46 protein-coding genes (2 of these 46 running past the window's edge) are annotated in these 57,671 nt (G+C 70.1%); 16 read left to right on the forward strand and 30 right to left on the reverse strand.

Annotation, left to right across the window (positions count from 1 at the left end; all coding sequences use genetic code 11):
• The 5 genes from M3Q35_RS14845 to M3Q35_RS14865 form a co-directional block, all read left to right on the forward strand.
• Window positions 1-597, forward strand: the end of a protein-coding gene (locus M3Q35_RS14845; protein WP_273942337.1) for an aldehyde dehydrogenase. 852 nt of this gene lie to the left of the window's left edge; only the last 597 of its 1,449 coding nucleotides appear in the window; its start codon lies beyond the left edge, outside the window; it ends in the stop codon at window positions 595-597.
• A gap of 113 nt (window positions 598-710) precedes the next feature.
• Window positions 711-3,362, forward strand: coding sequence for an ATP-binding protein (locus M3Q35_RS14850; RefSeq protein WP_273942338.1), 2,652 nt, complete (start codon window positions 711-713; stop codon window positions 3,360-3,362).
• Window positions 3,363-3,466: 104 nt separating this feature from the next.
• Complete coding sequence (locus tag M3Q35_RS14855) at window positions 3,467-5,038, forward strand: tannase/feruloyl esterase family alpha/beta hydrolase (RefSeq protein WP_273942339.1); 1,572 nt, start codon at window positions 3,467-3,469, stop codon at window positions 5,036-5,038.
• A gap of 137 nt (window positions 5,039-5,175) precedes the next feature.
• Entirely contained in the window at window positions 5,176-6,051 is an 876-nt protein-coding gene (locus M3Q35_RS14860; RefSeq protein WP_273942340.1) for a GlxA family transcriptional regulator, read from the forward strand.
• A gap of 167 nt (window positions 6,052-6,218) precedes the next feature.
• Entirely contained in the window at window positions 6,219-6,611 is a 393-nt protein-coding gene (locus tag M3Q35_RS14865; RefSeq protein ID WP_273942341.1) for a hypothetical protein, read from the forward strand.
• On the opposite strand, the gene M3Q35_RS14870 is transcribed toward M3Q35_RS14865, so the two are convergent.
• Entirely contained in the window at window positions 6,612-10,322 is a 3,711-nt protein-coding gene (locus tag M3Q35_RS14870) for an nSTAND1 domain-containing NTPase (RefSeq protein ID WP_337960583.1), read from the reverse strand.
• Window positions 10,323-10,484: 162 nt separating this feature from the next.
• Window positions 10,485-10,631: a hypothetical protein gene (locus tag M3Q35_RS14875; RefSeq protein WP_273942343.1), complete on the reverse strand. Its 147-nt coding sequence runs from the start codon at window positions 10,629-10,631 to the stop codon at window positions 10,485-10,487.
• A gap of 163 nt (window positions 10,632-10,794) precedes the next feature.
• On the opposite strand from M3Q35_RS14875, the gene M3Q35_RS14880 reads away from it, so the two are divergent.
• The 3 genes from M3Q35_RS14880 (at window position 10,795) to M3Q35_RS14890 (ending at window position 14,396) form a co-directional block, all read left to right on the forward strand.
• Window positions 10,795-10,956 (forward strand): helix-turn-helix domain-containing protein, encoded by a 162-nt coding sequence (locus M3Q35_RS14880; RefSeq protein ID WP_273942344.1) that lies wholly within the window; start codon window positions 10,795-10,797, stop codon window positions 10,954-10,956.
• Window positions 10,957-11,242: 286 nt separating this feature from the next.
• Window positions 11,243-12,385 carry an HNH endonuclease signature motif containing protein gene (locus M3Q35_RS14885; RefSeq protein ID WP_273942345.1) on the forward strand — a complete coding sequence of 381 codons (1,143 nt, stop codon included), beginning with the start codon at window positions 11,243-11,245 and terminating at the stop codon, window positions 12,383-12,385.
• Window positions 12,386-12,959: 574 nt separating this feature from the next.
• Window positions 12,960-14,396 carry a S53 family peptidase gene (locus M3Q35_RS14890; protein ID WP_273942346.1) on the forward strand — a complete coding sequence of 479 codons (1,437 nt, stop codon included), beginning with the start codon at window positions 12,960-12,962 and terminating at the stop codon, window positions 14,394-14,396.
• Window positions 14,397-14,431: 35 nt separating this feature from the next.
• Here M3Q35_RS14890 and M3Q35_RS14895 read toward each other — a convergent pair whose 3' ends face one another.
• Genes M3Q35_RS14895 through M3Q35_RS14930 form a run of 8 tightly spaced genes read right to left on the reverse strand, consistent with a single transcriptional unit; the run spans window position 14,432 to window position 25,929 of the window.
• Window positions 14,432-14,920: a flavin reductase family protein gene (locus tag M3Q35_RS14895; RefSeq protein WP_379793872.1), complete on the reverse strand. Its 489-nt coding sequence runs from the start codon at window positions 14,918-14,920 to the stop codon at window positions 14,432-14,434.
• Entirely contained in the window at window positions 14,917-15,243 is a 327-nt protein-coding gene (locus M3Q35_RS14900) for a hypothetical protein (protein WP_273942348.1), read from the reverse strand. Before M3Q35_RS14900 ends, M3Q35_RS14895 begins: the two co-directional genes overlap by 4 nt.
• Window positions 15,243-18,965, reverse strand: a complete 3,723-nt coding sequence (locus tag M3Q35_RS14905; protein WP_273942349.1) for a condensation domain-containing protein — start codon at window positions 18,963-18,965, stop codon at window positions 15,243-15,245. The genes M3Q35_RS14900 and M3Q35_RS14905 overlap by 1 nt, the downstream gene beginning before the upstream one ends.
• A complete protein-coding gene (locus M3Q35_RS14910) occupies window positions 18,965-22,210 on the reverse strand; it encodes an amino acid adenylation domain-containing protein (protein WP_273942350.1) in 3,246 nt (1,081 codons plus the stop codon). Before M3Q35_RS14910 ends, M3Q35_RS14905 begins: the two co-directional genes overlap by 1 nt.
• Window positions 22,207-22,377 (reverse strand): MbtH family protein, encoded by a 171-nt coding sequence (locus tag M3Q35_RS14915; protein WP_273942351.1) that lies wholly within the window; start codon window positions 22,375-22,377, stop codon window positions 22,207-22,209. Before M3Q35_RS14915 ends, M3Q35_RS14910 begins: the two co-directional genes overlap by 4 nt.
• Window positions 22,374-24,209 carry an amino acid adenylation domain-containing protein gene (locus M3Q35_RS14920; RefSeq protein WP_273942353.1) on the reverse strand — a complete coding sequence of 612 codons (1,836 nt, stop codon included), beginning with the start codon at window positions 24,207-24,209 and terminating at the stop codon, window positions 22,374-22,376. The genes M3Q35_RS14915 and M3Q35_RS14920 overlap by 4 nt, the downstream gene beginning before the upstream one ends.
• Window positions 24,206-24,937, reverse strand: coding sequence for a thioesterase II family protein (locus M3Q35_RS14925; protein WP_273942354.1), 732 nt, complete (start codon window positions 24,935-24,937; stop codon window positions 24,206-24,208). Before M3Q35_RS14925 ends, M3Q35_RS14920 begins: the two co-directional genes overlap by 4 nt.
• Entirely contained in the window at window positions 24,934-25,929 is a 996-nt protein-coding gene (locus tag M3Q35_RS14930; protein WP_273942355.1) for a phosphopantetheine-binding protein, read from the reverse strand. Before M3Q35_RS14930 ends, M3Q35_RS14925 begins: the two co-directional genes overlap by 4 nt.
• A gap of 174 nt (window positions 25,930-26,103) precedes the next feature.
• On the opposite strand from M3Q35_RS14930, the gene M3Q35_RS14935 reads away from it, so the two are divergent.
• On the forward strand, window positions 26,104-27,087 hold the full coding sequence (locus M3Q35_RS14935; protein WP_273942356.1) for a TauD/TfdA family dioxygenase: 984 nt from the start codon (window positions 26,104-26,106) through the stop codon (window positions 27,085-27,087).
• A gap of 70 nt (window positions 27,088-27,157) precedes the next feature.
• Here M3Q35_RS14935 and M3Q35_RS14940 read toward each other — a convergent pair whose 3' ends face one another.
• From M3Q35_RS14940 to sbnA, 10 genes are read right to left on the reverse strand one after another with little or no spacing between them, the layout of a single operon-like run.
• Window positions 27,158-28,204: a MupA/Atu3671 family FMN-dependent luciferase-like monooxygenase gene (locus M3Q35_RS14940; RefSeq protein WP_273942357.1), complete on the reverse strand. Its 1,047-nt coding sequence runs from the start codon at window positions 28,202-28,204 to the stop codon at window positions 27,158-27,160.
• Between the two features lie 31 nt (window positions 28,205-28,235).
• Window positions 28,236-29,354 (reverse strand): acyl-CoA dehydrogenase family protein, encoded by a 1,119-nt coding sequence (locus tag M3Q35_RS14945; protein ID WP_273942358.1) that lies wholly within the window; start codon window positions 29,352-29,354, stop codon window positions 28,236-28,238.
• Between the two features lie 3 nt (window positions 29,355-29,357).
• Window positions 29,358-29,900, reverse strand: a complete 543-nt coding sequence (locus tag M3Q35_RS14950; protein ID WP_273942359.1) for an acyl-CoA dehydrogenase family protein — start codon at window positions 29,898-29,900, stop codon at window positions 29,358-29,360.
• Window positions 29,897-30,688, reverse strand: a complete 792-nt coding sequence (locus M3Q35_RS14955) for a hypothetical protein (protein WP_273942361.1) — start codon at window positions 30,686-30,688, stop codon at window positions 29,897-29,899. Before M3Q35_RS14955 ends, M3Q35_RS14950 begins: the two co-directional genes overlap by 4 nt.
• Window positions 30,689-30,691: 3 nt before the next feature.
• Window positions 30,692-30,967 (reverse strand): acyl carrier protein, encoded by a 276-nt coding sequence (locus M3Q35_RS14960; protein ID WP_273942362.1) that lies wholly within the window; start codon window positions 30,965-30,967, stop codon window positions 30,692-30,694.
• A 3-nt stretch (window positions 30,968-30,970) separates the two neighbouring features.
• On the reverse strand, window positions 30,971-32,227 hold the full coding sequence (locus M3Q35_RS14965) for a type III PLP-dependent enzyme (protein ID WP_273942363.1): 1,257 nt from the start codon (window positions 32,225-32,227) through the stop codon (window positions 30,971-30,973).
• Window positions 32,224-33,561 (reverse strand): preATP grasp domain-containing protein, encoded by a 1,338-nt coding sequence (locus tag M3Q35_RS14970; protein WP_273942364.1) that lies wholly within the window; start codon window positions 33,559-33,561, stop codon window positions 32,224-32,226. Before M3Q35_RS14970 ends, M3Q35_RS14965 begins: the two co-directional genes overlap by 4 nt.
• Complete coding sequence (locus tag M3Q35_RS48495; protein WP_337960584.1) at window positions 33,554-35,419, reverse strand: 3-oxoacyl-[acyl-carrier-protein] synthase III C-terminal domain-containing protein; 1,866 nt, start codon at window positions 35,417-35,419, stop codon at window positions 33,554-33,556. Before M3Q35_RS48495 ends, M3Q35_RS14970 begins: the two co-directional genes overlap by 8 nt.
• Window positions 35,413-36,417, reverse strand: coding sequence for a 2,3-diaminopropionate biosynthesis protein SbnB (gene sbnB / locus M3Q35_RS14985; RefSeq protein WP_273942365.1), 1,005 nt, complete (start codon window positions 36,415-36,417; stop codon window positions 35,413-35,415). The genes M3Q35_RS48495 and sbnB overlap by 7 nt, the downstream gene beginning before the upstream one ends.
• Window positions 36,418-36,424: 7 nt before the next feature.
• Window positions 36,425-37,408: a 2,3-diaminopropionate biosynthesis protein SbnA gene (sbnA, locus tag M3Q35_RS14990; protein WP_273942366.1), complete on the reverse strand. Its 984-nt coding sequence runs from the start codon at window positions 37,406-37,408 to the stop codon at window positions 36,425-36,427.
• A gap of 160 nt (window positions 37,409-37,568) precedes the next feature.
• Here sbnA and M3Q35_RS14995 point away from each other — a divergent pair, with 160 nt between their 5' ends.
• From M3Q35_RS14995 to M3Q35_RS15005, 3 genes are read left to right on the forward strand one after another with little or no spacing between them, the layout of a single operon-like run.
• Window positions 37,569-38,951: a condensation domain-containing protein gene (locus tag M3Q35_RS14995; protein WP_273942367.1), complete on the forward strand. Its 1,383-nt coding sequence runs from the start codon at window positions 37,569-37,571 to the stop codon at window positions 38,949-38,951.
• Window positions 38,948-39,211, forward strand: coding sequence for an acyl carrier protein (locus M3Q35_RS15000; protein ID WP_273942368.1), 264 nt, complete (start codon window positions 38,948-38,950; stop codon window positions 39,209-39,211). Before M3Q35_RS14995 ends, M3Q35_RS15000 begins: the two co-directional genes overlap by 4 nt.
• A gap of 8 nt (window positions 39,212-39,219) precedes the next feature.
• Window positions 39,220-40,068, forward strand: a complete 849-nt coding sequence (locus M3Q35_RS15005; RefSeq protein WP_273942369.1) for an aminoacyl--tRNA ligase-related protein — start codon at window positions 39,220-39,222, stop codon at window positions 40,066-40,068.
• Between the two features lie 49 nt (window positions 40,069-40,117).
• Here the strand turns inward: M3Q35_RS15005 and M3Q35_RS15010 are convergent, their stop codons facing one another.
• Genes M3Q35_RS15010 through M3Q35_RS15025 form a run of 4 tightly spaced genes read right to left on the reverse strand, consistent with a single transcriptional unit; the run spans window position 40,118 to window position 46,153 of the window.
• Window positions 40,118-41,299 (reverse strand): helix-turn-helix domain-containing protein, encoded by a 1,182-nt coding sequence (locus M3Q35_RS15010; RefSeq protein WP_273942370.1) that lies wholly within the window; start codon window positions 41,297-41,299, stop codon window positions 40,118-40,120.
• On the reverse strand, window positions 41,299-43,071 hold the full coding sequence (locus M3Q35_RS15015) for an ABC transporter ATP-binding protein (RefSeq protein WP_273942371.1): 1,773 nt from the start codon (window positions 43,069-43,071) through the stop codon (window positions 41,299-41,301). Before M3Q35_RS15015 ends, M3Q35_RS15010 begins: the two co-directional genes overlap by 1 nt.
• Window positions 43,064-44,914: an ABC transporter ATP-binding protein gene (locus tag M3Q35_RS15020; RefSeq protein WP_273942372.1), complete on the reverse strand. Its 1,851-nt coding sequence runs from the start codon at window positions 44,912-44,914 to the stop codon at window positions 43,064-43,066. The genes M3Q35_RS15015 and M3Q35_RS15020 overlap by 8 nt, the downstream gene beginning before the upstream one ends.
• A 3-nt stretch (window positions 44,915-44,917) precedes the next feature.
• On the reverse strand, window positions 44,918-46,153 hold the full coding sequence (locus M3Q35_RS15025; RefSeq protein WP_273942373.1) for a glycosyltransferase family 2 protein: 1,236 nt from the start codon (window positions 46,151-46,153) through the stop codon (window positions 44,918-44,920).
• 85 nt (window positions 46,154-46,238) lie between these two features.
• On the opposite strand from M3Q35_RS15025, the gene M3Q35_RS15030 reads away from it, so the two are divergent.
• Together M3Q35_RS15030 and M3Q35_RS15035 are read left to right on the forward strand one after the other, a co-directional pair.
• A complete protein-coding gene (locus M3Q35_RS15030; protein WP_273942374.1) occupies window positions 46,239-47,942 on the forward strand; it encodes a condensation domain-containing protein in 1,704 nt (567 codons plus the stop codon).
• Between the two features lie 46 nt (window positions 47,943-47,988).
• On the forward strand, window positions 47,989-48,471 hold the full coding sequence (locus tag M3Q35_RS15035; protein ID WP_273942375.1) for an RNA polymerase sigma factor: 483 nt from the start codon (window positions 47,989-47,991) through the stop codon (window positions 48,469-48,471).
• Here the strand turns inward: M3Q35_RS15035 and M3Q35_RS15040 are convergent.
• Entirely contained in the window at window positions 48,468-49,790 is a 1,323-nt protein-coding gene (locus M3Q35_RS15040) for a helix-turn-helix domain-containing protein (RefSeq protein ID WP_273942377.1), read from the reverse strand. The two genes, M3Q35_RS15035 and M3Q35_RS15040, sit on opposite strands and share 4 nt — an antisense overlap.
• Window positions 49,791-50,206: 416 nt before the next feature.
• On the opposite strand from M3Q35_RS15040, the gene M3Q35_RS15045 reads away from it, so the two are divergent.
• Window positions 50,207-52,105 (forward strand): AfsR/SARP family transcriptional regulator, encoded by a 1,899-nt coding sequence (locus tag M3Q35_RS15045; RefSeq protein ID WP_273942378.1) that lies wholly within the window; start codon window positions 50,207-50,209, stop codon window positions 52,103-52,105.
• Here M3Q35_RS15045 and M3Q35_RS15050 read toward each other — a convergent pair.
• Entirely contained in the window at window positions 52,083-52,931 is an 849-nt protein-coding gene (locus tag M3Q35_RS15050; RefSeq protein ID WP_273942379.1) for a helix-turn-helix domain-containing protein, read from the reverse strand. The genes M3Q35_RS15045 and M3Q35_RS15050 overlap by 23 nt on opposite strands.
• A gap of 142 nt (window positions 52,932-53,073) precedes the next feature.
• Here M3Q35_RS15050 and M3Q35_RS15055 point away from each other — a divergent pair, with 142 nt between their 5' ends.
• Window positions 53,074-53,616, forward strand: coding sequence for a hypothetical protein (locus tag M3Q35_RS15055; RefSeq protein ID WP_273942380.1), 543 nt, complete (start codon window positions 53,074-53,076; stop codon window positions 53,614-53,616).
• Between the two features lie 39 nt (window positions 53,617-53,655).
• Here the strand turns inward: M3Q35_RS15055 and M3Q35_RS15060 are convergent, their stop codons facing one another.
• The 4 genes from M3Q35_RS15060 to M3Q35_RS15075 form a co-directional block, all read right to left on the reverse strand.
• Complete coding sequence (locus tag M3Q35_RS15060) at window positions 53,656-55,083, reverse strand: sialidase family protein (protein ID WP_273942381.1); 1,428 nt, start codon at window positions 55,081-55,083, stop codon at window positions 53,656-53,658.
• Between the two features lie 232 nt (window positions 55,084-55,315).
• Window positions 55,316-56,455, reverse strand: coding sequence for a hypothetical protein (locus tag M3Q35_RS15065; protein WP_273942382.1), 1,140 nt, complete (start codon window positions 56,453-56,455; stop codon window positions 55,316-55,318).
• Between the two features lie 148 nt (window positions 56,456-56,603).
• The gene (locus M3Q35_RS15070; RefSeq protein ID WP_273942383.1) at window positions 56,604-57,086 is read right to left on the reverse strand and encodes a hypothetical protein; all 483 of its coding nucleotides are present in this window, start codon (window positions 57,084-57,086) and stop codon (window positions 56,604-56,606) included.
• A gap of 42 nt (window positions 57,087-57,128) precedes the next feature.
• Window positions 57,129-57,671 carry the final stretch of a hypothetical protein gene (locus M3Q35_RS15075; RefSeq protein WP_273942384.1) on the reverse strand. 1,881 nt of this gene lie beyond the right edge of the window, so only the last 543 of its 2,424 coding nucleotides appear in the window; its start codon lies beyond the right edge, outside the window — the gene reads right to left on this strand; it ends in the stop codon at window positions 57,129-57,131.

The following is a 57,671-nucleotide window of genomic DNA, read 5'->3' on the forward strand; positions in this document are numbered from 1 at the left end:
GAGTCCTGCATCGCGCAGACCCGCATCCTGGCCCCGCGCAGCCGCTACGACGAGGTGGTCGACGGTCTGAAGGAGATGATGGAGGGCCTGCACGTCGGCGACCCGTCCGAGGACGCGACCTTCATCGGCCCGATGGTCCGCCGCGACCAGCAGGAGCGCGTACTGGACTACGTGCGTACCGGCATCGAGGAAGGCGCCCGGCTGGTCACCGGCGGCCCGCACGTCCCGCCGGGGCTGGAGGGCGGCTACTACGTCACTCCGACCCTGTTCGCCGACGTCGACAACGGCATGCGCATCGCCCAGGAGGAGATCTTCGGCCCCGTGCTGGTCGTCATCCCCTACGACGACGAGGACGACGCCGTCCGCATCGCCAACGACTCCGAGTACGGCCTGTCCGGCGGCGTGTGGTCGGCCGACCCGCGGCACGCGCTGGACGTCGCCGGTCGGATGCGCACCGGCACCGTCACCATCAACGGCGCCACGGTCGGTTTCGACGGCCCGTTCGGCGGTTTCAAGGCCAGCGGCCTCGGTCGCGAGTACGGCTCGGTCGGCATCGGCACCTATACCGAGTACAAGACCGTGACCCTGCCGGCGTGACGGCGACCGACTCGACAGGCAGGAAAGTCTTCCCGGGAAGCGGCAGGCGGCGGTGTTTCCGGCCGCCCCTGCCCGGTGTCGCAGCTACCCTCCGATTGTTCAGGGGGTGAGACATGCCGCTGCTGGAGCGTGAGACGGAACGGGCGCGGATCGCCGAGCTGGTCGACGGCATTCGCGATCGCGGCGGGGCACTGCTGGTCAGAGGCGAGGCGGGCATCGGCAAGTCGGCGCTGCTGGCGACCATCGAAGCGCCCGATCTGCGCACGTTGACGGCGACCGGCGTCGAAGCCGAGCACCACCTGCCCTACTCGGGCCTGCACCAGCTGCTGTTTCCGCTCCGCGACGAGATCCACGGCCTGGCCTCGACCCAGCGGGAAGCGCTGCGCACCGCGCTGGGCCTGGCCGACGGTCCGAGGCCGGAGATCTATCTGGTCGGCATGGCCGTGCTCAACCTGCTGGCGCAGGCCGCCTCGGCGCGGCCGCTGCTGTTGGTCGTGGACGACCTCCAGTGGCTCGATCTCAACAGCCAAGAGGTGCTCGCTTTCGTCGCGCGCCGATTGGAATCCGAGCCGATCGTGCTAGTGGCGGCGTTTCGCGACGACGAACCGTCCCGAATGGACACTGCGGGCCTGCCGACGTTACGGCCGGGCCCGCTGTCCCCCGGCGGCGCGGCGACTCTGGTTGACGCCGTCGCACCGAACCTGTCGCTGGCCGATCGGGCCCGCGTGCTCGCCGCAGCCGGCGGCAATCCGTTGGCGCTACGGGAACTGTGCCACGGCGAGCTGCCGGCGACGAGCCTGGAGCACAGCTTCGGCGCTCGCCTGCACGCCTTGCCTCATGACACCCGCAAGTGTCTGGTCATCGCGGCGGTCAACGACACCAACGTGCTGGCCGAGACGCTCAACGCGGCCAAGGCGGAGCTGGCCGCGTTGAGCCCGGCGGTCGCCGCCGGGCTGATCATCGTGACCACGAATACCGTGGAGTTCCGGCATCCGCTGATCCGGTCGGCGATCATCAAGCACACCGATCCGTGTGAACGACACGCGGCGCAGCGGGCGCTGGCCGAGGTGCTCGGCCACGAACGGGACCGCCAGATCTGGCATCGGGCCGCCGCCACCACCGAACCGGACGACGTCATCGCCGCCGAGCTGGAGGAAAGCGCCGACCGGGCGTGGCGGCGCGGCGGCAACGAACTGGCGGTGTCGTGCCTCGAACGGGCGGCGCAGCTGAGCGCGTGCCCCGATCAGCGGGCCTTCCGGTTCCTCCGGGCCGCGGGCTTCGCGGTCGAGGCGTACCGGCCGGATCTCGTCGACAAGCTGCTCGCCGAGGCGTCGAGCCTTGACCTCGACCAGCGACAGCGGGCGCTGGTCACGTGGATGCCGACGACGTTCGACGAGGGCGGTCATGGTGGCCGGATCGCCATCGGTGAGCTGGTCGACCTGGCAACCGGGCTGTACGTCGAGGACGGCCGGCCCGGGGCCGCGCTGTGGGTGCTGTGGAGCACCGCCACCCGCTGCTTCTGGCTCGACCCCGACCCGCACGAGCGTCGCCGGATCATCGAGGCGGCCGATCGGCTGCCGATCGACCCGTGCGATCCCCGAGTCGTGGCGATCAACGCCCACGTCGTTCCGTTCGAACGCGGCGAATCCGTGCTGACCGGCCTGCACGGGCAGACCCACCGGATGCGGCGCGACTCGCTGGTGGACCGCTTTCTCGCCGACGCCGCACTGCATGCCGGCGCGTTCGACCTGTCGGCGCGGTTCGCCGGCGCTGCCCTGCCCGCGCTGCGCGCACGCGGTTGCCTGCCGTTCGTCGTGTCGGCGCTGTGCACGCAGGCGTGGAGTTGCGCGCGCCTCGGTGATCTGGTGACCGCGCAGCGCGCCGCCGATGAGGCCTCGCGTCTGATCGAAGACAACACGGTGTCCTTCGTGCCCGGCCTTGTGTTGGCCGTACAGGCGGAAATTGCCGCCCTGCAAGGGAATTCCTGTGACGAGCTCGCCTGTGCGGCGGAACGGATCGGCCTCACCGCCGGGGCCCGGCCGGTGCTGGCCACCGTGCAGCTGGCGCGGGGCATCGCCGCGCTCGGCGAACACCGCTACACCGATGCCTTCCTGCACCTGATGCGACTACACGACCCGTCCGATCCGTGCCACCAGATGGCGTTGCGCTGGTACGCCATGGCCGAGCTGGTCGAAGCCGCCGCCCACTGCGACGAACTGGGCACGGTCGAGAAGCTGTTGCCGGAGCTGGAGATGCACGCCGCGACTTCCCCATCGCCCGCGCTCCACATTGGACTTCGCTACGCGCGTGCCGTGATGGCCCCGGACCATGAGGCGGAAAAGCTGTACCGGGCCGCGCTCGACGCCGACCTGTGCGCGTGGCCGTTGGAACGGGGTCGCGTGCAGCTCGCCTACGGCGAGTGGCTGCGCCGGCAGCGGCGCATCGCCGACTCCCGTCCGCAACTTCGTGCCGCCCGTGAGACCTTCGACGCGCTCGGCGTCACGCGCTGGGCCGAGCGTGCCCGCCGTGAGCTGCGCGCCACCGGGGAGAGCGGTGCTGCGCAGCCTTCCGACTGCGTCGCCGACCTCACGCCGCAGGAGCTGACCATCGCCCGACTCGCCGGTCAGGGCCTGACCAACCGGGAGATCGGCGCGCACCTGCGCCTGTCCCACCGGACCGTGGGCACGCATCTGCACCGGTTGTTCCCCAAGCTGGGCATCACCTCTCGGGGCGAGCTGCGAGACGTCATGCGTCAGATGACGTAGGCGGTGTACGTCGACCGTGATGAGCTCACCGGTTTCGGCCCGACTGTGGCCGGATGCGTGGCGTGGCCGCGGTTTTCCGTAGCGCAGCGCTTACGTTTCCTACCATGAAACGAAGAATAGGCGTGATTGCTGCGCTGGTGCCGCTCGCGGTGCTGGTGCCGCTGCCGGTGGCCGCGGCGAGCACCGGCACGTGCGCCGGCCTGCCGGTCGCGACCCCGGCCGGCACCACGGTCGAGTCCGTCGCGGCCGTGCACAAACCCGGTGGCACGGTGACGTTCCCGGACACCGTTCTCGGGCCGACGCCGCCGATCAGCGGCGTGCCGTCCTACTGCGAGTTCACCGTCACGGTGAGCCACCCGGGTGCGGGCGACCACGTGCACACGACGATCGACCTGCCCGACACGGGTTGGACCGGCCGGTTCCAGGCGGTCGGCGGAAGTGCTTACGCCGCCGGCGATTTCATCGGCAACGGCCTCGTGCAGGCGGTGAAGGACGGCTACGCCGCGGGCACCACCGACGCCGGCCTGTCCGGCAATCCCCTCGACACCAGTTGGGGCCTGACCGCCGACGGCCACGTGAACCAGGGGCTGCTCACCAACTTCGCCTACCGCTCCGCGCATGACCTCGCCGTGGTCGGCAAGGACGTAACCGCACAGTTCTACGGCCGCGCCGCCTCGTACGCGTACTGGAACGGCTGTTCCACCGGCGGCCGTGAGGGTTACGCCGAGGCACAGCGCTTTCCCGACGACTTCGACGGCATCCAGGCCAGCGCACCGGCCGTGCACTGGGCGCAGTTCGCCGTCGCCACCCTGTGGCCGGCCGTGGTGATGAACCAGGAACACGACATCCTGGCGCCCTGCGAAACCGACGCCTTCACCCGGGCGGCCGTGGCCCAGTGCGCCAGCGCCGACGGTCTCATCGACCAGCCCGCGCAGTGCGACTTCGACCCGCGTTCGCTGATCGGCCAGCAGATTGTCTGTGACGGCAAGCAGATCACCATCTCGGCGCGGGACGCCGAGGTCGTCGGCAAGATCTGGGACGGTCCCACCGACGAGCGCGGCCGGCACCTCTGGGGTGGCCTGCCCAAGGGCGCGAGCTTCGCCGGCATCGCCGGCACCATGTCCAATCCCGACGGGTCCCTGAGCGCGCCCGGCTTCATCGTCGCCACCGGCTGGGTGCAGACCTTCCTGCTGCACCAGACCTCCCTCGACGTCTCCAAGATCACCTACGACCGGTTCGCCGCCCTGTTCCGGCAGTCCGTGGCCCAGTACGACGGCGTGATCGGCACCGCCGACCCCGACCTGTCCCGGTTCCGGGCCGCCGGCGGCAAGCTGCTGACCACCGTCGGCACCGCCGACCAGCTGATCCCGACCAACGGCCTGTTCGACTACCGCCGTCAGGTGGACCGGCTTTTCGGTGGCACGCAACGGGTCGACAACTTCTACCGGGTGTTCGTCGTGCCCGGCGGCTTCCACTGCGTCGGCGGCGCCGGCGCCACGCCGACCGATCCGCTCAAGGCAGTCGTCGACTGGGTCGAGCACGACAAGGCCCCGGCCACCCTGCCCGCCGCCAACCCGGCCGGCACGGTCACGCGCGACCTCTGCCGTTACCCCAAGGTCTCGCGCTATCTCGGTCACGGCGACCCCGCGGCCGCCAGCAGCTACCGCTGCGTCTGACCCGTACGGGCCGCGCCGCACCCCGGCGCGGCCCGGCGGTCGCATGACGTACCGGCGTTCAGTCACGCGCCGGATGTGGAGCTACTCTCGGGTCAAGTACCGTTCCGGCGTCCAACTCCCCGGAACGGAGGTGCCCGATGGTCACGCGCACCGTGGCCGTGGTCGCGCCGGCCGGCGCTTCGCCGCTGGAGATCGCCATCGTGCAGCAGGTGTTCGGCGATCGTGTGCTGGCCGCCGTCAACGCGCCGGATCGCTACGACGTCGTCCTGTGCCGGGAAGTCCCCGCGACCGCCGACACCGTTGTGATTCCTACCATCGACGATTCCCTGACGTGCCCTCCCCTGCTGGCGGCGCTGCGCGCTGCCCATGCGCGGAAGGCACGCCTGGTGGCGTTCGGCACCGGCGTCTTCCTGCTCGGCCACGCCGGCCTGCTCGACGGTCGTCGGGCCACCACACACTGGATGCACGCGCAGCGCCTCCGCGAGCAGTTCCGCCTGTCCCGGTTGGAAACCGGGACTGCCCACGTCACCGCCGGCAGCGTGCACACCTCGCCCGGCGGCTTGGCCGCCGCGCAAGTGACGCTGCACCTGCTGGCCATGGACATCGGCGCCACGCGGGCCGACGCCGTCGGCCGGATCCTGTCCGGTTTGGACGTCCCGTCCTGGGAGGACGCCACCCAGCTGGATCTGGCGTCGCTCAAGGCCTGGCTACGCGATCACCTCCACGAGCCGCTCACCCTGTCCCGCGTCGCCGCCCACGCCTACATCAGCGAGCGCGGCCTGGCCCGCAAATTCCGCCAGGCCGTCGGAACCAGCGTGTTCGACTGGGTCAACCGGGAGCGCGTGGCCCGGGTCCGGACCATGCTGGAGTCGACGGACCTCCTGGTGTCCGACATCGCCGGCATGGTCGGTTTCGGCTCCCCGGAGACATTGCGCCGCAACTTCGAGAAGTACGTCGGCACGACCGCGACCGACTACCGCCGCATCGCCCGCGTCGGCTCGCGGACGCGGTGATCCGGGATCACCGCGAGCACTGGCCGGTGTCGACGCGGCCGTCGCCGGAACGCCGACGACACCGGAACCGATCGGCGTCCACCTTTTCGACGGTGCTGGAATGGCTTGCGACACCCGGCAGGAGTGGCGAAAGTGTTGGCAGCAATCACACCTGCCTTGGGGGGCTCATGATCAGCATGAAGAAGGTCGTCACCGCCGGGATGCTGGCCGTGGCACTGACGGCGACGACCGGCGCGGTCGCGTCCGCCGCGCCGGCGGGCTCGCGGGTCAACACGTGCAACGGTGCCAACTGGTGCAGCAGCGGCGTCGGCACGGCGGGCGGCGGCACCGTGTGGGTCGACTTCAGCGTCAGCAACGGCAGCGGACAGGCGACCATCAGCGGCATCGTGTGCCCCGCAGTCGGCAGCATCTGCGGGACCTGCCAGACGTACAAGGAGTACGTGCCCTATCACGGCACCTACGATTGCGGCGCGCTCGTGCACCCCGGTGACACGGTCTCCACGTCCGTGCACTTCTACGACGGCAGCCACGCGGACATCACGGTCGGCTGGCACCAGTAATCAGCACAGGGGCCGGTACGGGGCTCCGTTCACGTACTGGTCCCATTCCTGCTGCGACAGGGTCGGCCCGGACAGCTTGCAGAGCAGGGTGGCCGCGGCGGCGGGGTCGGTCTGCCAGAACTGGACTGATTGGTCCACACTGCCGGTGGCGAGCTGCGCGCCGTCGGGGGTGAAGGCGAGTCCTCGCGTGAAGGCGGTGTGGCCGGTGAACGTGGCCAGCGGCGCGGGGGCGTGGAGGTCGGCGAGGTCCCACAGGCGGGCGGTGCCGTCGTCGGCGGCGGTGGCGAGCAGGTGGCCGTCGGGGCTGAACTGGACCGCCTGTACGGTGCCGGCCTGGGTGAGCACGGCGAGGGCGACGGGCTGCGCACCGGTGACGTCCCACAGCCGGACGGTGTGGTCGTCGCCGCCGATGGCCAGGGTCCGCCCGTCCGGCGAGTAGGCGACAGTGTTGATTGCGTTGGCCTGCCACGGAAGTTTCATGCCGTGGCCGGGCTTACGCGGATCGTGGACGTCCCACAGCTGGGCGGTGTAGTCGTCACTGCCGCTGGCGAGCGTGCGCCCGTCGGGCGAGAAAGCGAGACCCCGCAAGGTGTTCTCGTGTCTGGTGAGCTTGGACAGCTGCGTCGGGCTGCGGGGGTCGGCGACGGACCAGAGGGTGATCACCCGGCTGTCGCCGCCGGCCGCCAACGTCTTCCCGGACGGGTCGAACGCGAGCGTCTCGATCGATTTGTCGCCGGGGCTGAACGTGGCCAGCGGGGTCGGGCCGGTCATGCTCCACAGCCGGACGACCCCGTCCTGTCCGCCGGTGGCGAGCAGGGTGCCGTCGGGGCTGAAGGCGGCCCCGTCGACCGGTCCGGCGCCGGCGGGCAGTCGGGTGAACGTGTCACCGTTGCGCACCTCGACCGAGCCGTCCTCCTCGCCGATCACCAGCGCGCCGCCATGTGGTTGGTACGCAAGCGAATCGATGCCGGCGGCACGGGAGAACGTCGGCGGGGGCATCCGCCACAACCACACCATGCCGACGTCGTCACCGGTGACGAGCAGCCGCCCGCCGTCGGCGAACGCCGCGCCGCGGGCCGGCGCCGGCACGTGCAGGGTGGTGATGGACGTGGCGTCGTCGGCGTCCCAAATGCGCACGGTCTGGTCGTCGCCGACCGCGGCGATCGTCCGCCCGTCGGGGCTGAACGTCAGGTGGTGGACGGTGAGGGTGTTCTTCGCGAGCTGACCCGTACGCACCGGGTGGGCCGGATCGGTGACCGACCAGAAGTCGATGGTCTTGTCGTCGCTGCCGATGACGGCCCGCCCGTCGGCGGCGAACGCGATCGACATGACGGCGGCGGAATGGCTGCCGAGAACGACCCCGGTGCGGTTCGGGCCGGTGAGGTCCCAGAGCCGGGCGGTGAAGTCCTTGCTGCCGCTGAGCAACACCCGTGTGTGCGGCGCGAAGGCCAGCGTCACCACCTTGTCGGTGTGGCCGGTCAGCGTGCCGAGCGCGGTGGGCTTGGCCGGATCGGTGGTGTCCCACAAGGCGATCGTGCCGTCGGCGTGGCCGAGGGCCAGCAGTTTCCCGTCGTCGGTCAACGCGGCGGACTCGACCGGCGGCCCGTCCGGGAGCACGCCGACCGGCGCCGGGTTCGGCCCCAGCCGCCGCAACTGGGTCTGGCCCTTCTCGCCGGAGGTCACCAGCAGGGTGCCGGCCAGTGCGATGGCCGTGACCTGGGTCGGGCCGGGAATCGTGGCCACCGGGTCAAGGGCGTCGGCGGCAGTGACCGACCAGATCCGGGTCGAGCCGTCCTCGCCCGACGTGACGACCGTGCGGCCGTCCGGTGTCACGACCACCCGGGTGACCGAGTTGGGCTGCGCGGCCAGCTGCCGGACCGGGGTCGAGCCGGAGGAGGCAAGCACGGCGCTGCGGGCTTCCGGGGTGTCCGCGACCCGGTAGGCGGCCAGGCTCAGCCGCGTGGCCAGCGCCGGGTCGGTCGAGCGCAGGCCGTCGGCCTGCGTGGCGACGGCACGGGAGATCGCGAGGTCACGCTGGTGGGTCGCGGTGTTGTTCTGGACGACGGCGACGACCGTGGCGCTCACCGCGACCAGGCTCATCACCGTGAGCCCGGCTACCAGCCGCCGCAGTCGCCGGGTCCGACGCCGGGCGGCGAGCACGGTGGCGTCGCGCTGGGCGATGGCGGCGTCCAGGAAGTCCTGCTCCACCTCGCCGAGCCGGCCGCGATGCCCGCTGGCCCAGTCCGACACCAGGTCCAGCCGCGGGCCTCGGTAGAGCAGGCTGGCATGGCGCTGTTCACGGTCCCAGGTCTCCGCCGCTTCCCGCAGCTGCTGGTGCAGCCGCAGGCCAGAGCGGTCCGACTCGATCCAGTCGTGCAGTCGCGGCCACGCCTGCAACAGGGCCTCGTGCGCGATCGTCACGGTGTCGGCGTCGACGGTGAGCAGGCGCGCTGCGGCCAGCGACGCCACGGCGCTCTCCACGTGATCCGGGTCAGGCAGCTGGCGGTGCAGCGCCGCGCGGTCCCCGAGTCGCCGGGAGTCCTGCTCCTGCTCACCGACGCGGACCAGGTGCAGCAGCAGCGCGCGGGCCGCGTCCCGGGTCTGCGGTGGCAGCGCGGCGTACGCCCGTTCCGCTGTCTCGGCCACTGCGTTGCCGATGCCGCCGGTCCGGCGGTAACCGGCCACGGTGAGGGTCGTCTCCTCGCGTTCCTGCCACGTCGCCAGCAGGGCGTGCGAAAGGAGCGGCAGCGCGTTCGGCCCGACCTCGGCCAACAGCACGTCGACCAGGCCCGGCTCCAGCGTCAGCCCGGCCAGCTCGGCCGGCCGGGAGATCGCGGCCCGCAGCTGCGCCCCGGTCATCGGGCCGACAGTGACCTGGTTGTGGCGCAGCGCGTCGAGCAGCTCGGGGTGGTTCAGGCAGCGGTCGTAGAAGTCCGCGCGCATCGCCAGCACGACCAGCGCCCGGCCGGTGGCCGCGATCCCGGTCAGCACGCTGACGAACGCCGCTCGTACGGCTTCGTCGCCGCAGAGCGTGAACAGCTCCTCGAACTGGTCGACGACCAGCACGATCCGCTCGGCGCCAGTCCTGGGCACCTTCTCGGCCTGCCGGGCCAGTTCGGCGCCGGGGTCGTCGGTCGGCGTCATCGTCAACACCGGCCAGCCGGCCGAGCCGGGCAGGGCGTCCTGGGCCAGCGCCGGCAGCAGCGCCGCGTGCACGAGCGAGGACTTGCCGACGCCGGAGGGCCCGACCAAGATCGCCGGCTTGCCGTTGCGCAGCGCGCCGGCGGCCCGGCCGAGGATCTCCTGCGCGGTTTCCTCACGTCCGAAGAACCACCGCGCGTCGGCCTCGTCGAAGGCGGCCAGCCCTCGGTACGGGCAGACGTCCGTGCGGGCCGGGCGCTGCTCGGCGGCGAGCAGCCGGACGAGGTGCCCGCCGGCGTCAAGGGCGTCGTCGAGGCGGCCGGCGAGGTCCGGCGAGGCCGGCTTGGCGCCGTTCTCGATCTTGCTCAGGTAGCCCTTGCTGTAGTGCGTGAGCTCCGCCAGTTGCGTCAGCGACAAGCCCCGGCCGGTGCGGACGCGTCGCAGCTCCCGACCGAACGGAGGCGCGGCAACATCGTTGCGAAAGCCCTGGTCAACCACGGTTTCCCTGTCTCCCCCCATGAAGAGGCAACCGCACATTCGTAGCCGCGGTGCCCCCGGCGCTGCCACCATGCTCGGTGTCCGCGGGCCCAGGCTAGCGGACGCCGATCACTCTTCTGGGGGACCGTTGTCACTCCATATCCACATCCATTGCACGGACACCGATCTGGGCGGTCTGACGTTCACCGCCAGACCCGACTCGCTGGGAGAAGTCCTACTCGCGTTACACGCCCTTCAGGCCGCTCCGGCGACACCGGTGGACTGCCGGACGCCGGGCGTCTGTCCGAACTGCGCGTCGCCGGCGAGGGGCACGGCGACGAGGGTCGTCAGCTCGGACCGTCCTTCGCCCGCCACGCACCGGCCGGCTCGCGGGCCGGGCATTGCGGTGCTCGATCGCGCTCGGCCGGCGCTGGTGCGTCGAGTTGTTCAGGACGATGTGGGTCCTGTGGCTCCGTCGGGTCCGTCCGAGGCGCTCGCCGCGTTGCTTGGCAAGACGCGTGCACAACTGCTGGTCGCTGCTAGTTGTGGCGCTACTACGACTGAGTTGGGCAAGAGCGCGGGCATCAGCCCCGCGTCGGCCAGCTACCACGCGACAATTCTGCGCAATGCTGGTCTGATTTCGTCGCGGCGGGTCGGTGTTGCGGTGCTGCACCAGCTGACGGAGCTGGGGCGTGAGCTGATCGGGCGGCAGCCGGCGGTCGTCTGACGTCTGACGGGGTTTGTTTGGTTTGGGCGCGTGGATTTATTCGGTGTGGTCGCGTGGATTTGGTGTGGAGCCTCTGCGCGATGGCCCAAGGGCTAAAAGCGGGCAGGACGAGCCTGCCCTTGGCCTGTCAATTGTACGCCATCGCGCCCCTCCACACAAAATCCACGCGACTAGTCGGAGTTGCCGTGTTGTGGTGTGGCGGGGAAGAAAGAAAAGCCTTTCTGCCTGGCGGGATTCACCCGTTAGGGATTCGTGTTCGATCTTGTGTTCGAGTATTCTCAGAAGTATGGAACTCACCCGCGACATCGAGAACAGGGAACCCACCGGGGCCATGTTCGATCTGGTGGTGGGCGTGGATCCCGCGAGCCTGACCCAAGAACAGCTGGTCAATTTTGTGGGGGCGGCCCGGAAGGTGCGGGCCGTGTGTGAATGGGCCGAACATGAGGCCCTCAACCACATCGACGACCTCACCGAATTGGCGATGGCCACGAAGGTCTCGGAGCCGGCGCTGGCCCGCTCGCAAGAGGTCGCCGCCGCCCTGGAGACTCATCCTGCGCTGGCGGCGCGGTTCCGCCGGGGTGAGATCGACCTCGCCCGGTTCGCGGCCGTGTGGGAGCGGACCCGCCACCTGTCCGACCCGGCCCAGGTCGCCGAAGTCGACGGAGCCCTGGCCGAGGAGGCCGGCGGTATGACCCGGACGCAGGTGTGTCGCAAGGCCACCGCGCTGGTCGCCAAGGCCGATCCGGATGGCTATGAGCAGCGCTGCCACAAGGCTAAGGACGACCGGCAGGTCGGGCTCTCTGCCTTGCCCGACGGCATGGCCAAACTGACCTGGATCCTCCCCGCTGTCGAGGCCCACCAGCTGTTCCAGCAGATCTGCGCCGACGCCAAGTCGCTGCCGAAGGACGAGCGCACCACCGACCAGAAGCGCTCGGATGTGCTCTGGGACCGTCTGCGGGGCAAGCACACCAACTGGAACGTCCGCACCTTTGTGACGATCTCGATGGAGACCCTGCTCGGGTTGACCAACGACCCCGGCCAGCTCGCTGGTTATGGCCCCATCGCCGCCGAGGCAGCACGGGAACTCGCGATGCACGGCCCGTTCCGAGGGCTCCTGCTGGATGAGTACCAGCAGATCTCCGCGATCAGCACCGACACCTACCGGCCCACGGCGCTGATGAAAGAGACGTCCGTTGCTCGGGCCGGCGGGACCTGCACCGCACCCGGCTGCACCCTCCCCATCCAGGAACACGACCACATCACCCCCTGGCCCACAGGCCGCACCCAAGCGACCAACCTGCAGGGGCTCTGCACCTGGCACCACCACCGCAAACACGACAACTACACAGTGACCCAGGATTCAGACGGCACCACCCACTGGATCACCCCGGCCGGCCGCCACCACACCACCCGCCCCCTGCGGCACTAACCGGGCAACGGGCACCGGGAAAAGGACTTCCCACAGCCACCACAAAAAGGGTGCACAGCGGGATTCAAAACCTAGCCACCGCCGTTCCTTCACACACCGATCGCCAACTCCCGAATTGGGTCGATTTTGTGCGGAGGGGCGCGATGGCGTACAATTGACAGGCCAAGGGCAGGCTCGTCCTGCCCGCTTTTAGCCCTTGGGCCATCGCGCAGAGGCTCCACACCAAATCGACCCATAAACCGAAGAACCCCCGAGAAACTACACGGCACGCGCACCAAACCCAACCCCAGCAAAGGGCGGGCGGGTGGGCCACCAAACCCAACCCACAAACCCACCCAACACCGCCACACACACCACCTCACCCCAACAGCGCCTCCACCCCATCCACACCCGCCTGACGCCACACCCCATATCGGACAATCCGAACTTCCAGGACGACTGTCCCCATTAGACAGTCAAGTAATCGATTCCGATGCAACGCCACCGTACCTACCGGCGATTATTCAGCCGGGCGGGCGGCTGCCGCCCTGCGCACGGCCCGGGGCGTGCGTTCCCCAGCGTTGAGGAGGAAGCCATGGCGTTACGTCCGGTTCGATGGCTCGCGGCGGCGACGGTGGTCGCCACCGGTGCCTTGAGCCTGGTGGTCGGCACCACGGCCGGTGCACTCACCACAGCAGCCACAACAGCGACAGCAGCCACAGCAGCCACAACAGCGACAGCAGCGGCACCGGCCACGGCGCCGCACCCGTTCCACAGCGACCCGAGCAACGGCAAGGCCCTGGCCACGCCGCCGACCACCTCGTTCTGCCTGGCCAACTTCGGCATCCACTGCTACCAGCCGTTCCAGCTGACCAAGGCCTACAACCTGGCGGCGCTGCACGACCACGGTATCGACGGCCGGGGCAAGACGATCGTGATCGTGGACGCGTTCGGCTCGCCGACGATCGCCCACGACCTCCAGGTGTTCGACCAGACCTTCGGCCTGCCCGACCCGCCGTCGTTCACGGTCCGCCAGGACGCCGGCCCGGTGCCGCCGTTCGACCCGACCAACAGCGACATGGCCGGCTGGGCCTTCGAGACCACTCTGGACGTGGAGTGGGCGCATGTCTTCGCGCCCGGCGCGAAGATCCTGCTCGAGGCGACGCCGGTGTCGGAAACCGAAGGCGTGCAGGGCTTCCCGGAGATCGTCAAGGCCGAGAACTACGCCATCGACCACCATCTCGGCGACGTCATCTCGCAGAGCTTCGGCGCGACCGAGCAGACCTTCCCGAACAACGGCGCGATCATGAGCCTGCGGTCGGCCTTCCTGAACGCGGCCAACCACAACGTGACCGTGCTGGCCAGCTCCGGTGACGACGGCGCGACCGACTTCCAGCTCAACCTCACCGACCTGTACACGATGCGGGTCAACAGCTGGCCCTCGGCCGACCCGCTGGTGACGTCCATCGGCGGCACCATGCTGACCCTGGACGACAACGGCAACCGCACGCAGCCCGACGTGGTCTGGAACGACCTCAACTCGGTCGGCGGCGGGGCCGGCGGCGGCGGCCAGTCCTCGGTGTTCCCGCGGCCGAACTTCCAGAACGACGTCCGCTCGGTGACCGGCAACCACCGCGGCACCCCGGACATCTCGCTGAGCGCGGCGGTGGACGGCGCGGTCGTGGTGTATTACACGTTCGACCCCACCCGTGTCGGCTACCACCTGGTCGGCGGCACGAGCGAGGCGAGCCCGGAGTTCGCCGGCGTGGTGGCGATGGCCGACCAGCTGGCCGGCCACGACCTCGGCAACATCAACAACCGGCTCTACCTGCTGTCCCACGCCCGCAACCTGACCGGCGAGGTGGACGTGACGCAAGGCAACAACACCTTCGGCCCGTTCACCAACAGCGACGGCACCACGCACACCGTCGTCGGCTTCGACGCCGGCCCGGGCTACGACCTGGCCAGCGGCAACGGCACGATCGACGCAGCCAAGTTCGTCCCGGCGCTCGCGTTCACGCCGAACTTCTAGTTCCTCACGACTGAGGGGCCGGTATCACCGGCCCCTCAGTCGGCGAGGCGACGAAACCGACTGGCATGGAACACAAGCGGCGCGGTGTCGGCGTCAAAGGCCAAGCGGTGCACGGAAAGCAACGCCAGATGATGGTCGCCGGCGACGATCTCACGGTGCGGGGAGCATTCCAGCCAGGCACTCGCGCCGGCGAGCAACACGGCACCGTCATCCGTTGACCACCAAGGAAGCCCGGCAAAACGATCAGCCGTACGGGAAGCCAGCCGGCGGCACATGTCCTCGTGACCACTGGCCAGAACGCTGATACCGATACGAGGTACACACCGCAGCAACGGCCAACTGCCGGACGTGGTCGCTATGCAGACCGAAACCAGCGGCGGATCCAGCGACACAGAAGTGAAGGAGTTGGCGGCGAGGCCGATCGGCTCCCCGGCAACAAGACCGGCGACGGCGGTGACCCCGGTCGGGAAAGCGCCGAAGACCTGGCGGAGCGTCGTGGGATCGAGGTGCTGAGCCAACGTCACGGGACACGCTCCGGTGTCGCGAGAATGGACGAGAGGACAACGGCATCCGCGCAGTCGGCGTCGACGATGACCACGCGGCAGCCGGCACGGGCATAGGCGGCGAGTTCCCGAGCGACGATCATCGGGTCGCCGACCAGATAGTGCCCCAGCCGATGCGTACGAGCGTCGACACCGGCCAGCCAGCGGACGTCGGCGGCGGTCCGGGCCATGGTCCGCAGCATGCGGTCGGCCCGGTTGAGCGGCAACCGCTGGTAGGCGGCGAGCCAGGCCTCGTCCTCCGACCCGCGGACGACGAGGCCCAGCCGCACGACCGGCGCGGTCATCAGGCCCCGTCCGACACTTCCGCGACGAGCGTGGCAATGGTGTCCCACAACGACCGGGGCGTCCGGAACATGTCGACGATCTGGAAGTCGTCCGGAATGGTGATGCCGTAGTTCTGCTCGATCGCCACGAGCAGCCCGACGGTCCCGAACGACCCCAGCCCGGAGTCGGACAGCGGCACGTCCGCGGTGAATTTCCCTTGGAAGCCAACGGTATCCAGCGCGTTGCGCAGCAACGCCTCGAATTCGTCGTCCCACGGCCGCTCCCCCGCCGGCTCCGCGACGGCCACCGGCGCGGGCAGCCGATCACGGTCCACGGCACCATCCGCAGTCAACGGCCAGTCCTCAACGCGGATCAGCACGTCCGGGATCAACGTCCGAGCCAGCCGCCCAGCAGCCAGCGCCCGCCGCAGGGCGTCCTCATCAAACGCAGCACCCTCCACCACACGGACGTAGCCGATGAGCTTGTCGTTACGCAGCAACACAAAGCTGTCCGACACCGACGGCTGCGCGTCGAGCAGCTCCCGCGTCCGGTACAGCTCAACGGCCTCGATCGGCCCCAGCTTCTCCACCGTGCCGTCGTCCCGAAACCGGGCGAGCTCCCCTGTTCGCCCTTCGGGACCCCACAACTCCCCGACCACGCCCGTAGCCACCGGCCGCTGCACGTCGTCGAGCACCTGCTCGGGCCCCGACCGAAGCTCGGCCGCCGGCAGGCACGGCGCGTCGGCGGATCCGTCCGGGCCGAGGGACATCTCCTCCAACACCGTCCGGTACAGGCTGACCAGCCGGTCGGCGGCGGCCCGGCTCAGGCAGTGGTTGGTGGTGTTGAGCTTGAGCAGCCCGACGATGGTGAAGACGTGCAGCGCGAACTCGTTGTCGTTGTCGTTGAGGGTCCGGTCCTCCTCGATCAGCTCCCGGTCGACCTGGTGGAAGTCGAGGTAGTTGAAGAACACCTCGAGCAGCCGCCCGCCCGGGTCGGCCTCCTGCTGGATGACCTGCATCGGGAAGACCCGGTGCGGCCACATCCCGGTCAGCCCGTCGTACACGGCCCGCACCAGCTCGCCCCACGTCCGCACGCCGCCAGGCATCGGGAACGGCAGCGTGTTCAGGTACATGCCCAGCACCCGGTCCGCGCCGACGACCTCGGGCCGGGCGTCGCAGACGAGTCCGGTGAAGAACTCGCGCCGGCCGCTGATCATGCTCATGACCTTGAGGTGCGCGGCCAGCAGCACCGCCTTCATCGACGTGCGGGTCACGCTGGCCAGTCGGCGCAGGTCGGCGTCCAGGTCACGGAAGTCGACCATGTGCTGGTACCGGTCGCGCGGCGTCTCCGGGCCGTCCCGCCAGGCCGACGGCAGCACGGCATCCACCCGGCCTTCGACCACGCCACGCCAGTAGTCGCGGTCGCGTTCCGACTGCCGCGCCGCCGCCTCGGACGCGATGTAGTCGGCGTACCGGAAGGGCACCGGATCCGGTTCGACGGGCGTGCCGCCGCCACGAATCGCTTGGTAGCCGGTGAGAATCTCCATCAGCATGGTGTGGAAGCTCCAGCCCTCCAGGACCGGATGGCATTCCGTGATGGTGATCCACCAGTGCGGCGAGTCGTCCGAGGTGTGCGCGGCCACGCGGATCAGCGGCGCGACGGCCAGATCCATGGACCGGCCGCGTTCCTGCGCCGCGAACGCCGTCATCTCGGGCAGCCAGCCGTCCGGGCCGACCTGGTGGTGGTGCAGGCCGACGGCAATGGTCGCCTTGCGGTGCACCAGTTGCAGCGGCGTCGAGTAGCTGTTCAGGTCGAACGTCGTGCGCAGCACCTCGTGCCGATCCACCACGAGCTGCACAGCTTGTTGCAGCGCAACGGTATCCAGCCGCACTTCGTCGCGGATCAGGTAGGACGTGCTGTCCTGGTACGTGTTGACGTCCGGCCGGGCGCGCAGCTCGATCAGCATGCCGAGCTGCATCGCGGCCAGCGGATAGGCGTCCACGACGTCGTCCGGCAGCGCGGCCCGGTCCTCGGCGGTGATCTGCGCGAACGGCTCGACCAGCGCGAACTGCTCGGACGGGCCCTGCTGCGCCGCACAGGCCTGGGCCAGCTCCTCGATGGTCTGGTGCTCGAAGATGTCGGCGGCGGACACGTCCAGCCCGTCGGCCTTGAGCTTGCCGGCCAGGGCCACCGCCCGCAGCGAGTCGCCGCCGACGTCGAAGAAGTTGTCCCGGACGTCGACGTTGTCGGTCGCCAGCACCTCGCACCACGTCCGATGGATGCCGGCCAGCAGCTCCGCCGGCACGCTGACCTGCGGCGCGGCATCGGCAATCTCAGCCACCCGACGTTCCGGCAGCAAGCCGAGCAGCCGCCCGTGGATCTGGGCTAACGGCTCCCCCGCATCGGCGATCACGGCGTCGAACAGCGCCTCGAAGTAGGCCGCCCAGCCGCGGGCTGTCGTCTCGTCGATCACGGCGGCGGCGTACTCCAGCACCGCCGACAGCTCCGTGCCCGGGCCTTCGAGCACGTGCAGGGTGAGGTCGAACTTGGCCGCCGGCTCGGCGGACAGGCCGAGTTCCTCGGTGCGCAGGCCCTCGAACCGGAAGGCGCTCGGCTGGTCGGCCGCGTCCATGTCGAAACCGGCCTGGAACAGCGGATTCGTGCCGGTGCCGCGGGCCGGGTTGACCTCGTCGACGACCAAGACGAACGGGGCCGTCCGGTGGTCGAGGGCGTCAAGGAAGCATTCTCTGACCTGAGTCAGAAGATCCGCGAAGCTCTGGTCCTTCTCGTGCCACGACCGGACGACGACGGTGTTGACCAGGTAGCCGATGAGGTCGTCCAGCTCGGGGACGGTCCGCGCCGACACCGGCACGCCGACGGTCACGTCGTCGCTGCCGGAGATCTTGGCCAGCAGCGCGTGATACGCCGCCAACAGCACCATGTACGGCGAAGCGCGATGCTCGGCCGCCAACGCCAGCACGGCTTCCGCGGTCGCCGGCTTGATCGCCACGTCGACCACGCCGCCACGCCAGTCGGGCTTCGCCGTCCGCGCCCGGTCCAGAGGTAACGGTAACTCCGTTACGTCGGCCAGGGCATCCCGCCAGTAGTCCAGGTCCGGCCGCAGCGCCCCGCTCGCCTTGGCGGCGATCTCCCAGGCCGCGAAGTCGGCGTACTGAACGTCCACATCGGACAGTTCGCGCCCCGTGTACACCGCGCTCACCTCGGCGGCGATCTGTTGGTACGACACAGCATCGCAGGCGATGTGGTGGATCGTGACGACCACGAGATGCAGCTCGGGATCGACCCGCAGCACAGTAACCCGGACCGGGTGCTGCGCGGTGAGATCGAACGGCTTGGTCCGCTCCCAGTCGGCGATCTGCCGGGCCCGGTCCTCGCCGCCGGCAACGTCGATGATCCGCAGTTCGAACCGCCCGGCCGGGTCGACGGTCTGCACCGGCTCGCCGTCGTCGGCGTACCGGGTCCGCAGGATCTCGTGCCGGGCAACGACTTCCTCCCACGCCCGGCGCAGGCGTTCGACGTCGAGCGGCCCGGTCAGGCGCAGCACCCAGCTCATCAGGTAGGCCGGGCTCGCCGGGTCGATCTGGTGCAGCACCCACATCTGCCGCTGGCCGGCCGACAGCGGCAGCGGCCGGCTCCGGTCGGCCGCCGGGATCGTGCGGCGCGCAGCGGCGGCCTGCAACCGTTGCTGGACAAGGGCTTTCAGCTTGCCGTCGAGCGCCATCAGGCCTCCTCCCCGGTCTCGAGTTCCGCCTGCATGAGCCGCTCGATCTCGGCGGCCAAGCCGGCTGCCGTCGGCTGGTCGAAGAACGACCGCATCGAGACGTCCACGTCGAACGTCGTCTGCACCCGCCACAGCAGGCGGGCCACCAGCAGCGAGGTGCCGCCCTTGGCCAGCACGTCGTCGTCGAGCTCGATGTCCTCGCGCTTGAGCAGCTCGCGGATGAACTGCAACGCCGCCTCCTGGAGCGGACTTCGCTTCTCCGTCAGCACGGCACCCACCTCCAGGTCGGGATCCTCGGCGAAACGCTCGGCGAGCGCCCGCAGTTCGGTCGCCAGGCTGGTCGCCGTGGCCTTGTCGTAGAGCGCGGACGCGTATTCCAGGGCGCCGCCGTAGCGGCCGTCCGCCGTCGGCCACACGGTGAGCGACAGGTCGGTCCGGGCGACCGTCCAGGCCTCGCCGAGCAGCTCGCTGTCCCGCTCGTGGCGCTGCTGCCCGACCAGGTCGTCCCCGGCGAGCGTGAAATAGGCCTGGTACAACGGGGTTCGCGACAGGTCGCGGCCGGTCGACACCGCGTCCACCACGGCTTCGAACGGGGCCGCGTGCCGGGCAAAGCCTTCCCGGCAGGCGTGTTCCACCTCGGCCAGCGCCTCGGCGAACGTCAGGTCCGGCGTCAGGCCGGCGCGGATCACCACCACGTCGATGAACAGCCCGACCAGGTCGTGCAGCTCCGGACGGGTCCGGCCGGCATGCGGCGATCCGACGCCGAAATCCCAGCTGCCCGCCGCCCTCGCGAGCAGAATCGTCCACAGGGTAAGGAAAACTACGTACGGCGTCGCCCCGGCACTGCGCCCGATGGCCAGCAGTTCCGCCGCCGGCAGGTCGACGCCGACCGCGGCGCCGTCGATGCTGCGCCGGGCGTCCCGTGTCCGCATGGTCGGCAGTTCGAGCACCGGCAGGTCGGCCAGCGTCTCACGCCAGTAGGCGAGCTGCTCGGCCAGCAGCTCCTTGGTGACCTGATTCCGTTGCCAGGCCACGGCATCGACGTACCGCAGCGGCAACGCCGGCGGCTTTGCGCCGGCCAGAAAGGAACGCAGCTCCTGCTCCAGGATCCGCGCACTCCAGCCGTCACAGATGATGTGCTGACACACCAACAGAAGCAGCTGCTCATCGCCGCCGTCACGGACCAGCGTCGCCCGGAACAGCGGCGCCCAGCGCAGGTCGAAGCCGTAGGACAGCTCCCGGGTGACGATCTTGCCGACCTGGTCCGTCGTCGTGTCGACGCATCGCAGGGGCACCTCGACCCACGGTTCGACCACGGCCACCAGCCCGTCGGCGTCCATCGAGTACCGCGTCCGCAGCACCTCGTGCCGGGCCATGAGCTCGGCCAATGCCGTCTCCACAGCCTCCTCGGCGACGTCCGCCGGCAGCCACACCAGCATCGGCAGCAGGTATTCGGGGCTGCCGGGGTCCATCTGATCCAGCAGCCAGAAGCGCTCCTGAGCGTGCGACAGGGCCAGGCGGGCGCCGGCCGGCAGCACCTCGATCGGCTGCGCCTCGACCGCCTTGCTCAGCAGCCGCGCCTGGTCCCGAACGGTCGACGCATAGTGCAACTCACGGAAGTCGAGGGCCAGTCCGGATGCCTCGGTCAGTGCGGCGGCGAGCCGGGTCATCAGCAGCGAATGCCCGCCCAGCCGAAAGAAGTCGTCGTCAAGGCCGATCTGCTCCACGTCGAGCAGCTGCCGCCAGGCCGCCAGCACGATGCGTTCCTCGGCGGTCGTCGCGCCAGTGGTCGGCGTACCGGACGACCAGTCCGGTTCCGGCAGCCGCGCCCGGTCCGTCTTGCCGCTGGACGTGCGGGGCAACGCATCCACCGTGGTCACGATGGTCGGCACCAGCGCCGACGGCAGCCGTTCCCGCAGGTGGGCCGTTAGCCCGTCGGTCCGCGACGCCACCACCCAGGCCGCGAGCCGTTGCGCGCCATGCGGGTCGGTGACCGCCTTGACCGCGGCCTCGACGACCTCGGGATGCGACTCCAGGGCCGCCTCGACCTCGCCCGGCTCGACCCGGACGCCGTTGATCTTGACCTGGCCATCGGCCCGGCCGGCGAACTCCAGCGCGCCGTCGTCAAGGATCCGGACCATGTCCCCGGTTCGGTACCGCCGGGAACCGGGGGGACCGTCCGGATCGGGCCCGAAGCGCTCGGCCGTCTGCGCCGGATCGCGGTGATAGCCACGGCCGACGCCGGCGCCACCGGCATACAGCTCGTCGTCCACCACCTGGACACGGGTGTTGTCGATGGGCCGGCCGATCGGCACCGGACCGGTCTCCTGCGCCCGGTCGAACCACGCCGACAGGACGTCGATCGAGCACTCGGTGGGCCCGTACGTGTTGAGGATCCGCACGTCCACCCGCTCCAGCACGCGCTGGCACAGCTCGGCCTGCAACGCCTCGCCGGCCGAGCAGATCACCCGCAGACTCGCGCAGGAGGAAAGATCGGCCTCGACGGCCAGCAGCCGCAACATGGTCGGCACGACCTGCAACACGGTGATCTGGCGCTCCCGGATCGACCGCACGAGCTCGCCGGCGTCCCGCCCGGCCGCAGCCCGGCCGAAGGTCACCGCCGCGCCGCAGATCAGCGGCGCGAAGATCTCCCAGCCGGCCGCGTCGAAGGTCAGCGGCGTCTTCTGCAGCACCCGGTCGTCGGCGGTCAGCCCGAGCGTCCGCACGCCCCACTGCACCCGGTTGGCGATGCCTTCGTGCTCGACGACCACCCCCTTGGGGCTCCCCGTCGAGCCTGAGGTGAAGATCATGTACGCCGCTCGGCGGGCCGTCGTCAGCCGGTACGGCAGCGGCACGAAGTCGGTGGTGCCGACCAACTGCGTCACCGTGACACCGAAGCCCAGCCGATCGGCCGCCCGCTGATCGTCGACGATGATCAGCGCCGGGTCGGCCAGTGCGATCACGTCACGCAGGCGCGTGGCCGGGGCCATCGGGTCGAGCGGCACGTAGCAGGCTCCGGCCAGCCAGATGCCCAGCAGGCAGGCCACCATGTCCGGCCCCGGCGAGACCAGCACGCCGACCATCGACTCGACACCGACGCCGCGTTCGGTCAGCCCGTACGCGATGCGGCGCGCCGTCCGCACCAGCTCGCGGTAGCTGAGGTCGCCCCGGTCGGACCGCACGGCGGTCGCGTCCGGGCACTCCCCGGCCCGCTCAAGGACGAGCTCCGGCAGCAGCGGCGTCATGGCCGGGCGCTCAGCGGTCGCATGTCGGTCCACACCTCGGCGATGTGGGCCAGGCACTCGTCCTTGCCGCCGGTGTACCCGACGGCGCGCCAGCCGGCCGGCGGCTGCCGGTCGGCCGGCCACAGCGAGTACTGCTCCTCGTGGTTGACGACCACCTGGTGGTTCACCGCTTCTCCCCACTGCTCTCGACCAAGGCCCGGGTGTCGACTTTTCCGTTGGCCGTCAACGGGAATCCGTCGACCAGCACGATCTCGGCCGGCACCATGTGCGCGGGCAGCTCGGCGGCCAGGTCGGCCCGCAGCCGCTCCGGCGCCGACACACTGCCCCGCACGAACGCCGTCAGCCGCGGCGGCCGGCGCGGTTGCTCGACCGCGATCACCACCGCGTCCTCGACCTCGGGCCGCCGCCGCAACGTCTCCTGGATCTCGCCCAGCTCCACCCGATAGCCGCGGATCTTCACCTGCCCGTCGCCGCGCCCGAGGAACTCCAGGTCCCCGGTCGGCTGCCAGCGCGCCCGGTCGCCGGTCCGGTACAGGCGCGCGCCGGGCGGCCCGTACGGATCCGGCACGAACCTGGTCGCGGTCAGGGCCGGATCGCCCAGGTAGCCACGGGACACGCCGAGGCCGCCGATGTGCACCTCGCCCGGCACGCCGACCGGGGCCGGCTCCAGGTCCTCGGTCAGCACGTACATGCTGGTGTTGGGAATGGCCTGGCCCAACGGGATCAGGCCGTCGCCGCGATCATCGGTGATCACCTGGCCGGAGTTGCCGACGGTGATCTCGGTCGGCCCGTACTCGGTGGCCACCGGCGTGCCGGCCAGCTCGGTCCAGCGCCGGGCCAGCTCGGTCGGGAACGCGTCACCGGCGGCGATCACCAGGCCGGCCACGCCGCGGGCCTCGTCGGCACCGAGATCGAGGGTGAGCAGGTTGAGGTGGCCCGGGGTCATCTTGAGGAAGCTGTACGGTGCGCCGGCGACGAGCAGCGCGCCGAGATCGGCCGTGTCGAGTGGATCCGGCAGCAGGTCGACGGTCTGGCCGACCAGCAGCGGCGTCAGCAGGCTCGGGATGCCGAGATCGAAGGTGATCGACGTGAAGAACGCCGACCCGCCGGTGCCGCGCGCCGCGTACTCGTCGACCGTCCACAGTAGATAGTTGACGAGATTGCCGTGTTCGACCATCACGCCCTTGGGCGTGCCGGTCGAGCCGGACGTGTAGATCACGTACGCGAGTTGTCGCGCCCCAACGGAAACATCGATCGGCCCGTCAGCCATCGGCTGTTCTTCGTCCAGGAGCAGCAGTTTCGCGCTGCCCACCACGCCGAGGTGCTCGCTTCTCGTCACCACCAGCGCCGCGTCGGCCGCCTCGATCATGCGGTGCAATCGTTGCGGGGGAAGCTCCGGATCCAGCGGCAGGTAGGCCCCGCCGGCCTTCCAGATGCCCAGGATCACCGGCAGCAGGTCGGCCGACCGCCGCAGGCACACCCCGACCGGCGACTCCGTGGTCACGCCCAATCCGTTGAGCCGCCAAGCAAACTGGTTCGAGCGGTGATCCAGCTCCCGATAGCTGATCGACTCACCGTCCACCCGCACGGCAATGGCGTCCGGCGTCCGCGCCACCTGCGCCTGGAACAGGTCGATCACCGTCTCCGGCCCGCGCTCGGCACTCGGCCCCACGCTCCAGCGGCTGAGCACGGATTCCCGTTCAGCAGCGGGCAAGTAGTCACCATCAGCCAGCGCCGCCCGGTACAGCTCGGCCAGCCTGGCCGCGCCAAACCCATGCAGCGTAAGCACTCCGTTGCGCGCGGCAACACAGAGCGCGTATCGCTCGTCGATCGACCCGGTGGTGAACAAGGCCTGCTCTCCGGCCGAATCATCGGTCACCACACTCAGCACCCGGTGGTGGGCCGCCAGCACGTCCTGCGACTCGTCGTAGGGCACCTCGACGGTCTCGACCTCGGCCGACCGCCACGCCGTCGGCAGCCGGAAATTCGTCACGCTCACGCTTCGCCTCCCACCAGCTGCCCGATCACCGCGCCGGCCTCGGCGAGCACATAGTGGCCCGCGTCCAGCAGCCGCAGCTCGAACCCGGCCGTCGTCTCGGCTTCCCAGGCGGACATGGCTTCTTGGCTGACGAACTCGTCGCGCCGACCGCCGATCACCGTGATCGGCACGTCCAGCGCCGGCCCCGGCGAGTACGCCAGCCGTTCGATCACTCGGTAGTCGGCACGCAGGATCCGCTCGAACATGTCCATCAGCTCGGGATCGGCCAGCACTTCTTCGGCCATGCCGCCGTACTTGACCACTCGCCGCAGCAGTTCGCCTCGCGGCAGCAGGTGCAATGGGTCGTCGATCTGGCGCACCGTGGGGCCTTCGGCCGACGACAGCACGACCCGCTCCGGCAGGGCCGCGCCGCGATCACGCAGCCGCCGCACGAACTCGTACGCCAGCACACTGCCCGAGCAGTGCCCCACCACGAAGAACGGCACGTCCAGCAACGGCGCGACAATGGGCTCCAACTGGTCGAGCAGTTCCCGGCCGTCCTCGACCAGCGGCTCACGCAGCCGGTTCTCCCGCCCCGGCGGCCGCACCGCGCACAGTTCGACGTCTTCGGGCAGGTGGTCGAGCCACGAGTTGAAGGCCGCCGCGCCCGCGCCGACGTGCGGGAAGCAGATCAGGCGCAGCCTCGGCGACGCCGCCCGGCGCGGCCGGGCTATCCACCGGTTGTTCATGCTGCCAACGCCTTTCTCATGGCCCGCGCCACCATCGGGTCGCCGATGACGGCGTGCGGGGATTCGAGTCCGTAGTCGACGCGGAGGATCTCCAGCTCCTTCGCGCCGGCGCGCAGTGCCTGCTCGGTCGGGCCATCCGCGTCCATGACGTCGTCGAACAGCAACGTCGGGACGTTCAGCTCGTGGTATCGGTAGCTGCGCGCCGCCGTCTCCAGCTGAGCCCAAACCCGTTGTCGCGCCGGCAGATCCGCCGGCCGCACGGTGTCGTCATACCAACCGGCGGCGCGCATCTCGGCGTGGATCTGCTCGACGCTCTCACCACCGCCAAGCCCGAACCGTGCCGCGATCGCCGCGATCCGCTCGTGCAGCAACCGATCCGTATCGGCCACCGGACCGCCGGCCGGCTTCACCAACGCCAGCAACGCCACGTCCTTCAATCGACACGCCATCTCGTACGCCACCACCGCGCCCTGGCCGAAACCCGCCAGCCGATACGGCCCCGCTGCCTGTTCCCGCCGCACGGCCGTCACGAACTGCTCTGCCATGTTCCCGGCCAGCAAACGAAAAGCTCTTACCGGCCGCTCACTCCCCCAGCCCGCGATCGCCGCCCGTTCGGCCTCGACATGACTGTCCGAGTGCACGACATACAACGCATCGCCCACCCCGTCAGCGACGGCCTCGATCCGCGGCTCCACGGCTCCGGCCGGCGAATCCGCAAGCAGCGCCGGCACTTCGACCACCGAGGACGCACCCACCGTCAGGCTCTCGGCAAGCCGAGCCGGGCTCGGATTCCTCAACGCGACGGAACTCCGCAGCGGCAGCCCGTAACCTCGGGCCGCCACCACCACGTCGATCATCGCCAGCGAATCGCCGCCCAGGTCGAAGAAATCGTCGTAGGGCGAGACCTCGCGACCGAAGTAGCCGCTCCAGATCTCGCAGATCAGGTGTTGCACCGCGTGGCAGGACAGCCGTACGGAGTCCAGTTCGGTCATCCCGCAACCCTTTCCTCGGCGCTGTCCTCCCCGAATCCTGCTGTGGCACGGGGTTTCCAGCCAGGCATCCGCACCGGCAAGTGGTCGGGACCAAGTTGCCGGTCCACTGCCTGGAGACCGTGCGGGCGGGCCAGCGACAGTCAACGCATTTCCCGGCGAGAATGGAGACCTGCGTTGACGACTGCGCTCACCGATCGTCCCGGTGAAACCTTCGGCCTGGCGCTCAGCGACCACGAGCGTTCGGCCTTGCACACCTTGGCCGAGCGACTCACCCACACCCCGCCGGCCCTGGTCGACGACGCCGGCTGGGTCGACCTCGCCCGTACCGCCAGCTGCCAGCTCCCGTCTCGGCTCAGCGAGGCCATCCGCGCCTTCCGCCACGATCCCGGCATCGACGGGACCTTGACGATCAGCAATCTCCCCATCGCCGCCGACCGCCTGCCGCCGACACCCACCGTCAAGGACTCCGTCGAGCGCGCCGCCACCATCGCCGCCGCCACCGCCATGCTGTTGGGCCAGCAGCTCGGCGAGGTCATCGCCTACCGTGACGAGAAGCACGGCGCGTTGGTGCAGAACGTCATCCCCGTGCGGTCTTTGGCCACCACCCAGAGCAACGGCGGCTCCGTGCCGCTCGAGCTCCACACCGAGAACGCCTTCCACCCCCACCGCCCCGACTACGTCGGCCTCCTGTGCCTTCGCCCCGCCCACCAGGACCGCGTCGGCACCCAGGTCGCCGCCATCCGCCGCGCTCTGCCCCTGCTCGACGACGCCGACGTCACCACCCTCCGCGAGCCTCGCTTCTCCACCGCCGCCCCGCCCTCTTTCCGTTCCGCCGACACCTCTTCCCCCAGCGCCGTCCTCCTCGGCGACCCCGAGGACCCCGACATCTGCGTCGACTTCTCCGCCACCACCGCCCTCGACGACAAGGCCGCCCAGGCCCTCTCCCGCCTCCGTGACGCCCTCGTCGAGGTCCGCACCGACCTCGTGCTCCGCCCCAGCGACATGGTCTTCGTCGACAACCGACTCGTCGTCCACGGCCGCGTCGCCTTCACCCCCCGTTACGACGGCCACGACCGTTGGCTGCACCGCGTCTTCGTCCACCTCGACCCCCGCCGCAGCCGCCCGTCCCGCCCCGACAACGGCCCCGTGCTGACCTGACCCCAATGCAGGGAAGGACGCCTTACCTGCATTGGATGCAGGTAAGGCGTCCTTCCCTGCGTGACCGGGGTCACGCGTGGGCGATGCGCGAGCGGAGGTCGCCGAGGTGGTGGAGGTTGCGGAGCACGGTGTCCTGCTCGACGCCGAAGTCGATGAGGCAGGCGATCTCGTCGACGCCGATGGACCGCAAGCGGCGGACCACCTCGACGCCGTCGTCGACGGTGCCGAAGAGGCCGGCGTCGTTGAAGTAGCGGTCGAAGGACAGCCGGACCATGAACTCCTTGTCCCGGGCGGGCAGACGGCTGAGGTCGAAGTCGCCGGGGGCGGCGCCGACGGTGTCACGGGCGATGAGGTCGATGGAGCTGCGCAGGTAGTTGCTGAAAGGCTCGCGAACGGTGTCGCGGACCTGGTCGCGGTCGGTGCCGATCATGGTGTGGAGCATGACGGCGACGTGTCCGCGGGCGTCGGGGCCGCGGGTGGCGGCGAGCTCGGAACGGTAGAGGGCGATGTTGGACGCCAAGGCGTCGTGGCTCTGGCCGAGCTGGTGGGTGAGCATGCCGGCGCCCATCCGCCCGGCGGTGCGGAAGGTGTCGGGCGAGCCGGCGGCGGTGATCCAGATAGGCAGCTCGGGCTGGACGGGCGGCGGATAGAGGCGCACGGCGGTGTGCCCGCCCTCGGCGTCGGGGAACTTGACCTCGTCGCCACGCCACAACTGCCGAACGGTCTCGACCGAATCGAACATGATCTGCTTGCGGTCGGCATGGTTCTCGGGCCGCACCACGAAGTCGACCTTGTGCCAACCGGAGGCGAAGGACACGCCGACGCGCCCGTTGGACAGGTTGTCGACGACGGACCACTCCTCGGCGATACGGGCCGGATGGTGCAACGGCGCGACGACGCTGCCGGCCCGGATGCCGACGCGCTCGGTCACGGCGGCCAACGCGGCGCCGATCACGGCGGCGTTGGGGTACTGCCCGCCGAAGGAGTGGAAATGCCGCTCGGGCGTCCACACCGCCGAGAAGCCGTTGGCGTCGGCGAAACGGGCGCTGGCCAGCAGCAGGTCGTAACAGCCTGCCGTGGCGGCGGTGTCGGCGAAGAAGAACAGACTGAGATCCATGGTCATCCTTTGGAGTTCGGGCGTCGGCCCTTCAGGTAAGCCTTGGCGACGTGCTGGCGCTGGATGTCGGTGGTGCCCTCCATGAACTCGAAGGAGCAGACGTCACGGGTCCACTTCTCCAGCAGCGGATGCGCCACGATCGCCTCGGGGGTAGCGATCGCACCGCCCAACGGCTGACCTCGTGCCCCAACGCGGCGGCGGCCGACTTGGCCACGCTCGACGGCCCGGCGGCATTGCGGTCCCGGTCGACCGAGGCGGCGGCGGTGTACACGAGCTGCCGGCACGCCTCCAGGCGAGCGGCAAGATCGTCGGCACCGGGGACGAGGGGCCGCTCGGCCCGTACGAGATCGACCAGCGCCAGACCGGTGCCGACGGCCAAGGCGGCGACGTGGGCCCGCATCGTGTTGAACACGCGAACAGCGCCCCACAACCCGCGACGGGTAGCGGGCAGGTGCCCGCCGAGCAGCATCTCCGTCGGTACCGGGACGTCCTGCATACGCATCTCGCCCAGGCACGCGCCGCGCAGCCCGACCATGTCCAGCGGCGTCGTCACGAACCCGGGCGCGCCGGCCTCGACAATGGCCGCACGGATGGACAGCGGACCGCTGCCGGTACGGGCGAACACGACACCGATCGCGCCGCGTGATCCGTTGCCGATGTACTTCTTGGTGCCGGTCAGCCGGTACAGGTCGGGACTTTCCTGCCGCAGCGCGGTTTCCAGCCCGGCGGCGTCGTTGCCCCGGTCCGGCTCGGTCATGCCGAAGAACGACCAGGTGGCGCCGTCGGCCAACGCGCCGTAGAAGTGCTCCTGCTGCGCGGCGTTGCCCAACTGGTCGACGAGCACGCCGGCCAGACTCGACCCCGGCGCGGCGAGCACCATGCCGGGATCGCCGTACGCGAACTCCAGCGACCACACGATGCCTTGCAGGCAGGTTCCCGGCGAGAATTCGTGCCGGCCGATGCGCGGCGGGCCGTCGGTCAACCGCAGCGGGATCATGAACTCGCGGATCAGCCTGAACGCCGCCACATCGAGATGGGGCTTCATGTCGTACGGGTCGGCGTCCACCGCGAGGGCGTGTTCTCGCAGCTCAGCGGCCATATCGGCGCTGGCCCCGCGCAGCGCGCGGAACTTGTCGTCGAGCTCGAACACCGGTCACCACCCGCCTTCCGCGTCGCGGGCGATCCAGACGTCCGCGACCAGCGTGGACACGTACAGGCTGCGCACCGGGTGGTCGGCGATGTAGCCCTCGGCCCCGAAGAACTTGGTGACCGTCCAGCCGGCCTCGGTCAGCCACTCGTGCCGGGCCGCGGCCGGGGCGTCGTCGGCCAGTGACGACGCCAGTTCGGCACCGGTGATCACGTCGGCCAGGGCGCCGATGACCAGCTGCTGCTCGATCAGCGGCACGCCGGCGAAACTGCGACCGGACAACCGCATCACGGCCAGTTCCAGCATCTGTCGCAGCACAGCCAGCCGGACCTCGGCCAATGCGGCGGCCCGCCGGCCGGTGAGCCCGGGGCCGTCGGCGCCGGGAATCCGTACCAGCGCCAAACCCTCCCGCGCGGCCAGGTTGTTGGGTACGACCTCAGCGTCGTCGGGCACCTCGGAGACCGGCACCACGGCGACGCCCCGAGGGGCGAAAGCCGCGATGTCCAACCCGGCAAGCACATCGGCCAGACCGGGAGCCAATACGGTCATAACAGCGCCCCCGGTCTCACTCCGGCCTGGAACAGGCGGCCGGCATGCGGGTCGTAGTCGGCGACGACCACTGGCGAATCGGTCGGCCAGTGCTCGGCGGCCGCCGCCCACGCGCTCGTGCACAGCTGCCGCGATGGTCCGGCGACGATCCCGTGCCGCGTCAGGAACTCGTCACCGAGCCTGACGGCGAGCATGTGACCGGCCACCACGCGAGCGCAGGGATTCTGTTGCAGCACAAGGGTTACAGCATCGACCACGTCGACAACCGGCTGCTCGGACACGAAGTCCAACACGACTCCGTCGTCGATGCCCGTGCACAACAACACCGCGCTGTCACGGACGTCGTTGTCATCCGTGTCCGGATCCCGATACGGAATCGTCGACTGGTCGAACACGAACACCGCCCCATCCCTCAGCTCGCCCGCCACCTGCATCGACCGCAGGATCCGCAATGCCGTGAACGGCGCCCCGACGCCCTGACCGGCAACCGAGAACACGGTCGGGCTGCCGTCGCAGTGCTCGGTCAGAAAACACCCGGCGACCTCGACCACCTTGAGATCGGGCAGGTGGTAGGCCAGCACCGCGGCGTCCAGCGGCGGCAGATCCAAGCCCGCCACCAGTTCGGTGCTCATCTGGATGAACGAGTTGCCGCCGCCCCGCGCGTGCCGGTCCCAGTCGGGACGCACGCCGAACTCGGCCAGATAGTCCGTCATGAACCGCGATTCCACAGTGGACGGAACATGCGCGCGGTCGGCGAAGGCCCGGACGGCCGGGCGGCGCAGCCACATCGGTCAGCCCACCGGCTCCTGGGCGGCGGCGAGGCAGCTCGCCACGTACCCGGTCAGCGTGCCGAAGGTGTCGAACGCCTCCGCGGTCAGCTCGTCCGGGTCGATCAGCAGGCCGACCGAGTCCTCGAGGGACATCAGCAGGTCGATGACGCTGGTCGAGTCCAGGCCGAGGTCGCCGAACAACCGGGTGTCGTCGGTCAGCTCGGGCAGGTCCTTCTCCAGCACGTCGACCAGCGCCTGCTTGACCACGGCGCGCGTGTCGTCGTCGATGTCCGGCATGGTTCAGACTCCTTCGTGAGTGCTCAGGTCGGGATGGGTGGACTGCTTGGCCAGCACGTCGTCCACGGTGTCGCGGCGGCGGACCAGGTAGGTCCGGCCGTGCCGCACCACGACCTCGGCCGGGTGGCCGTGGCTGAGGAAGTACACCGGCGACGCCGACGGCCCGTACGCACCGGAGCGCCGCACGCCGAGCAGATCGCCGGCTTCCAGCGACGGCAGCCGAGCGCCCTTGGCGACGGTGTCGTTGGGCGTGCACAGCGGCCCGGTGACGTTCCAGCTTTCGGTGGACTCGGCCGACCGGGACAGCAGCTCGATCGGGAAGTTGCGCTTGACGAACGAGCCGATGCCGACCGCCGCCATGTGGTGGTGGGTCCCGCCGTCGGTGACGGCGAACTTCTCCCCCATCGACTCCTTCACGTAGCGCACGCGCATCAGGTACGTGCCGGCGTCGGCCGTGAGATACCGCCCCGACTCCATGATCATCCGTGTGTCGGGGTGGGCCGCGGTGAACCGCTCGATCAGCGGGTTGAGCTCCTTGGTCAGCGCCGCGAGGTCCAGGTCCTGCTCACCGTCGAAGTAGGCGACGCCGAGGCCGCCGCCGATGTCCACGGCGTCCAGCCGGATCCCGGTGGCGGCCGCGATCCGCTCGGCCAGGTCCAGGATGTACGCGGTGTTCTTGACGACCACGTCCGCGTCCAGGATCCGCGTGCCCAGATACGCCTGCACACCGGCCACATCGGCATGCGCGAACTCGCCCAGCGACGGCCCGGCGGCCAGCACGGTCGCCTCGTCGATACCGAACTGGCGGGGCTTGCCGCCCATCGTCAGCCGCGAGCCCTTCACGGAGAACGCCGGGTTGACCCGCAGCAGCACCCGCTGCCGCACGCCCCGCCGCCCCGCTGCCTCGTCGATCTGCGCCAGCTCCGGCAAGGATTCGCAGACCAGCGCATAGATACCGGCCTCGATGCACGCCTCGATCTCCGCCGGACTCTTGCCCGGCCCGAGGAAGACGATGTCGCCGGGATCGGTGCCGGCGGCCAACACCGTGCGCAGCTCGGCCAGCGAAGACACCTCGGCCCGGGCACCGGCGGCCCGCAGCACGTCGTAGACGCCACGGTTGGGGTTGGACTTCAGCGAGAAGAAGACCTCCAGCGCCGGATGCAGCGCCGCTCGCAGCTCCCTGAGGTGCTGGTTCAGGTGGTCGCCGTCGTACACGTAGGTCGGGGTGCCGTGCTCCGCGGCTATCTGGTTCCAGTTCACGGCGTCTCCACCATCCCTCGCAGGGCCGACTCCGCGTCGGCGCTGATCGTCCGGACCTCGTCCACGCTGTCGCCGACGCAGATCGCGTACACCCGCCCGTACGCACCGGCCCCGGCCAGCACGGCGGCGTTCAGCGTGGAGAAGTTGTTCACCAGCACGCCCCGCCCGCCCTCGAACAGCAGCGATCCCAGCGCGGCGCGGACCTCGTCGAAGCTGTGCGCCCGCGCCGGCTTCAGGTCGAACGTCCCGGCCAGGGCGAAACGACCCTCGCCGACCAGCCGTTCGGCCACCCGGTTCTGGTAGGTCGCCATGTTGAACCGGGCGTTGATCTCCAGACAGGGGTAGAGCGTGCCGTCGACGCCGAGCATGGCGTCCACTCCTACGACGCCGTAATACCCATCAGCCGATAAGGTCTTACCGAGCACCGAGGCAGCCGCCTCCAGCTCGCCGACCTGGGCGGCGCTGAGCGCCGGCGGGAACAGGTGGCCGCGGTGCACGCCGTTCTCGGTGAAGGCGGTCTTGACGGTTTCGAAGCGGATTTCGCCGCCGCGGCCGAGGATGAACTGGTAGTTCAGGTCGGCGACCTTGTCGATCCAGCTCTCCACGACCAGCGAGACGGTGTCCGAGCCGCGGCGCTGGAGCAGCCGCAGCAGCTGCGAGGCACGCTTGGGGCTGTCCAGCACGACCATGCCGCGGCCGGAAACGCCGAGCGATTCCTTGACCACGACCCGGGTGCCTTCGCCGGCGTGGGTGTCGAGGGCCGCGGCGAGCTCGTCGAGCGTGCGGCACTCGGCCCCGGGCACGGCCGTCAGACCGGCGGCGTTGACCAGCTCGCGGCTGTAGATCTTGCCGTTGACCTGCTTGCACACGCCGGCGCTCGGCGCGGCCAGCGGCAGGCCGGTAACCGCGGCCAGCCTTTCCTCGTCGGCCGAGACGCCCAACGGCATCAGGTACGTGCGGCCGTCGGCCATCGAGGCGAGTTCGGCCAGCAGCCGTGGCGAGGCCAGGACGTCGCCGGTGATGGACCGCTGGGGCTCGTTGTTGTCCACGACCAGCTGCCGGCCGGCGGCGACGCCCAGGCCGCGCAGGTAGTCCGCGTGGCCGGGATCGAGCGGGCCCTTGAGGACAACGGCGTCGTGGTCGTCGGCCAGCAGGACGCCGACCTCCTCCATACGATTCACCATGGCGGCGGAGAACGACAGGCCGGCGCCGGGCAGACCGGGCTCGTCCTGGCCCCAGGCGCGCTCGACCTCGAAGTTGTTGAGGTAGACGAATCTCGCGGTCGGATCGCCGACCAGCGCCGTCTTCAGTCTCGCGGTGAAGCTGTCAGCCATGGTCTTCCCCTGTTCGCACGACGGCGGCGGCGAACGTGCCGCCCTGGCCGGCCGATGCCAGCAACACCGTGTCGCCCGGTGTGGTCGCCCCCTCGGCGCGCGCGGTCGCCAGGTTGACGAACGGATCGGCCGAGAAGCAGTGCCCCATCCGCGGGATGTTCTCCAGGTAGATCCGGGTCAGCGGCAGGCCGAGCAGCCGGGCGGTTTCGCTCCACGAGAACCGGTTCACGTTGTGCGGCAACACCAGTGACACGTCGTCGAGCGTGATCCCGGCGTCCTGCACGGCATCCCGCATGACCGCGGCGAGTGCCGGGACGTAGCTCTCGTGGTAGCGGCCCTGCTGCTCCGGCGTCATGTCGCCGGCCGCGTGGAACTGGCCGAGCGTGCGCTGCGCCAGGCCCAACACCGTGTCGCCGGGGCCGTCCAACGACACCAGGGCGGCCGCGGCGGCGTCGCCGAGGATGGTGGTGTTCGGAATGTGTTGCATCACCGACGACACCACCTTCTCGCCGATGAGGATCAGTGCGGTGCTGCCGGGCGGTTCGTCGCGGAGCAGCGCCTCGACTGTCTTCAGCGCGTACAGGCCGGTGACGCAGCTCTGATGGGCCATGGTGAACGCCCGCGCGTCGTCGAGACCGAGCTTCTCCCGCACGGTGTCCATGTGGCGCAGGTACGGCGGCACGATGTGCTGCACGGTGTGCGCGTGGACGACGTAGCGGACCAGCGAGCGGTCCGTGCCGCCGAGCGCCTCCTCGCCGGCAGCGAGCAGGATGTCCACCACCGACAGCGGGCCGACGGTGGTGATCCGGTCCAGGCCGAAGAACCGGGTGAACAGCCGGACTTCCTTGGCCGACAGGTCGAGCGGGTCACGCAGGTCCGGCACCGTGAAGCTGTCCTCGGGCACGAACGGCACGATCTTACGCAGGCGCAGCACAACGGCCCCGTTCCCGGCGACGCACCACTCCAGCACCGCCATCGCGCTGTGCATCTTGTTCTCGGCCTGGTCGAAGGCGATGCTGCGCGGCCCGTCGAGCACCTCGGCCACGACCTCCTCGCCGCGGTGGGCCGGCAGGTCGTGCATGAACACGGCGTCCGGGAAGCGGTCCATCAACTCGGTCGTCACCTGGAACGGCGCGAACACGGTGCGCCAGTGGGGATCCGGCTTGGTGGTGCCGGTCGTCTGCCACCGGGTCGTGTAGACGACGTCGAACATCGACAGGTCATCGAGATCGTGCTGTTCGTGCACGATGGCACCGCTGGAGGCCGCCAACTTCGCCGCGCGCTCACGGATGTCTTGCGTGAGGCCATATCCCGGCGGCGTACGCAGTTCCAGGTGCGTGCCGCGGTAGCGGGTGAGGCCGAGCGCAAGCGCCGCGGCGGTGTTGTTGCCCTCGCCCACGTAGAGGATGCGCAGGCCCTCGATCTCGCCGAAGCGCCCGGCCAGCGTGGTCAGGTCGGCCAGTGCCTGGGTCGGGTGCTCGTCGGCGCTCATGGCGTTGACCACGGCCATTCGGTCCTGGTCGGCCCAAGCCCGCATTTCCTCGGGGTCGTCGGCCGTGCGGGCGACCAAGGCGTCGAGCATGCGGGAGAACACGCGGCCGGTGTCCTCGCTGCTCTCCCCCGTGTTCAACTGAAGGTCGTCGGGGCCGAAGGCGATCACGTTCGCACCGAGCCTGAGCGCGGCCGCCGAGAAGGCGGTCCGGGTGCGGGTCGAGGTCTTGCGGAAGTAGATGCCCACGACCTTGCCGGCCAGCGGGCTGTCCGGCCGTGACCGGGACGGTTCCGCGCCGCGCGCGACGATGTCGTGCAGCTCGTCGTCGGACAGGTCGTCCAGCGAGATCAGATGCCGTGCTACCACCGCGCCACCTCCGCGAAGAAGTCCGGTACCGCCTGGGCGCAGCCGGTCGCCACGCCGGTCGTGAAGATCTCCAGCCCGACCGCGATGTCCAGCACACCGAGCCCGAACGGCGAGAAGATGCGCGGCTTGTCCCGGCCGAGCGTGATCTCGCCGAGCAGCAGCTCGGCCAGCGTGCCGTCGATGAAGTCCCGGTGTCCGAGCTGCTGCTCGGCCAGGTGCGGCGACGTGTCGGCGTTCAGGCAGTGATCGACGTCGTCGAGTACGTTGTGAGCGGCGGCAATGATGTCCGGGCCGATATCGCGCAGCGACACGTTGAGCACCGTTTGGCCGGGCGCAAACGCTTCCGGGTCAACGATGTACGGCTCGCCGGCGGTCGTGGCGAGCACCACGATGTCGGCCCGGTCAACCGCATCGGCCAAATTCGTACCAACAGAACTGCTGTAGCCCAACGACTCCGTGTACCGGGCGGCCTTGCCGGCGTAGTCGGCCACGGCGTCGTGGATCACGACTTCGGAGATCTCCCAGTCCAATGCACGCAGGAACTCCAGGATGTTGCGCGAGATCACGCCCGCGCCGACGACAGCGACCTTCCGCGCCACCCGAGAGCCGTGCAGCGCCTCCGCCCCGAGCACGGCCGATGCCGCCGTCCGCGCGGCGCTGATCTGCGCCGCTTCGAGGCAGGCGAACGGGTAGCCGGTCTCGAAGTCGTTGAGCAGCAACACGGCCGAGGCCCGCGGGATGTTGCGGGAGACGTTGTCCGGGAAGCTGCCGATCCACTTGATACCGGCAACGCCGGGTTCGCCGCGCACCAGCGCCGGCAGGGCGATGATCCGGGCGTTCGGCTTCTCCGGGAACCGCAGGAAGTAGCTGCGCGGGTTGATCGTCTCGCCGCGGTGGTGGGCGAGGTAGGTGTCCCGGACGCGGGCGTACAGCTCCGGCCGCGACTTCTCGATGACGGCACGGATGTCCTTGCCGCCCAACACATGGAACGAGAACACGGCCGGCTCAGCTCCTCACGGTCGACAGCTCGGCGGGGGCGTCGTGCAGGCAGTCCGGGCCGAACCGGCCGGCCACCCAGGCGTCGTCGTAGATCGTGCGCGCGTACCGGTCCCCGAAGTCGGGCGAGACGCCCACCACGCACGAGCCGGCCGGCAGTTCGGGCGCACGGCGCCGGATCGCCGACACCACCGAGCCGGTCGAGCCGCCGGCGAACAGCCCGTGCTCACGGGCCAGCCAGCGACAGGTCCTGATGGTGTCCACTTCGGACACCTGGATCAGCTCGTCGACCAGCTCCGGCCGGAACAACTCCGGCCGCCGGCTGGCGCCGATGCCGGGGATGTACCGCGGGCCGGCCGGCGTGCCGAAGCTCACCGAGCCTTCCGCGTCCACGGCGATGATCCGGGTCGACGGCGATACCCGGCGGAAGTGCCGGACGCAGCCCATCAGCGTGCCGGCGGTGCCGGTGCCGACGAACAGGTAGTCCACCCGGGGCAGCTCGGCGGTGATCGACGCGGCGGTGTGCCGCTCGTGGGCCATCCAGTTGCGCGGATTCACGTACTGGTTGAGCCACACCAGAAGCGGGTCCGAAGCGACACGGCGCTCGATGTAGGAGATGCGGCTGCCGAGGTAGCCGCCGCTGGCGTCGCGCTCGTCCACCTCGACGACCTCGGCCCCCAGCGCCCGCATGACCTCCACGCTCTGCGGCGAGGTGTTCGGGTCGGTGACGCACAGGAAGTGGTAGCCCTTGCTGGCCGACACCATGGCCAGCGCGATGCCCAGGCTGCCCGACGACGACTCGATCAGGCTGCCGCCGGGCCGCAGCACACCCCGTCGCTCGGCGTCGGAGACCATGCTCACGGCGACCTTCAGCTTGATCGAGCCCGCCGGGTTCAGGCCCTCCATCTTCAGGTAGACCTCGACACCGGCCGGCTCGCGCAGCCGCAGGAAGACATCGTCCGGGACCATCTCGTAGGCGTGTTCATATATCACCGCTACCCGCCTCAGATCAGTGAATGTCGCCGTGCCGCCGACGATCAACGTCCCGCCAGCGTAGGAGCGCGGCCGGGCCGGCGACAGGCAAGCAGCGGGCAGCAAAGTTGCCGGACGCCGTTCCTGGCCCCGGCCCCCGTGCCCCTGCGCTACTGGCTCCATGCAACCTCCGGCCATCCGAAAGACTGGACGTGAACTCACGCTCGCCCAGCAGGCGCTGTGGTTTCTCCAGGAGCTCGCGCCGGACAGCAGCGCCTACAACGTGTCCGGCGCGGTGAACCTGCATTTCGAGGTCGACGTCGAGCTGATGGCGACGGCGGTGCGGCGGACGATCGCCGCGCATGCCGTGCTGGACTGCGTGTTCCGGCCGGTCGCCGGCGAGGTCCGCCGCCTGCCCAGCCGTACCCCGTTCTCGTTGGACGTGCACGAGCTGGCGCTCAAGGACGACAAGCTCGAGGAGTTCGCGCTGGGCCTGGTGCGGCGGCCGTTCCGGCTGGCCCGGGACCGGCCGATCCGCATCGCCTTGCTGCGGCGGGAGAACGGCCCCGACATCCTGCTGCTGGCCGCGCACCACATCGTCATGGACATGGCCTCCCAGCTGCTGACGTTCCGCGAGATCCTGTCCACGTACTCGGCACTGCGCGCCGGCACCGAACCCACTCCCACGGCCGCCGCGGAGTTCGACGAGTTCGTCGACCGGCAGCGGACGTATCTGGAGTCGTCGAAGGCCGACGCGGCGCGGAAGTACTGGCAGGGTCAGCTGACCGACGTCCCGGACAACGAGATCCCCACCGACCTGCCGCGGCCCGACGTGTACCAGTTCGCCGGCTCCGCGGTCGAGTTCGGGTTGTCGGGCAAGCTCATGGCTGATGTCGAGCTGGCGGCATCAGCCCGGAACACCACGACGTTCGCGTTCCTGTTCTCGGTGTTCCAGCTGCTCCTGCACGTCTACAGTAGACAGACGGATCTGCTCATCGGCTACCCCGCGACGCTGCGGGCCGGCAGCCGGTTCCGCGAGTCGATCGGCTACTTCGTCAACACGCTGCCGTTGCGCGCGCGCATCGACCCGGACGCCTCGTTCGACACGTTGCTGGGCAACACCATCGACCAGTTGTGGCGCGGGCTGATGCACCGGCAGTTCCCGTTCGCCCTGATGCCGCGGCTGGTCGACGCCAAGCGTGAGCCCGATCGCGCCGGCCTGATCGAGGTGATGTTCGTGCTGACGGCCGAGGATCCGGCCGACCCGCTCGCCGCCTCGCTGGCCCCGGGCGCCCGGGTCGAGCACGCCGGGCTCGAGCTGTCCGAGTACTACCTGCCCCAGCAGCAGGGCCAGTTCGACCTGACGCTCCAGGTGCAGCACAGCGGCGGCCTCGCGCGCGCCGAACTCAAGTACAACACCTCGCTGTTCACCGAGCAGACGGCCCGCAGCCTGGCCGACGACTTCGTCGACCTGCTCGACGCCGCGGCCGCCGGCGCCCTGCCGGCCCGGCTGCGGGAGATCACCGACGGCGGTTACACCCCGGTTGAGGCGGAGGAAAGATGAGACAGGACACGGAAATCGACCCGGCCCGACTCGCGCAGGTGCGCGACGTGGTGGCCGAGGTCTTCTCCGCCGAACCGGCCGCGGTCGCGGCGGCGGGCTCGTTCGAGGACGACCTCGACACGAACTCGCTGCTCGCCGTGGACCTGTGCGTCCGCCTCGAGGCGGATTTCGGCATCAGCATCAGCAACGACGAACTGCCGCAGCTCATGACCGACCTGCGCACCGTGTACGAGTTCGTCGCCGACAAGGCGAAGTGGTGATGGGGACGATGATCGAGACGACCACCCTGGCGGATCCGATCGAGCGGCTGGCCGACGGCGGCTGGCTGCGGCCGACCGGCGGGCCGGGACTGCTCAGCTTCACGCCGAAGTTCGAGACCGTGATGGCCGGCCTGCAGGCCGCGCTGACCGCGGCCGATCCGACGGGATCGGCCGGCCCGACCTGGCACCCGCCGGTGGTGCCGCTGGCCAATATCGAACGGGCCCAGTACACCGAGGCGTTCCCGCACCTGCTGGGCTCCGTGCACGCGCTCTCCTCCCAGGACCAGGACGCCGACCGGACGCCCACCGATGTCGTTCTCGCGCCGGCGGTCTGCTACTCCGTCTATCCGGAGGTGGCCAACAGTGTCGTCGAGGGGCCGCTGTACTTCGACGCCGCCGGCTACTGCTACCGCCACGAGGCGACCGCCGAGCTCGGCCGGTTCCGGTCCTTCCGCATGCGGGAGTTCGTCATCGTCGGTGACGCGTCGGCGGCCTGGCAGTGGCGCGACGCCTGGATCGCCCGCTGCGAGGCGCTGTTCAGCCGGCTCGGGCTGACGCCGGTCGTGACGCCGGCCAGCGACCCGTTCTTCGGTCCCGGCGGCCGGTTCATGAAGTCCAGCCAGATCGAGCAGAACCTGAAGTTCGAGTTCGTGGTGGCGCTGCACGACGACGACCCCGGCACGGCCATCGCCTCGGCCAACTGCCACAAGGAGCATCTGGGCGAGCGGTTCGCCATCGACCACGCGGACGGCGGCCCGGCGCACAGCTCCTGCATGGCGTTCGGCCTGGAGCGGACGGCGTTGGCGCTGATCCACGCGCACGGCGACGACCTGGCCGACTGGCCGACACTGGTCTGAGCACGAGAACGGGCCGGCGGTCTTCGACCGCCGGCCCGTTCTCGTTGTGTCAGAAGCCGACAACCTGCTCCTGGAGATCCAGTGCCACCTCATCCACATAGGGCGCGAGCCGGTAGCGGTAGCGGTCCGTGGCGTCGGCGACGATCAGCGACGCCTCCAGCAGCTCCGACAGCAGCATCAACGGGTTCCGCACCGGTATCGGCAGCACGTCGTCCACGGTGAACAGTGGCGTCGGCAGCATGGCCAGGCTGCGCAACAACGTGCGGTGATCCTCGGTCAGCAGGTCCAGGTCCCACCGCAGGCTCTCGGCCAGGGAACGCTGATGCCGCAACAAGGCGTGGTCGTTCGTCCACAGCATCTGCGTCGACGGGCCGTGGGCCAGCAACGCCGTCACCGGGATCGTCCGCAGCCGTTCAGCGGCGAACTCCAGCCAGCGCGGCAGGCCACCGAGCCGCCGGCACAGCTCGGCGACCAGCGGGAGTTCGTCGGCCGACCACGCGTCCGCGCCCACGTGCCGCAGCATCAGCTCTTCGCCTTCCACCGTGAGCGGCCGGATCTCGCAGTTGACACCGAGGCGCTCCGTGAGCTTGCGGCGGGCCGTGGTCAGCACGTGCAGGCCGAGGTAGCGGCCGAGCAGCTCCTTGGTGACGGCGGTGACGCTGTCCGGAATGTGTTCGGCGTTGTCCAGCACCAGCAGCAGGTCGGCCGCCCGCTCGTCGGTCCGGTCCCAGCCAAGCTGCTGGCGCACGCGCTGCCGGACCGTGGTGGTCTGGTCACCGAGACGTTCCGACGGGACATCGCCGAGCTCCACGACGACAACGCCGTCGCGGAAACTCGGGCCGACCTCGGCGGCAATGCTCAGTGCGAGGCGCGTCTTGCCAACGCCGCCGGGGCCGATGAACGTGGTCAACCGGTTGGCCCGCACCGTCTGCGCCAGCCGCTCGTGCTCCGCGCGCGGACCGACCAGCGCCGTCGGCAATGGCTGCGGACCACGCCATCGAAGCTGGTCCGGGGCCGGCTCAGGCGTGTCCTTGACGCCGAGCGCGTCGGCCAGCAGATCGACCGACGAGCGGCGCGGCGACTGCACCCAGCCGAGCTCCAGGTTCCGGATCGTCCGGACGCTCAGTCCGGACCGCTCGGCCAGCTCCTCCTGCGTCCAGCCGCGTTCCTCGCGCAGCGCCGCGATCCGCGTCGCGTCCCAGGTGTTCCGGCGGATTCCCAGCACAGGCATCATCGGTACCCTCTGGATTGAAGTTCGTAGAGCTCGGCGTACATGCCGCCGCCGGCCATCAGTTCCTGGTGGCTGCCGACCTCACGCACCCGGCCCTGGTCGAGCACGACGATCAGATCGGCCATGCCGACGGTCGAGAACCGGTGCGACACCAGCAGCGTGACGGTGCTGCGCTGCCTGGCCGTACGAGCGGCGGCCGCGAAGCGCTCGAACAGCATGTGTTCGGTATGGGCATCGAGCGCGGCGGTCGGCTCGTCGAAGACGACCAGCAGCGGATCCGTGCGCATCAGGCCACGGGCCAGCGCCAGCTTCTGCCACTGCCCGCCGGACAGCTCGACGCCGTCGTCCCACCGGGTGCCCAGCTGCGTCTCCAAGCCCTGCGGCAGGCTCTGGACGACACTGGAAGCACCGGCTCGTTCCACCGCCGCGCCGACGGCCACCAGGTCGTCGATCCGCGGCAGGTCACCGACGCCGACCGACTCCCGCACCGGGAACTCCAGCTTGGCGAAGTCCTGGAACGCGGCGGCGCACCGCTGCTGCCAGTGCGCGGTGTCGAATGCAGCCATGTCGGCGCCGTCGACCAGGATCTGCCCGGACTCCGGCTTGCCGAACCCGCTCAGCAGCTTCACCAACGTCGTCTTGCCAGCCCCGTTGTCGCCGACCAGGGCGACGACCGCGCCGGCCGGCAACCGCACCGACACGCCGTCCAGCACCGGTTTGCCGGGGTAGCCGAAGCGCACATCCCACAGCTCGATGCCGTCGTGCAGAGTCTCGGGCACGGCCTCGGAGCCGGTGCGTCGCGTGCCGGCGGCATACTGCTTGAGCCACATGAATCGCTGGCCGACCCTCAGCACGAACAGGAAGTCGGTGCCGTACATGACGGCCGTGCCGACAGTGGACGTCATCTGCGCCGCCAGGCCCACCACCAGCACGACATCGCCGGCGGTGGCGTTGTGGTTGACGACGTGCATCAGCGCCAGGCCGATCGCGCCGATGTAAGCCAGGGCGTTGACCGCGCCGTCGATCGCCTGGAGCCCGGCACCCCGCCAACTGGCCCGATTGCGTTGTCCGATAACGGTGTTCGACACGCGGTGATGCCGCTCGCCGAGCAGCGCGGTCAGGCCGTAGACCCGGAGTTCGCCGGCCGTCGACACGGACGTGCCGAGCTCGAACAGGTGTCGCCGCAAGCGTTCCGGCTCGCTCGTCGCCTCCTGGGCCGCCACCTTGAGGTCCTTGCTCACCTTGCCGAGCCAGAACGACAACGCCGACAGCACCGGCAGGAACAGCAGGAAAGGATCGACCTGAACCAGCAGCACGGCCGTGACGGCCAGGGTCGCCGCGACACGGACCAGGCCGGCGGTCGCGTTCACCATGCCCGGCAGCCGCCAGTGCTCCTCGCGGATCCGCTGCACCTGGTCCAGATAGTCGGCCCGCTCGTGGTGGGCCAGGCCTTCGGCCCCGCCGATCAGCTCCATCAGCCGCTGGCTGGCCACCGCCCCGGCGCGCTCCTGGACCGTGAAAAGGCAGTGCACGTAGTAGAAAACGGAGGCCAGCGCGGCGCCGACGGTGATCGCCATCATCCCGGCGGCGAGCAGTCCCGCCCGCAGATCGCCGGCGATCGCCGCGTCCACCAACAACTTCGCCCCGAAGCCGCCGATCGGCACCGAGGTGGCGAACACGATGCCGGTGAGCAGCTGGGCCGTCGCATGCCATGGGGCGGCCCGGAAACCGATGCCCATCAACGCCGCGTAGGCCTTGACCGTGTCACGCATGACCGGCCTCCAGCTCCACGAACCGGGCCGCTTGCAGGTCGAACATCCGGGCGTACCGTCCTTCCCGCGCCAGCAGGTCGTCATGGCTGCCGTCCTCGACGACAACTCCGTTGTCCAGCACCACGATCCGGTCAGCTCGGCGCACCGTGGAGAACCGGTGCGAGATCAGGATCGTGGTCAGCCCGGCGGTCAGCTCCAGGAACCGCTCGTAGATCTCGGCCTCAGCCCGTACGTCAAGGGCGGCGGTCGGCTCGTCGAGGATCAGCACGCGCGCCCCGGCGTCCACCGCGAACAGGGCCCGGGCCAGGGCGATGCGCTGCCACTGCCCGCCGGACAGGTCGGTGCCGCCGGTGTACTCCGGCGACAGGATCGTGTCCCAGCCGTTCGGCAGGTTCTGGATGAGCGGCAACGCCCCCGCCCGCTCGGCCGCCGCGTGCAGCCGGTCGCGGTCGTCGGCGTGGTGCGGCGCGCCCATGCCGATGTTCTCCGCGACGGTGAGGTGGTACTTCGCGAAGTCCTGGAACAGCACGCCGATCCGGCTGCGCCAGGCCGCCGGGTCCAGCTCGGCCAGGTCGATTCCGTCCACGTGCACGGTGCCGGCGGTCGGCGGGTGCAGGCCGCAGAGGATCTTGACCAGCGAGCTCTTGCCGGCCCCGTTGTCGCCGACCACGGCCAGCGACTTGCCGGCCTCGATGCTCAATCCGACGCCCCGCAACGCTTCCTGCTCCGCCCCGGGGTAACGGAACCGGACGCCGGACAGCCGGATCTGGTCGGCGGGGAACGCCTCCGGCAGCTCCAACGCGTCTCCGGCGGACGGCTCGGCGGCGACCCGGTCGCTGAGGTTGAGGACCTTGGGCACAGAAGCCGCGGCGAATGACAGGTACGCGTTCTGGTCGTCGAAAGCGGTGTAGTTGTTGGCCAGGCTCAACGCCTGCGTGTAGACGGCTAAACCGGCCAGCCCGAGATCATGCCGGACGGCGGCCCAGGCCAACAGCCCGTATGACAAGGCATTGACCACGGCCAACGCCCCGGTCGACCCGAGCACCACCCGGGCCCGCGGGCGACGTTCCCGCCAGATCGGCTCCATCGCCGTTCGCCAGGCCGTGCTGAACCTCGTGACCAGCCAGTCCAGCAGGCCCCAGATGCGGATCTCCTTGGCCGCCGGCGCGGTGATCGCCAGGTCCCGCAGGTACTCGGCCTGTTGCAGCGCCGAACTCTGCCCGAACCCGACCTGCCCGACCCGGAAGTACTCGCGCTGCATGAAATAGACGACAAGTGGCCACGTCACGAGCCAGATCAGGCCGAGCCACCAGTGGAACGCGACCAGCACCGCCGCCGCGGCGAGTGCCCGCAGCCACGCCGGCACCACGCTGGCCAGCGCCCCCACCGCCAGGCTCGGCCGGTCGTTGTCGGCCAGCCCCAGGCCACGGACCACCCGCAGACCGGCCAGCACCTCCGGATCGGTCAGGTGCGCGATGCCGGCCGGCGTACCGACAGCGGACATCACGCGTTCCTGGAGTTCGCGGTCGACCTGCCGGCCCAGCGTCTCGCCCAACGTGGTCAGCAGCGGCGTGACAACCTGCTGCGCCAGCACCAATCCGCCGACCACGGCCAGCAGCACGAGCAACCCCCGGCCAGCACCCGAATCCAGTCCCGCGCTCACTGCCGCCGGAATGGACCCGATGAGCAGGCCGGTCGCCACGGCCACGCCGATCGGCAGCAGGGCCGCCGCGACGATCAGCAGCACCCCCAGCACCGATCGGCCCGGACTGGCCTTGGCCAAGACTCGGACCAGCGCGGCGATCCCCGCCAGTGTCGGCGGAATCCGCCTGTTCTTCCCCATGTTTCAGTCCCCGCTCTGTGCATCTAGTGGTGGACGAGACGGCACGAACGCCCGGGGCGGCGCCGTGGCCCGCTGCCCCCAGCGATCGTCGGACAGCGTGAGCAGCGCATGGACGCGGACCGGGATCAGCAGCACGACGTGCATCAGCCCGTACAGCGCGAAGCTCAGGAAGCCCAGGCTCCGCGTCCGCCACACCCCGTACGCGCAATGGCCGAGCGCAACGAGAGCCAATCCGCTCCCGTAATACCCAAACCCGCTGAAGCCTCTTACCGTCAGCAGGACCAGGGTTGCCGCGAGCAACGCCGGGGCCAGGAGCTGCACGACGGCGTCGAGCACGAGGTAGAAACCCCGCGCCGGCAGCCGGGGCAGGATGGCCGCCATGTCCCGGTACACGCAGCGGTTCCAGCGGAGTTGCTGGCGCAGGAACGGTTTCAGCCGTTCCGGCACGACCGTGGCGGCCCGGGCGGCGCCGACGTAGACGGTGCGCATTCCAGTGCCCAGCACGAGATTGGTGAGGTGGCGGTCCTCGCCGTGGGTGCTGGGCCGGTTGCGGAAGGTCTGGTTGAGATAGTCGTCGAGGGTGCGTTCGAGCACCGACCGGCGATACGCGGAGAACGGCCCCGAGCAGCAGAGCACCGAGCCGAACAGCGACTGCGCGGCCCGTTCCTGGTTGCACGCGTACCAGTAGCGCCGGTCGATGATCCGCGTGAGCCAGTTCACGGATGCGTTGGCGGCACGCATCTCCCCCATCGCCGCGCCGACCGTGGGATCGTCGAGCGCGGCGACCAGCCGGCGCACGCCGTCGGGGTCGATCTCCGTGTCGGAGTCGACCGAGATCACGACCTCGCCGTCGGAGTCCACAATGGCCTGGGCCTGGGCGTGCCGCTTGCCCATGTTGGCCGGCAGCAGGATGACCCGGTTTCCCTTGCGCCGGCGGAACTTCTGGTAGACGGGCTCGAGCTCGGCCCGGTTGGGCGAGCCGTCGTCGACCACGTGCACCCGGATCTCGCCGGCGTAGTCCTGTCGGGCGATCGAGTCGAGGCAGGCCGCGAGTTCGGCCGGATCCTCGTTGTAGCAGGGAATCACGACATCCACGGTCGGCAGGGTGCTTGAGCGGGACGGTGTGGTGCGCCGGTGTGCCCGTTCGGCGAACACGGTCTGCAGGATGAGGTAGCTGCCGACCAGGAGCAGGTAGGCCAGGAACACCCACCGGAGAAGCAGATCGAGTGTGGCGGTCACCCAGGAGGTAGGGCGGCGGGTTACAACGTTTTGTAACCCGTCCGGCTAACTCAGTCATTTCCCCTTGACCGACGGGCGGTCCCTGATGGCAGACGGCAACTGGACGATCAGCGAACGGGTGCCGGTGCGGTTCACCGGCGGCCGGGCCCGCACCGGCCCGGCCACCCTCGGGCAGACCAACATGGTCCGCTCGGTGGGCATCGACGATCCGGCCGGCAGCAACGCGCGGCTGATCTGGGAGGTGCCGGCCGGCGTCGACGTGGCCCGGCTGGCTTCCGTCGTGACGACACTGCTGCTGCGGCACGACTCGTTGCGCACGACGTTCCCCGAGGCCGGACGGCAGTCCGTGGCCGGCGAGGGCTCGCTGGAAATGTCGGTGTACGAGGCCGACGACGCCTATGCGTGCGCCGACGACGTGGCCCCTCGGTTGCGCGCCATCCGGTTCGATCCCGCCACCGAGCTGCCGGTGCGGGCCAGCGTGATCACCTCGCACGGCGTGCCGGCCGGCTTGATCCTCATCCTGTGCCACACGGCCGTGGACGCCGCGTCGCAGTCGATCCTGCGCCGTGAGGTGACCGCGTTGCTGACCGGCGAAGAGCTGCCGCCGCCGGCCGCGACGCAGCCGGTGGACCTTGGCGAGACCGAGCAGACGCCGGCCGGCCAGCGGCGTATCGCGTCGGCGCTGCGGTACTGGGACGACCTGCTGAGCACCACCCCGCAGGCCATGTTCGCCGTCCCCGGCGTCGGCCCGACCGACTGGATGCTGCCCCGGCTGACGCTCCGGTCGACCACCGCCGCGCCGGCATTGGCCCGGATCGCCGACCGGACCGGTGCGGGCCGGGCCACTGTCGTGCTGGCCGCGTTGTGCGCGTTGATCGGCCGTCGGCTCGGCGTGCGGACGGCCGTGGTGGCGATGCTCGCGGCCAATCGGCTGCTGCCCCATCTGACCGACTACGTCGGCACCATCTCGCAGGACGCCTTGATGTCGGCCGAGCTGGACGTCGCCACGTTCGACGAGCTGGTCGGCCGGATCCGTGACCGGTCGCTGGCCGCCTACCGCCGCAGCACCTTCGACTCGGTGGCACTGTGGAACATCATCGACGGTGTGGCGGCGCGTCGCGGCACGCATTGGGCGCGGGACTGCGTGTTCAACGACCTGACCGGGTTGGGGCAGGGTTCGGGGCCGGCCGACGTCACGGATTCCGCCATCCGGCTGGAGTGGCTGCCGGCCGAGGCGATGCCGACCCGGCTGATGGTCTGGGCCGTCCGGTTGGACGACGAGGTCGAGCTGTCCGTGCTGGCCGATCCCGGTTGCCTGTCGACCGCCGAGGTCGAAGCCTTCGGCAGCGCCATCATCCGGCTCATCGTCGAGGCCGCCGATCAGGACATCGACCTGGCCTCGTCAAGCGTGGTCGCCTCGCTCGAACCGGTCGTCCGCGGCGATGGCTGGTATCTGTCCGACCGCTGCTGGATCGAGCTGGCCGCCGTCCGACAGCTGCTCGACGACGTGCTCGACGGCCGGCCCAATCTCGTGGTGGCGGTGCCGGATCCCGCTTTCGGACACCGGCTTGTGTGCTACGTCACCGGTGATCACGTTGCCGCCGAACGGATCCACGCCGACTGCGTCGCCGCGTTGGAGATGCGCCCGAGCGCGATGGCCCCGCACCACTACGTTCTCTGCTCGCAGGCCCCCGCCGACGTGACGGACGTGACGGCCTGGCAGTCGCTGGCCGTCGCCGAGAGGACCGGCCGGGCCGAGCCGAAAGTCACGGTGCGACCAGCGAATTGAGAATCCTGCAAGGTTTCGCCCCATCGCCGTCGCCAAGACTCGGCCCGTGCGAACAGTCGAGTGGGAGACGCTCTACAGCGACAACGTGACCTGGGTGTTCCGGTTGATGCTCGGCCGGGTCGGCAACCTGCCGGACGCCGAGGACCTCACCGCCGAGGTCTTCCTCACCGCCCTGCCCTACCTGCGCACCGAGGCCGACGTCGAGCAGATCCGGGCCTACCTTCGGGCCACCGCCCGGACCGTGCTCGCCCGCCACTGGCAGTCGGCGTTCACCACCGAGGCCGCCGCCATCGAACTGGCCAAGACCGCGGACGCCCCGACGGAAACGGGGCCGGGCGGCGAGGCGACACAGCAGGCCGAGCTCATCCTGGGCGCGCTGCCCGACCCCTACCGGTCGGTGCTCCGGTTGCGCTACCTGCATTCGTACTCGCTCAAGGAGACCGCCAGCGAGCTCGGCATCACCCTGTCCAACGCCAAAGTCATCCAGCACCGCGCCCTGAAACTCGCCGCCGCACTGGGCGACGGCTAGGACGTCAGCAGTTCACGGATGCGACCGTCCAACACCGCACCGGCCTTGTGCTGGCGCAGGGTCCGCTGGTAGCGGCCGAGGATGCTGGTGATGTCGAGCGTCCGCTTCTCGGACTCGAGGGTGAACACGGGGGCGATCGCGGCGGCGGCGCCGTCGGGGTCGCCGAGACCAAGGCGGGCCATGGACAGGTAGATGTGGGAGATGGCGGCCCGGTCGTAACTCCAGCCGGGGCGGCTGGGGTCGGCGAAGCCCTCGGCGGCGGCATGGGCGTGGTGCTCGCCGGCCCGCAGGGCCTGGCCGTCTTTGGGCAGCGCCATGTAGACCTCGGCGACGTAGCTCAACCGGGCCGGTCCGACATTGGTGTCGTCGTAGCCGAGCAGGTCGTCCACGTCGTCGGTGACGAGCCGGTGCCAGCGAAGGTCGGCCCGGCGCAGCGCCTGCTGGGCGCTGGAGACCTGGTGCGTGTGGGCCAGCACGCGGGCGGCGCGCAGCGGCAGCAGCACCGACATGATGCCGGCCGTGTGCGCGCTGAAGGCAACGCCGGCGTTGGCGTACCGCAACGCCTCTTCGTAGCGGCCGGCCCAGAACGCGGTCAGCGACTGGATGTTGCGGATCAGCGCGCACAGGCCAGGATGCTCGGCGCGCTGGGCGAAGGCGAAGGCCGCCTCGGCCTGCCGCAGCGCCGTGGCGGTATCGCCGCGGTCGTGGCTGGCGCTGGCCAACAGGTACCCGGTCAGCCCGGCGTAGAAGTACAGCCGGCGTGTGTGCACGCGCGACAGCTTGGCGTGCACCAGGTTCACCGCGGCCAGGTGCACGGTCGCCAGCCGCTCCAGGATCGGCTCGGCCGATTCACGCACGTAGCTGGTGGCCAGTTCGCGCACCGCGCCGTCGAGCCAGGCCAGCACCTCCGAGCCCGAGGACGTCAGCGTCACCTCGGCGATCTCGGTCGACCGCTCGCAGGTCGCGGCCAGTATCTCCGACCGGCTGTCGGCCGACCGGATCTGGGCCCCGGCCGGCTGGTGGCCGCGGCGCAGGTCCTCGACCCGGTCGCGGGCGGCCAGCAGGTCCCGTCTCAGCCGCGGCGGTATGTCGCACAGGTCGACCAGCACGGCGAACCGGTCCCGGCTGGCCAGTGTCCGCCCGTTGAGATAGTTGCCGCAGGTGGCGTGCGACCAGCCGGTGCGCTTGGCCACATCACGGTACGTGACCGCGCCGCCGCCGGTCTCCCGCAGCAGCTTGCGCAGCAGCGCACCCAGATCCTGCGTGGTCTGGACCAGTGCCGCGACCGTCGTGATGTCCTCCTGCATAAGCGCCGCCACGTCTACTCCCCAGTGACCGTTGGTAAGTGTTGTGCAAGGTTGTCCAAGATATGCCCCCGGCGCCGGGCGCAGCTACGACAGTTCGGTTGTAGCGGTTCGACGATTGGGTGACCGGAATGACAGCGACAACCACCGAGAACAGTGCCGGCCGGAAACGCCAGTGCCGCCTGGGCATGACGTGATGGACAAAGAGGCACATCGCCGGAAATCACTGGCCATCGACGGCAACTACCTGCACGGGAACCGCATCGGTCACGGAAAGTATCGAGACGCTCACCGGGAAGTCACGGGATTCGCCACACCAGTTGCTTTCACTGGACAAGGAAATACGGGGTAGCAAATCCCCTTCCTTCAGCAAATTTTCAGATTCCCGGCGAGTGGCGTTACGGCATTTGGGGGCAATGATGGAGTTTCGGGTGCTCGGCCCGGTCGAGTTGCACGCCGGTGGAAAACCGGTCGATATCGGACCGCCACGCCAGCGCGCGGTGCTGGCCGCGCTGTCGGTCGACGTCGGCCGCCCCGTGCTGCCCGGCACCATGATCGACCGGGTCTGGGGCCAGGAGCCGCCCGACGGCGTCCGGCACGGTCTGCACGTCTACGTCGCGCGGATCCGCCGTGTGCTGCGCCAGGCCGACCCCTCGACCGCGACCAGCCTGGTCCGCCGGTCCGGCGGCTACGTCCTGGACGTCGACCCGGACCAGGTCGACATGCACCGCTTCGCCCGCCTGGTCCAGCAGTCACGGGATCCCGCGTGCCGCGATCTGGATCGCGTAACCCTGCTGCGCCAGGCGATGCGGCTCTGGCGCGACACGCCGCTGGCCGATCTGCCCGGGCTGTGGGTGGAGCAGGTGCGGCAGACCCTCGTGCAGCAGCGGCTGGACACCGCCGTGGCGTGGGCCCAGGCCGAGGTCGCCGTCGGCGGCGCGGCGGCGACCATCCCCACGCTGACCGAGCTCGTCGGCGAGCATCCGCTGGTGGAGAGCCTGGCGGCGGCGTTGATGCGAGCCCATCACGCCACCGGTAATACCGAAGAGGCTTTGACCTCTTACACCAGCATGAGACAGCGGCTGGTCGAGGCGCTCGGCATCGAGCCGGGGGCCGAGCTGAAGGCCCTGCACCAGCAGGTGCTGCGCGCCGACCTGGACGAGCCCGCCGCCCGACCCCCAGCACTGTCCACAGCGCTGTCCACCACCCGATCCGTCGCCCCATCCATCGCACTGTCCCTTCCGGACAGTCCGGTGCCGGCCCAGCTGCCGATGGACGTGCCCGGTTTCAGCGGGCGCGGCGCCGAGCTCGGGCAGCTGGACGCCTTGCTGACGCAGGCGGAAGGCGTCGGCGTGTCGGTGGTGTCCGGCACCGCCGGCGTCGGCAAGACGGCGTTGGCCGTGCACTGGGCCCATCGGGTGCGATCGTCCTTTCCGGACGGTCAGCTGTGCGTCGATCTTCGCGGGTTCGCCCCGGACAGCTCGGCCACTCCCGACGAGGTGATCGGCGGTTTCCTGGAGGCGCTGGGCGTGGCCCGGCACCGGGTACCGGCCACGTTGGCCGATCGGGCCGCGCTGTACCGGAGCATGTTGAGCGGTCGGCGGATGCTGGTAGTGCTGGACAACGCGCGGGACGCGCAGCAGGTGCGGCCGCTGCTGCCCGGGTCGCCGGGCTGCCTGGTGCTGGTGACCAGCCGTCATCAGCTGCCGGGGCTGGTCGCGCACGGCGCGCGTCCGCTCGTGCTGGACCTGCCCAGCCCGGACGAGGCGCGGGAGATGATGATCCGTCGTCTCGGCGTCACCGATCGCGGCACGCTCGACGAGATCATCGCGTTGTGCGCGCGGCTGCCGCTGGCGCTGTCCATCTCCGCTGCCCGTGCCACCACCCGGCCCCATGTGCCGCTGCGGGCCCTGGCCGACGAGCTGCGCCGGACCAGCGGCTCCTTGGCCGCGTTCGTCGGCGACGACGAGGCCACCAACGTCCGCGCCGCGCTCTCATGGTCGTACCGAGCTTTGAGCCCCGAGGCCGCCACCCTGTTCCGGCGGCTGAGCCAGCACCCGGGGCCCGAGTTCACCGTCGCCTCGGCCGCCGCGCTCAGTGGCTCGTCGCCGGCCCGGGCCCGGCGGCTGCTCACCGAGCTCGCCCACGCCCATCTCGTCACCGAGCAGAACCCCGGCCGCTACGCCATGCACGACCTGCTTCGCGCGTACGCCATCGAGCAGGCCCACAAGGTCGACGTCGATGCCGACCGGCAGGCCGCCCTGCTCCGCATGCTCGACTCCGACCCCGAGACCCTCGGCTTCGGCATCAGGGCCGGCCGGCCTCGCTGACCCGCGAGGCCAACTCCCGCAGCGCGTCGTGCGACGGCGAGCCGGACTGAGCGGTCCACGTGAACAACTGCTGGACCGGATCGGCGGTGGACACCAACGCCGCCCAGTCGAGGGTCAGGTCGCCGACGACCGGGTGCCGCACCTGATTCGTGCCGGCGCCGCGGACGGCGACCTGATGCTCGGTCCACCAAAGCCGGAAGTCCTTGTCCCGTGCGGAAAGCTCCTCGACCAGGGCCACCAGCTCGGGGTCGTCGGGGTCCTGGGCGGCCTCCCGCCGCAGCTGGGCGACGCCGTTGCGAGCGGCGTAGTCCCACTGCGGATAGCGGCCCCGCACGGTCGGGTCACAGAAGACCAGGCGGACGAAGTTCCGGTGCGGCACGGGCAGACGGCCGAAGTCGGTGAACAACGCGGCGGCCATGGGGTTCCAGGCCAGGATGTCGGTCCGGCGGCCCAGAACCACCGCCGGGGTGGTGGTGAGGTCGTCGAGCAGCCGAAGCAGCTGCGGCTGGGGCTGCTGCGGGGCGGGCCGGTCAGGACGCTGTTCACGGCCGGACAGCTCGAAGACGTAGTCGCGTTCGTCGGCGCTGAGGCGGAGGACCTGGGCGAGCGCGGACAGGACCTCGACGGATGCGCGACGGCGGCCCTGCTCGAGGCGTGTGTAGAAATCGGTGCTGATGGACGCGAGGGCGGCCACTTCCTCCCGGCGCAGGCCGCGGACCCGCCGCCGATGGCCGGTGCCGGGCAGCCCGACGTCCTCCGGACTCAGCTCGCTGCGTCGTGCCTGGAGGAAATCCCCCAGCTCGCTGCGGTGCGCGTCACCGGTCATGGCCGAAATCTAACACCGGCCAGGGTGGGCCTGAGCTGTCCCTGGACAACCCGGTCGGGGGACAACAACAGCCCATTTCGGACATCGACAACGGGTGCCAGGCTGGACGACGAGCCACAGATCCGCCGCCAAAGGAGAACCAGTGAGCACCGGCACGGCTGCTGTCGACGGGGGCATCGCGCCCGCCCTGCGACGGCTGTACTTCACCCGATTCGGCTTCGCCATCGTCTGGGCCGGCCTGCTGGTCCTCACCGGAGCCGGCATCACCCCGCTCAGCGGCACGCTGCTGGTGCTCTACCCGCTGTTCGACGTGGCCGCCGCGGTGGTCGACGCCCGCTCGGCCCGGCAGAAGCCCCCGGCCGGCCTGTACGTCAACATCGCGATCAGCCTGCTCGCCGCGATCGGCCTGGCCATCGCCCTCTCGTCCGGCATTCCCGGCGTGCTCCGGGTCTGGGGCGCCTGGGCCGTGCTGTCCGGCCTGATCCAACTGGCCGTGGGGCTCACCCGCCGCCGCCTCGGCGGGCAGTGGCCGATGATCATCAGCGGTGCCATCTCCACGGTCGCCGGCAGCTCGTTCTTCCTCCAGGCCGGCCAGTCGGGCACCGGACTGTCCACAGTGGCCGGTTACGCCACGCTCGGCGGCATCTTCTTCCTCGTGTCCGCCCTCCGGCTCAAGACCGCCTGACCGAAGGCGGTGGAGAAGTCTCCACCGCCTTCGGCCCGCCTAGAAGGCCACGGTCGTCAGCCGGTCGGACCGTGCCTGGACCTCAGACGCGGTACCGGCACGCACGGTGCCGCCGGTGATCGCCAGCCCGCCGGTCGGCGCGAACATGCCCATCGCGAACGTCGTCCCGGTGGGTGCCGACGCGATCGGGAAGACCGGGAAGGCGTTGCCGCCGGCCCGGACCGATGTCGAGATGTAGTCGCCGAACATCCGACCCTGTGACGTGTTGGGCAGCCACGACAGCGTCATCGGCCCGGCGAGCTGGGTGGCGGCGCTCCAACTCGTGCCGCCGTTGGTCGACGAGATGAAGCCGACGTCCAACCGGCAGGTCGACGCGGTGCAGTTCGAGGTGGGATAGAAGTAGTAGGTCAGGCCGATCCGGGCGGTCGCGCCGGCCGTCGACGGGTCGACGCCGATGCCGGGCACGAAGTGGTCGACCGTGCTGGTGGTGGCGTCGATCGGGACCCGCGTCGGGGTGGTCCACGTGGTGCCGTTGGTCGACTTGCTCAGCACGATGTCGTTGGCCGGGCAGCCCGACCGGAACCGGCAGTCCGACCACGCCACGTAGGCCGTGCCGGCGGAGTCGATCTCCGCCGAGGGCAGTGCCTCGGTGCGGATGTTGCCGGCGTCGGTGTGCCGGTTGACGCTGGCCACCAGCACCGTGCTGCTCCAGCTCGCCCCGCCGTTGGTCGAGGTGAACGAGCGGATCTGGTCGTTGAGCGACAGGTACGGCACGACCACGGTGCCGTTGGGTCGCACGATCGGCTGGCCGCCGAGGCCGGTGGCGTTGTTGCCGGTGGCCCGGGCCGGGCCCCAGGTCAGGCCGCCGTCGGTGGAGGTCTTCATCCGCAGTGCGTCACCGGAGCTGGTGATGTCGTACTCGGTGTAGCAGTTGCCGAAGAACGGGCTGGTCGAGGTGTTGTCGCAGACGATCCAGTTCTTGTCGTTCGACCCGGTGGCCGTGGTGACCGGGTTGCCCCAGGCCAGGCCGCCGTTGGTGGAGCGGCTGGTCAGCACCGGCGTGCCGGGGCAGTTCACGCCCAGCGAGGAGATGAGCCAGACGTTGTGCTTGGCGTCGAACGCGACCGAGGCGTCGCTGATCTGACCGCACGGGCCGCCGGAATTGCCGGTGGTGGCCGGCAGGAAGCCCTGGGTCCAGCTGGCCCCGCCGTTGGTGGACGTGGCGAACCCGATGTTGGACGAGCCGCCGCCCGAGACCCGGCCGACCTGGAACGCCGACACGATCGTGTTGCCGAAGGCGAACGTGTCCGGCTCGACCTCGGTGCGGTGCTGGGCCTGCGTGTCGGTGAACGGGTCGGTGCTGACCTGGGTGACCGCGACGTTGGCCGAGGCCGGACCGGCCGTGGCCAGCAGGGCGGCGATGACGACGGGCGGCAGCAGGATGACGGTGCGGAACCTTCGAGGCATGGTGCCATCACCTTCTTCGGCGTAGCGGAATCGCCGCGGGCGACCGCGGCGGGCGGCGAGGGCCGCGAACCATGGCTCCACGCCTATCCAGCCACAAATCCGACCACGGGAAAAGCCGCCGGGTGGCTCACACCGAAGGTCGGTCCACTGAGGACGGAGGGACGGTGCGGCGGTCAGCTAGGTGACGGCGGTCAGACCCGCCGGGACCAGCGGCCCGGCGGGTCCGCCGTCCTCAGCCGACGGTCACCGCGGTGTCGTCGAGCACGAACGAGGTCTGCTTGACCGAGTCCTCGGTGCCGGTGAACGTCACCGTCACGGTCTGCCCCTGATACGCCGACAGGTCAACGGAATGCCGCACGTAGCCCGAGGCCGCGTCCTTGTTGGAGTACGTGGCCAGCGTGGAACCGTTGACCTGCACGGTCAGGGTGTCGTACGCGGTCGTGGTCGGTTCCGCGGTGTCGACGTGCAGCCAGTAGCTCAGCGTGTACGTCGTGCAGCCGCTGGGCACCGCGACCTGCTGGGACACCGTGTCCGTATGGGCGGAGCCGTAGCCGTCCATCCACGCGTCGTAGCTACCCGAGTGAGCCGGCTCGCTGGAACTGTTGTTGATCACGCCGCTGCTGGTCGTCCACGGCGACGCGCTGCCGGTCTCGAAGCCGGGGTTGCCCAGCAGCTGCGCTGCCGTGCACCCGCCTCCCCCACCGCCGAACTGGACGTCGAGCACCGAGTGCAGCTCGATGCCGTTGGGGGCGACGCCGGTCTGGCCGTGCAGGAAGTCGAAGAAGCCGACGCCGGTGATCGTCACCGGCACGTTGGCCGTCTTGAAGGAACTGGTCGGGGTGTACTTGGCGGTGAACTCGGAGCGCGCTTTCTGGACGCTGGACGCCAATGGGCTGCCGGCGCCGACGCAGGCCGGGTCGGGGATCTCGGCGATCATGGTGTGCCCGGCGCCGTCGGACAGCACCAGGTGGAAGTCGGAGTCGGTCTCCAACTTGTACTGGGTGAGCGTGGCCGACAGCCGGAACACGGTCGTCTCGGTCGGCTGGACGCGGTTGTTGGCCGGCAGGCTCGCCGGTGCGGGCAACGACGTCAGCGACGCGATGGTGCTGGTGCTGGTGGACTGCAGGGTGATCTTGCCGGCGTCCGCGTCGGTACCGGTCTTGACCGCCCACCGCTCCACGCCGCAGCTCGCGGTGACGGCCGCCGGATTGGCGACGACCTCCTCGTTCTCCTCGTCGCCGCCGACGGAATTGGCCTGCCAGGAGTCGGGATCATGGGACGGGTCGGCGCCGCTGGCCGGGATGGTCAATCCCAGCACCGCGACGCAGGCGATGGTGGACAGCAGGGCGAGAGTTCTTCTCGGTGTAGGCACTTCGGCCTCCCTGAGGTGGTGACGGCAGGGTCGCCGGACCGGCTCGGTGGATAGAGTCCGGCGTTGACATGACGGCAACACGGCCGCAGCCGCCGTTCAACCGCCGATCGTGGGGTCCAGCGACGTGACCCGGACAACCAACCAGAATTCACCGCGGCGGCACGGTGATTGTCAGTGTGGCCTCGAGAATCGGGCCGGTCGGGCTGACCGGGCCGGCCTGCAACGTGACTTCCGTCGAGCCCGCACGCAGCGCGCGAATCGACGTCGTCGACGACCCGTCGGGCTCGATGCTGACGTCGCCGAGCGCCACGACCGCGCCGTCCGGCGATCGCTGCACGGACCACGGATGCCCGTTCGTGTGCGCCAGCGACACCGTGACCACAACGCCGGCCACCGCGCACACCGTCCGCCGTAGCTCGGTGAGTTCGATCCGGACCGTGGCGTCGTGGGTGAAACAGGCCGCCGGCTCGGTCTCCGACGTGGGCGTCGGCAACGGGGCGCTGGTCGGCCTCGGCTGGGCGGTCGGGGACGGCGTGACGGACATGGTCGTCACGCCGCCCCCGGAGCAACCGGAGATCATCAGTGCGAGCAGTGATGCGGCCACCACGGCGCGCATCCGATTGGTCTGCACGTCAGCTTGGACGTAGCGCACCGCGTCGCCGGTTGCCTTTCGCTAGTGGGCAATCCACCTTTCCGATCGGGCCATGACCGCGCCGCCGTTGACGGCGACGTCGTCGTACAGCGTGTAGGTCGCGTCACCCGGGTAGTTGTCGTCGTGGCTGGACAAGGTGAGCGTGTAGCTGTGGCCGGCCGTGACCGCAGCGGTCACCTGCTTCCAACCGGAGCCGGTGGTGCAGGTCTTGGCCAGCGGCGTGGTCGTGGTGCCGGTGGTGGTGTCCTTCAACGTGACGGTCGCCCAGTCGTAGGTCAGGGTGTCCGGGCAGGTCACGTTGTACCAGAAGGAAAGCTGCGTCGAGCCGGTCGGCGCGGTGAAGGTCTGGGCGATCGACGAGTCCGTGGACGGCGAGGTCGAGCCGACCCGGGCCGCGTAGGTTCCGCCGTGTGCGCCCGAGGTCACCACGGCGTCGGTGCCGGTCGTGGTCCAGCCGGTCAGTGCCCCGGATTCGAAGCCACCGTTGGTGATTCCGCCACCGCCACCGCCCTGGGTCACCGTCAGGGAGTAGGAGGCGGTGTGCGAGGCCGTGCCCTCGGTGCC

Source organism: Kutzneria chonburiensis (assembly GCF_028622115.1).
Taxonomy (GTDB): Bacteria; Actinomycetota; Actinomycetes; order Mycobacteriales; family Pseudonocardiaceae; genus Kutzneria; species Kutzneria chonburiensis.

Bases quoted from the DNA above. Each gene is read 5' to 3' on its own strand.
- M3Q35_RS15050 (WP_273942379.1), bottom strand. From the start codon at position 52,931: ATGACCGGTGACGCGCACCGCAGCGAGCTGGGGGATTTCCTCCAGGCA.
- M3Q35_RS14995 (WP_273942367.1), top strand. From the start codon at position 37,569: ATGCAACCTCCGGCCATCCGAAAGACTGGACGTGAACTCACGCTCGCC.
- M3Q35_RS14950 (WP_273942359.1), bottom strand. From the start codon at position 29,900: ATGACCGTATTGGCTCCCGGTCTGGCCGATGTGCTTGCCGGGTTGGAC.
- M3Q35_RS15000 (WP_273942368.1), top strand. From the start codon at position 38,948: ATGAGACAGGACACGGAAATCGACCCGGCCCGACTCGCGCAGGTGCGC.
- M3Q35_RS14960 (WP_273942362.1), bottom strand. From the start codon at position 30,967: ATGCCGGACATCGACGACGACACGCGCGCCGTGGTCAAGCAGGCGCTG.
- M3Q35_RS14860 (WP_273942340.1), top strand. From the start codon at position 5,176: ATGGTCACGCGCACCGTGGCCGTGGTCGCGCCGGCCGGCGCTTCGCCG.
- M3Q35_RS14905 (WP_273942349.1), bottom strand. From the start codon at position 18,965: ATGGCGCTCGACGGCAAGCTGAAAGCCCTTGTCCAGCAACGGTTGCAG.
- M3Q35_RS14910 (WP_273942350.1), bottom strand. From the start codon at position 22,210: ATGACGCCGCTGCTGCCGGAGCTCGTCCTTGAGCGGGCCGGGGAGTGC.
- M3Q35_RS14930 (WP_273942355.1), bottom strand. From the start codon at position 25,929: ATGACCGAACTGGACTCCGTACGGCTGTCCTGCCACGCGGTGCAACAC.
- M3Q35_RS14865 (WP_273942341.1), top strand. From the start codon at position 6,219: ATGATCAGCATGAAGAAGGTCGTCACCGCCGGGATGCTGGCCGTGGCA.
- M3Q35_RS15010 (WP_273942370.1), bottom strand. From the start codon at position 41,299: ATGCCTGTGCTGGGAATCCGCCGGAACACCTGGGACGCGACGCGGATC.
- M3Q35_RS15015 (WP_273942371.1), bottom strand. From the start codon at position 43,071: ATGCGTGACACGGTCAAGGCCTACGCGGCGTTGATGGGCATCGGTTTC.
- M3Q35_RS14925 (WP_273942354.1), bottom strand. From the start codon at position 24,937: ATGAACAACCGGTGGATAGCCCGGCCGCGCCGGGCGGCGTCGCCGAGG.
- M3Q35_RS14870 (WP_337960583.1), bottom strand. From the start codon at position 10,322: ATGGTGGCAGCGCCGGGGGCACCGCGGCTACGAATGTGCGGTTGCCTC.
- M3Q35_RS14890 (WP_273942346.1), top strand. From the start codon at position 12,960: ATGGCGTTACGTCCGGTTCGATGGCTCGCGGCGGCGACGGTGGTCGCC.
- M3Q35_RS14850 (WP_273942338.1), top strand. From the start codon at position 711: ATGCCGCTGCTGGAGCGTGAGACGGAACGGGCGCGGATCGCCGAGCTG.
- M3Q35_RS15060 (WP_273942381.1), bottom strand. From the start codon at position 55,083: ATGCCTCGAAGGTTCCGCACCGTCATCCTGCTGCCGCCCGTCGTCATC.
- M3Q35_RS14900 (WP_273942348.1), bottom strand. From the start codon at position 15,243: ATGACCGCGCCGGTCGTGCGGCTGGGCCTCGTCGTCCGCGGGTCGGAG.
- M3Q35_RS15030 (WP_273942374.1), top strand. From the start codon at position 46,239: ATGGCAGACGGCAACTGGACGATCAGCGAACGGGTGCCGGTGCGGTTC.
- M3Q35_RS15020 (WP_273942372.1), bottom strand. From the start codon at position 44,914: ATGGGGAAGAACAGGCGGATTCCGCCGACACTGGCGGGGATCGCCGCG.
- M3Q35_RS14955 (WP_273942361.1), bottom strand. From the start codon at position 30,688: ATGTGGCTGCGCCGCCCGGCCGTCCGGGCCTTCGCCGACCGCGCGCAT.
- M3Q35_RS14875 (WP_273942343.1), bottom strand. From the start codon at position 10,631: ATGCCCGGCCCGCGAGCCGGCCGGTGCGTGGCGGGCGAAGGACGGTCC.
- M3Q35_RS14940 (WP_273942357.1), bottom strand. From the start codon at position 28,204: ATGGATCTCAGTCTGTTCTTCTTCGCCGACACCGCCGCCACGGCAGGC.
- M3Q35_RS15005 (WP_273942369.1), top strand. From the start codon at position 39,220: ATGATCGAGACGACCACCCTGGCGGATCCGATCGAGCGGCTGGCCGAC.
- M3Q35_RS14970 (WP_273942364.1), bottom strand. From the start codon at position 33,561: ATGGCTGACAGCTTCACCGCGAGACTGAAGACGGCGCTGGTCGGCGAT.
- M3Q35_RS14855 (WP_273942339.1), top strand. From the start codon at position 3,467: ATGAAACGAAGAATAGGCGTGATTGCTGCGCTGGTGCCGCTCGCGGTG.
- M3Q35_RS14885 (WP_273942345.1), top strand. From the start codon at position 11,243: ATGGAACTCACCCGCGACATCGAGAACAGGGAACCCACCGGGGCCATG.